At 67.3% G+C, this 57,133-nt stretch carries 48 protein-coding genes (1 of these 48 cut by a window edge); 27 read left to right on the plus strand and 21 right to left on the minus strand.

Annotated elements, in window-relative coordinates; translation table 11 throughout:
• Positions 1-287: 287 nt before the first annotated feature.
• Complete coding sequence (locus B5F85_RS07835) at positions 288-1,502, minus strand: Wadjet anti-phage system protein JetD domain-containing protein (protein WP_239386791.1); 1,215 nt, start codon at positions 1,500-1,502, stop codon at positions 288-290.
• A 183-nt stretch (positions 1,503-1,685) separates the two neighbouring features.
• Between B5F85_RS07835 and B5F85_RS07840 the strand changes: the two genes are divergently transcribed.
• From B5F85_RS07840 to B5F85_RS07850, 3 genes are all read left to right on the plus strand, one after another.
• Positions 1,686-2,333, plus strand: a complete 648-nt coding sequence (locus tag B5F85_RS07840; protein ID WP_087316081.1) for an FxLYD domain-containing protein — start codon at positions 1,686-1,688, stop codon at positions 2,331-2,333.
• A 39-nt stretch (positions 2,334-2,372) separates the two neighbouring features.
• The gene (locus B5F85_RS07845; protein WP_087316083.1) at positions 2,373-2,792 is read left to right on the plus strand and encodes a transcriptional regulator; all 420 of its coding nucleotides are present in this window, start codon (positions 2,373-2,375) and stop codon (positions 2,790-2,792) included.
• A 170-nt stretch (positions 2,793-2,962) separates the two neighbouring features.
• A complete protein-coding gene (locus B5F85_RS07850) occupies positions 2,963-4,231 on the plus strand; it encodes a serine/threonine-protein kinase (RefSeq protein WP_087316085.1) in 1,269 nt (422 codons plus the stop codon).
• A gap of 4 nt (positions 4,232-4,235) precedes the next feature.
• Here the strand turns inward: B5F85_RS07850 and B5F85_RS07855 are convergent, their stop codons facing one another.
• Positions 4,236-4,868 (minus strand): HAD family phosphatase, encoded by a 633-nt coding sequence (locus B5F85_RS07855; RefSeq protein ID WP_087316087.1) that lies wholly within the window; start codon positions 4,866-4,868, stop codon positions 4,236-4,238.
• Between the two features lie 389 nt (positions 4,869-5,257).
• On the opposite strand from B5F85_RS07855, the gene B5F85_RS07865 reads away from it, so the two are divergent.
• Complete coding sequence (locus B5F85_RS07865) at positions 5,258-8,215, plus strand: DUF3427 domain-containing protein (RefSeq protein ID WP_087316091.1); 2,958 nt, start codon at positions 5,258-5,260, stop codon at positions 8,213-8,215.
• Here B5F85_RS07865 and B5F85_RS07870 read toward each other — a convergent pair.
• Complete coding sequence (locus B5F85_RS07870; RefSeq protein ID WP_087316093.1) at positions 8,212-8,604, minus strand: (deoxy)nucleoside triphosphate pyrophosphohydrolase; 393 nt, start codon at positions 8,602-8,604, stop codon at positions 8,212-8,214. The two genes, B5F85_RS07865 and B5F85_RS07870, sit on opposite strands and share 4 nt — an antisense overlap.
• A gap of 277 nt (positions 8,605-8,881) precedes the next feature.
• On the opposite strand from B5F85_RS07870, the gene B5F85_RS07875 reads away from it, so the two are divergent.
• From B5F85_RS07875 to B5F85_RS07890, 4 genes are read left to right on the plus strand one after another with little or no spacing between them, the layout of a single operon-like run.
• On the plus strand, positions 8,882-9,244 hold the full coding sequence (locus B5F85_RS07875) for an arsenate reductase family protein (protein WP_087316095.1): 363 nt from the start codon (positions 8,882-8,884) through the stop codon (positions 9,242-9,244).
• A complete protein-coding gene (locus tag B5F85_RS07880) occupies positions 9,238-9,909 on the plus strand; it encodes a copper homeostasis protein CutC (RefSeq protein WP_255373652.1) in 672 nt (223 codons plus the stop codon). Before B5F85_RS07875 ends, B5F85_RS07880 begins: the two co-directional genes overlap by 7 nt.
• The gene (locus B5F85_RS07885) at positions 9,910-10,596 is read left to right on the plus strand and encodes a pentapeptide repeat-containing protein (protein WP_087316098.1); all 687 of its coding nucleotides are present in this window, start codon (positions 9,910-9,912) and stop codon (positions 10,594-10,596) included.
• Positions 10,587-11,003, plus strand: a complete 417-nt coding sequence (locus B5F85_RS07890) for a PaaI family thioesterase (protein WP_204204690.1) — start codon at positions 10,587-10,589, stop codon at positions 11,001-11,003. Before B5F85_RS07885 ends, B5F85_RS07890 begins: the two co-directional genes overlap by 10 nt.
• Positions 11,004-11,067: 64 nt before the next feature.
• Here B5F85_RS07890 and B5F85_RS07895 read toward each other — a convergent pair whose 3' ends face one another.
• Entirely contained in the window at positions 11,068-12,261 is a 1,194-nt protein-coding gene (locus B5F85_RS07895; RefSeq protein ID WP_087316100.1) for a diphosphate--fructose-6-phosphate 1-phosphotransferase, read from the minus strand.
• Between the two features lie 473 nt (positions 12,262-12,734).
• Between B5F85_RS07895 and B5F85_RS07900 the strand changes: the two genes are divergently transcribed.
• Positions 12,735-14,156: an amidophosphoribosyltransferase gene (locus B5F85_RS07900; RefSeq protein ID WP_087316102.1), complete on the plus strand. Its 1,422-nt coding sequence runs from the start codon at positions 12,735-12,737 to the stop codon at positions 14,154-14,156.
• 128 nt (positions 14,157-14,284) lie between these two features.
• Here B5F85_RS07900 and amrS read toward each other — a convergent pair whose 3' ends face one another.
• Both amrS and amrA read right to left on the minus strand, forming a co-directional pair.
• The gene (gene amrS / locus B5F85_RS07905) at positions 14,285-15,169 is read right to left on the minus strand and encodes an AmmeMemoRadiSam system radical SAM enzyme (protein ID WP_087316104.1); all 885 of its coding nucleotides are present in this window, start codon (positions 15,167-15,169) and stop codon (positions 14,285-14,287) included.
• On the minus strand, positions 15,166-16,599 hold the full coding sequence (gene amrA / locus B5F85_RS07910; RefSeq protein WP_087316106.1) for an AmmeMemoRadiSam system protein A: 1,434 nt from the start codon (positions 16,597-16,599) through the stop codon (positions 15,166-15,168). Before amrA ends, amrS begins: the two co-directional genes overlap by 4 nt.
• A gap of 114 nt (positions 16,600-16,713) precedes the next feature.
• Between amrA and B5F85_RS07915 the strand changes: the two genes are divergently transcribed.
• Positions 16,714-17,421, plus strand: coding sequence for a YdcF family protein (locus B5F85_RS07915; RefSeq protein WP_087316108.1), 708 nt, complete (start codon positions 16,714-16,716; stop codon positions 17,419-17,421).
• A 52-nt stretch (positions 17,422-17,473) separates the two neighbouring features.
• Here B5F85_RS07915 and B5F85_RS07920 read toward each other — a convergent pair whose 3' ends face one another.
• The 5 genes from B5F85_RS07920 to B5F85_RS07940 form a co-directional block, all read right to left on the minus strand.
• On the minus strand, positions 17,474-18,676 hold the full coding sequence (locus tag B5F85_RS07920) for an NADP-dependent isocitrate dehydrogenase (protein ID WP_087316110.1): 1,203 nt from the start codon (positions 18,674-18,676) through the stop codon (positions 17,474-17,476).
• A gap of 122 nt (positions 18,677-18,798) precedes the next feature.
• Positions 18,799-20,481 (minus strand): DUF3825 domain-containing protein, encoded by a 1,683-nt coding sequence (locus B5F85_RS10960; RefSeq protein ID WP_087316112.1) that lies wholly within the window; start codon positions 20,479-20,481, stop codon positions 18,799-18,801.
• 82 nt (positions 20,482-20,563) lie between these two features.
• Positions 20,564-21,403, minus strand: coding sequence for a methyltransferase (locus B5F85_RS07930; protein WP_087316114.1), 840 nt, complete (start codon positions 21,401-21,403; stop codon positions 20,564-20,566).
• A 132-nt stretch (positions 21,404-21,535) separates the two neighbouring features.
• Entirely contained in the window at positions 21,536-22,147 is a 612-nt protein-coding gene (gene yfbR / locus B5F85_RS07935) for a 5'-deoxynucleotidase (RefSeq protein WP_087316116.1), read from the minus strand.
• A gap of 141 nt (positions 22,148-22,288) precedes the next feature.
• Positions 22,289-23,956, minus strand: a complete 1,668-nt coding sequence (locus B5F85_RS07940; protein ID WP_087316117.1) for a putative manganese-dependent inorganic diphosphatase — start codon at positions 23,954-23,956, stop codon at positions 22,289-22,291.
• A 312-nt stretch (positions 23,957-24,268) separates the two neighbouring features.
• Here B5F85_RS07940 and ettA point away from each other — a divergent pair, with 312 nt between their 5' ends.
• From ettA to B5F85_RS07970, 6 genes are all read left to right on the plus strand, one after another.
• Entirely contained in the window at positions 24,269-25,948 is a 1,680-nt protein-coding gene (ettA, locus tag B5F85_RS07945; RefSeq protein ID WP_087316119.1) for an energy-dependent translational throttle protein EttA, read from the plus strand.
• A 151-nt stretch (positions 25,949-26,099) separates the two neighbouring features.
• Positions 26,100-27,068: an L-lactate dehydrogenase gene (locus tag B5F85_RS07950; protein ID WP_087316122.1), complete on the plus strand. Its 969-nt coding sequence runs from the start codon at positions 26,100-26,102 to the stop codon at positions 27,066-27,068.
• A 308-nt stretch (positions 27,069-27,376) separates the two neighbouring features.
• The gene (locus B5F85_RS07955; protein ID WP_087316124.1) at positions 27,377-28,186 is read left to right on the plus strand and encodes an ABC transporter ATP-binding protein; all 810 of its coding nucleotides are present in this window, start codon (positions 27,377-27,379) and stop codon (positions 28,184-28,186) included.
• Entirely contained in the window at positions 28,186-29,979 is a 1,794-nt protein-coding gene (locus B5F85_RS07960) for a hypothetical protein (RefSeq protein WP_087316126.1), read from the plus strand. The genes B5F85_RS07955 and B5F85_RS07960 overlap by 1 nt, the downstream gene beginning before the upstream one ends.
• A 62-nt stretch (positions 29,980-30,041) precedes the next feature.
• A complete protein-coding gene (locus B5F85_RS07965; protein ID WP_158094584.1) occupies positions 30,042-30,989 on the plus strand; it encodes a CPBP family intramembrane glutamic endopeptidase in 948 nt (315 codons plus the stop codon).
• A 33-nt stretch (positions 30,990-31,022) separates the two neighbouring features.
• The gene (locus tag B5F85_RS07970) at positions 31,023-32,765 is read left to right on the plus strand and encodes a Tat pathway signal sequence (protein WP_239386793.1); all 1,743 of its coding nucleotides are present in this window, start codon (positions 31,023-31,025) and stop codon (positions 32,763-32,765) included.
• Between the two features lie 259 nt (positions 32,766-33,024).
• On the opposite strand, the gene B5F85_RS07975 is transcribed toward B5F85_RS07970, so the two are convergent.
• Both B5F85_RS07975 and B5F85_RS07980 read right to left on the minus strand, forming a co-directional pair.
• The gene (locus B5F85_RS07975) at positions 33,025-34,029 is read right to left on the minus strand and encodes an asparaginase (protein ID WP_087316130.1); all 1,005 of its coding nucleotides are present in this window, start codon (positions 34,027-34,029) and stop codon (positions 33,025-33,027) included.
• Entirely contained in the window at positions 34,026-34,856 is an 831-nt protein-coding gene (locus B5F85_RS07980; protein WP_158094585.1) for an HAD family hydrolase, read from the minus strand. Before B5F85_RS07980 ends, B5F85_RS07975 begins: the two co-directional genes overlap by 4 nt.
• Before the next feature lie 612 nt (positions 34,857-35,468).
• Here B5F85_RS07980 and B5F85_RS10575 point away from each other — a divergent pair.
• Positions 35,469-36,014 (plus strand): hypothetical protein, encoded by a 546-nt coding sequence (locus B5F85_RS10575; RefSeq protein WP_143786157.1) that lies wholly within the window; start codon positions 35,469-35,471, stop codon positions 36,012-36,014.
• A gap of 71 nt (positions 36,015-36,085) precedes the next feature.
• On the opposite strand, the gene B5F85_RS07990 is transcribed toward B5F85_RS10575, so the two are convergent.
• Positions 36,086-37,567: a DUF1846 domain-containing protein gene (locus tag B5F85_RS07990; protein WP_087316137.1), complete on the minus strand. Its 1,482-nt coding sequence runs from the start codon at positions 37,565-37,567 to the stop codon at positions 36,086-36,088.
• A 75-nt stretch (positions 37,568-37,642) separates the two neighbouring features.
• A complete protein-coding gene (locus B5F85_RS07995) occupies positions 37,643-38,023 on the minus strand; it encodes a hypothetical protein (RefSeq protein ID WP_087316139.1) in 381 nt (126 codons plus the stop codon).
• 227 nt (positions 38,024-38,250) lie between these two features.
• On the opposite strand from B5F85_RS07995, the gene B5F85_RS10800 reads away from it, so the two are divergent.
• Genes B5F85_RS10800 through B5F85_RS08010 form a run of 3 tightly spaced genes read left to right on the plus strand, consistent with a single transcriptional unit; the run spans position 38,251 to position 41,164 of the window.
• A complete protein-coding gene (locus tag B5F85_RS10800) occupies positions 38,251-39,486 on the plus strand; it encodes an alpha/beta hydrolase-fold protein (RefSeq protein WP_204204691.1) in 1,236 nt (411 codons plus the stop codon).
• The gene (locus tag B5F85_RS08005) at positions 39,487-40,767 is read left to right on the plus strand and encodes a hypothetical protein (RefSeq protein ID WP_204204692.1); all 1,281 of its coding nucleotides are present in this window, start codon (positions 39,487-39,489) and stop codon (positions 40,765-40,767) included.
• Positions 40,688-41,164: a GNAT family N-acetyltransferase gene (locus B5F85_RS08010; protein WP_087316141.1), complete on the plus strand. Its 477-nt coding sequence runs from the start codon at positions 40,688-40,690 to the stop codon at positions 41,162-41,164. The genes B5F85_RS08005 and B5F85_RS08010 overlap by 80 nt, the downstream gene beginning before the upstream one ends.
• A gap of 131 nt (positions 41,165-41,295) precedes the next feature.
• Here the strand turns inward: B5F85_RS08010 and epsC are convergent, their stop codons facing one another.
• The 5 genes from epsC to B5F85_RS08035 all read right to left on the minus strand — a co-directional run bounded on the left by epsC (position 41,296) and on the right by B5F85_RS08035 (position 46,117).
• A complete protein-coding gene (gene epsC, locus B5F85_RS08015; RefSeq protein WP_087316143.1) occupies positions 41,296-41,943 on the minus strand; it encodes a serine O-acetyltransferase EpsC in 648 nt (215 codons plus the stop codon).
• Positions 41,943-42,860, minus strand: coding sequence for a cysteine synthase A (cysK, locus tag B5F85_RS08020; RefSeq protein WP_087316145.1), 918 nt, complete (start codon positions 42,858-42,860; stop codon positions 41,943-41,945). The genes epsC and cysK overlap by 1 nt, the downstream gene beginning before the upstream one ends.
• A 100-nt stretch (positions 42,861-42,960) precedes the next feature.
• Positions 42,961-43,395, minus strand: a complete 435-nt coding sequence (gene pth2 / locus B5F85_RS08025; protein WP_087316147.1) for an aminoacyl-tRNA hydrolase — start codon at positions 43,393-43,395, stop codon at positions 42,961-42,963.
• 126 nt (positions 43,396-43,521) lie between these two features.
• Positions 43,522-44,700 carry a cation diffusion facilitator family transporter gene (locus B5F85_RS08030; protein ID WP_087316148.1) on the minus strand — a complete coding sequence of 393 codons (1,179 nt, stop codon included), beginning with the start codon at positions 44,698-44,700 and terminating at the stop codon, positions 43,522-43,524.
• Positions 44,701-45,025: 325 nt separating this feature from the next.
• Positions 45,026-46,117 (minus strand): acyltransferase family protein, encoded by a 1,092-nt coding sequence (locus B5F85_RS08035; RefSeq protein WP_087316150.1) that lies wholly within the window; start codon positions 46,115-46,117, stop codon positions 45,026-45,028.
• A gap of 242 nt (positions 46,118-46,359) precedes the next feature.
• Here B5F85_RS08035 and B5F85_RS08040 point away from each other — a divergent pair, with 242 nt between their 5' ends.
• The 7 genes from B5F85_RS08040 (at position 46,360) to B5F85_RS08070 (ending at position 56,023) form a co-directional block, all read left to right on the plus strand.
• Complete coding sequence (locus B5F85_RS08040; RefSeq protein ID WP_087316152.1) at positions 46,360-46,845, plus strand: A24 family peptidase; 486 nt, start codon at positions 46,360-46,362, stop codon at positions 46,843-46,845.
• Positions 46,846-47,083: 238 nt separating this feature from the next.
• Complete coding sequence (locus B5F85_RS08045; RefSeq protein ID WP_158094586.1) at positions 47,084-47,926, plus strand: HAD family hydrolase; 843 nt, start codon at positions 47,084-47,086, stop codon at positions 47,924-47,926.
• Positions 47,927-48,027: 101 nt separating this feature from the next.
• Entirely contained in the window at positions 48,028-48,897 is an 870-nt protein-coding gene (locus B5F85_RS08050; RefSeq protein ID WP_087316157.1) for a methylenetetrahydrofolate reductase, read from the plus strand.
• Position 48,898: 1 nt separating this feature from the next.
• Positions 48,899-49,627 (plus strand): hypothetical protein, encoded by a 729-nt coding sequence (locus tag B5F85_RS08055; RefSeq protein WP_087316159.1) that lies wholly within the window; start codon positions 48,899-48,901, stop codon positions 49,625-49,627.
• Positions 49,628-49,714: 87 nt separating this feature from the next.
• A complete protein-coding gene (locus B5F85_RS08060; protein ID WP_087316161.1) occupies positions 49,715-52,180 on the plus strand; it encodes a homocysteine S-methyltransferase family protein in 2,466 nt (821 codons plus the stop codon).
• A 298-nt stretch (positions 52,181-52,478) separates the two neighbouring features.
• Entirely contained in the window at positions 52,479-54,305 is a 1,827-nt protein-coding gene (locus B5F85_RS08065; RefSeq protein ID WP_087316163.1) for an NAD(P)-binding protein, read from the plus strand.
• The gene (locus B5F85_RS08070; protein WP_087316165.1) at positions 54,299-56,023 is read left to right on the plus strand and encodes an NADH-dependent [FeFe] hydrogenase, group A6; all 1,725 of its coding nucleotides are present in this window, start codon (positions 54,299-54,301) and stop codon (positions 56,021-56,023) included. Before B5F85_RS08065 ends, B5F85_RS08070 begins: the two co-directional genes overlap by 7 nt.
• Positions 56,024-56,251: 228 nt before the next feature.
• On the opposite strand, the gene B5F85_RS08075 is transcribed toward B5F85_RS08070, so the two are convergent.
• A protein-coding gene (locus B5F85_RS08075; protein ID WP_087316167.1) for a DEAD/DEAH box helicase crosses the window boundary here: on the minus strand, positions 56,252-57,133 show its 3' end. The gene runs 1,497 nt beyond the window's last position; the window shows 882 of its 2,379 coding nt (coding positions 1,498-2,379); its start codon lies beyond the right edge, outside the window — the gene reads right to left on this strand; it ends in the stop codon at positions 56,252-56,254.

The raw sequence follows: 57,133 nt of genomic DNA on the forward strand, positions 1-57,133 counted from the left end.
GGCGCGGGCGGCGGGGCTGCGCGTTGCGGATCCTGGGGGCATGGCAGGGCGCCGGGGAGGGGGGATGGGCGCCGCTGCCACGGCCCGGGAAAGTGCGACGCTCTTCTCGCCCGGAGTGACACGGGTCGGAAAATCGCAACGGAGGGCAGCGCAACGAGCGACTTCGCGTTGCTCCCGGGCTGTTCGCGGCTGCGGTCGCTACCACGACCTGGGAATGCGCAACGCGCTTCTCGCCCGGCGTGACACGGGCCGGGAAAGCGCGACGGCAGACAAGGGGGCGCTGTCCGCTACAGGTCCTCCGCCGTCAGGATCTCCTGCGGGATGAGGCGAGCGTGCTCGATAACGGAGCGCAGGTAGGAGGCCTCGCGCTTCTTGAGCGAGCCCTCGAGCAGCTCGAGGCCGCGCACGGGGACGCTGCTTTGGTCGGTGGGCTCGTTTTCGAGCGGGTCGGGGAAGCGCTCCATCGCGCGGCGCAGCATCAGGCGGTACGCGGCGACGAACGGCTCCACGTTGAAGCGGCCCTCGGCCATGTCCGCGAGCTTGGCGAGGATCGAGAGGCCGGCGCGGTCGATGTCGCCCCAGTAGAGCACCCGGACGTCCTCGGCGCCGAGCGACGCGATGAGGTCGGGCAGCTTGTGGGGGTCGTCCACCAGGTATCCGTTGCCAAAGACCACGCCGTGCACGCGCTCGCCGAACAGGCGCTTGCGGCCGTCGAGGTACATGGCGTTTCTCATGTTGACCCAGGGGTCGAGGTTCTCCGAGACAACGAGTCGCAGGTGGCGGTGGTGGCGCGGGATGTGGTGCAGCAGCTCGAGCTTGACCTGGGGCCGGCTGGACACTACGTCCGAGAGCCCCATGAGGTGCAGCAGCTTGCGGCCCTCCGACTCGAGGGCCAGGAACTTCTCGTCCCCAAAGACGCGGTAGGAGAGCTCGCGCAGGCTAAGCCGGCCGTCGCCGAGGGTCTTTTTGCCCGTGAGCTCGCGAGAGAGGGCGCGCAGCTCGCGTTCATAGAGGAGGTAGGCGTCGGGGGTGCTGAGCAGCCAACCGTTAATCCACAGGCGCGGGTCGAGGTCGATGATCTTGCGGCGGACGTCCTCGAGCTCGGGCGTCTGCTTGCGCACGGTGTCCAGGCGCGAGAGCGTGCGCGCGTCGCGGCGCGCGGGCGGGCGGGGGCGCTCGGCCTTGGCGATGGCGCGCTGGTCGGAGGCGGCGTCCTTCTCTTCCGACGCGTCCTCGCGGGCGGGGATGACGAGCAGGTAGCCCCCGTCGGTGGGCTCGAGGACGTCCAGGGTGAGAAGGGCCTCGAGCTCGTCCGCGCCGGCGCCGTACTTGTCCAGGACCGCGTTGACGTCGGCCGCCGTGAGCGGGCGCTTGCGCAGGCGGACGAGGCCGCTCGCGATGCCGCCGGCGTTGCTGCGGTGGGCGGTGGGGAGCTTCTTGCCGAGGAGCTTGGCGAGCTCGACGACGGCCGCCTGCTCCTGCTCGGTGAGTTTTTGTGCCATGGGGCGCCTTTCGGGGTGATGTGTGCTCGATACCAGCATAGCGCGTCGATGCGGGCGGAAGCCGCGGCGGCCGGCGTTGCCTAGCACAAAACTGCCCCGCTGTCCCATGCTCGCAGCTAATGTTTTCCGCTCGCGCAGCTGATACGGTGCACGTATCAGGAACCCAAAACAGAAGGAGCGCACATGAGTGACAACAGTGTCGACCAGGCCAAGGCGACGTCCGGCATGGCGATTGCGGGGCTGGTGCTGGGAATCCTTGCGGCGGTCTCGTCGTGGATCCCCATCGTCAACAACCTCTCGTTCATCATTGGCGTCATCGGTCTCGTCCTGTCCGTCGTGGGCGTGGTGGGAACGGTTCGCGGCAAGAAGGCGGGCAAGGGCATTGCCATTGCGGCGCTGGTCATCAACCTCGTTGCGTGCGGCATCGTGCTCGCTATGCAGAGCGCCGTGAGCGCGGCCATAGATGACGTCACGAGCGACGCGGTCTCCACCGAGAACGTGTCCGTGCAGCCCGAGGACGCCGCCGACGCGCCCGAGACCGACGCCGCGCCCGAGGCCGACGATGCCGCCTATGCCATCACGGACGTCCAGATGACCGGCGACGACTACTCCGTGACCATCTCCGGCACGTTCACCAACAGTTCCGACGCCGAGGTCTCCTACGTCCAGGTGAGCTACCGGCTGCTGGACGCCGATGGGGCGCAGATTGGCACGGCGTACGCCAACACCAACAACCTCCCCGCGGGCGGGACGTGGAAGTTCGAGGCCATGGGGTTTGAGCCGCTGTCCTCCGTCGCGTCCTACGAGCTTGCGGACGTGACGGGCTTCTAACCGTGTCTGCTATGCTCAAGCTGCGCGAAAGGGGGAGCGATGGCCGAGCGTCTGACCGAGGAGCTGCTTGACGAGCTGCTGAGCACATCGAGTCTCGAGGGGTACCTCGAGCGCAACCGGCCCGGCGCGCGCACGCTGGCCGAGTACCTCCAGCAGCTGCTCGACGAGAAGGGGCTCGAGCGCTCGCGCGTGGTCCGCATGGCCGACCTCAACGACACGTTTGGCTATCAGATCTTCAAGGGAACCCGCAACCCCAGCCGGGACAAGGTGCTGCAGATCGCCTTTGCCATGGCCCTCACCCTGCGCGAGACTAACCGGGCGCTCACCGCGGCCGGCGTGAGCGAGCTCTACTGCAAGGACCGGCGCGACGCGATCATCATCTTCTGCCTGGACCGCGGCTGCTCGCTGCAGAAGGTCAACGAGGAGCTCTACCGCTTCGGGGAGCGGACGATCTGCTAGCGGGCGGCTTTGCAGGCGCGCTGCGCGCGTGCCTCGGGCGTGCCGCGCAGCTCCCGGCGGGCGGCTTTCCGGCGACTGCCCGCGAGCGGGCTGACTCCTCCCGGCGGGGCCGACGCGTGCGAGCGGCGTCGGCCCCGCCCCTTCTTGTCACGCTCTGCTAGGATGGGCGCATGGACACCAACGACGAACTTGCCTCCTATCTCGACGCCCTCGCGCGCGACGACTGCTACCGCGTTGACGCGGTGCTCAAGGACAGCGCGCTCGAGACTACCGAGCGCGTGTTCTTTCGCGGCGAGAACGGCTCCGAGCTGGGGCCCTTCGTTCGCAAGCGCATCCGTGGCGAATCCGGGCTGGGCGGCGCCTACGAGGAGGTCTTCTCGGCGCAGGCCCGTGGCGTGAGGCTCGCGCACCTGCCGCGCCTGCTCGAGTGCCACCGGCGCGACGGCGACCTCGTGGTGGTGATGGAACTGGTCCCGGGCCAGACGCTCGCCGAGCACGTGGAGGCGTGCAAGGGGCCGGCGGCGCGCCTCGAGCTTTCGCGCCGCGTCTTTCCCGAGCTCTGCGACGCCGTGAGCGAGCTTCACGAGCGCCTGGGCCCTCCGGTGATCCACCGTGACCTCAAGCCGAGCAACGTCATGGTGTCAGAGGGCGGCGTCACCCTCATCGACCTGGGGATCGCGCGGTCCTACCGCGCGGGCGCCGAGCAGGACACCACGCACTTTGGCACGCGCTCCTACGCCCCGCCCGAGCAGTTTGGCTTTGGGCAGACCGGCGTGACGAGCGACGTCTTTGCGCTGGGAATGATGCTGTTCTTCTGCGTGACCGGTCGCGAGCCGGGGACGGCGGACCGCGAGGCGGGCTTTACCGCGGCCGGGGTGCCGGAGGCGCTGCGGGCCGTGATCGTTTGGGCGACGCAGCTCGATCCCGCGGCGCGCTTTGCGACTGCTCGGGAGCTCCGGGACGCGTTTCTCGCCACGCAGGGCGCGGCTGGGAGCGTCGCGGCGACGGAGCTTGAGCCGCCGACCTTTGAGTCCTCGCACCGCTTTCGTCTTGCGATCCCGGGGCTCCCCGAAAGCTGGGGGAGTGCCGGGCGCTGGGCGTGGCTCGGGCGCGTGCCGGCCCGGGCGGGGGTCGCCTGGAACGTGCTGGTGCTGTGCGGGCTTGCGATCGTGCTCGCGGGGTGCGTGGTCGCCTACGTGAGGCCCATGCCCTCGGTGAGCTCCTACCCGCGCTGGCTGCAAGCGGCCTCGTACCTCGTGGTGATGCCGATCATGGCTCTGACCTGCGGCTACCTGCTGCTTGACCGACGACCGCTGCGCCGGCGCGTGCCCGCGCTCGCGGGACTGACCGTTCGCCAAGAGGTGCGCTGGGGGCTGCGAGTCCTTCTCGGCGTCTTTCTTGCGTGGGTCGTCCTGCTGGGTGTTGGCGTGTCGGGCTAGCGGCTCAGCTCAGCAGGCGGATGGTGGCCTCGAGCTCGGTGACGTCTCCGTGGGGCTTGTGCGTGAAGTGGAACGCGCGCATGCCCGCCGTCCGCGCGCCGATGCAGTTGTCCTCGTTGTCGTCCACGAAGAGGCACTCCCCGGGCTTGAGGTCATAGCGGTCGCAGAGCAGGCGGAAGATGGCCGGGTCGGGCTTCATCAGGCGCTCCTTGGCGGAGACCACGATGCCGTCCAGGAAGCGGCAGGCCGGCGCGTGGCCGAGCTGCCTCATGATGTTGGTGTTGGCGTTGGAGAGCAGGTAGATGCCGTAGCCCTCGGACTTGAGGCGAATGGCGAGGTCGTTGGTCTCCTCGAAGGGCTCCGAGTGCTCGGGCCAGTGCGCGATGCACTCGTGGAGGTTGGGGTGAAGGCGCTGCGGCAGGTGGTTCTCCGCGTAGCGGCGCATGGTTTCATGTGTGATGGTCCCCGAGTCCAGCAGCGACCACATCGTCGAGCCGAAGAGCGCGCCGTTGAGCAGCGCCGCGTCCTCGGGCGTGTCCGTGAACAGGCTCGCGAAGTACGGGCCGTCGAAGTTCATGAGCACGCCGCCCATGTCAAAGACGATGTTTCTGACGGGCGTGGTCGCGGGCTCAGTCATAGCGCCTCCTCGGGTGGGGTAGCTTCATTGAAGGGAGTATAGCGTGTGCGGTGAGGCGGATGATCGTGTTGATTGATCGGATCGCCCGATAAGATGCGGAAAGGAGACGAGATCGCTTCAGACTATCAGGCGAGAGGAGGCCGCCATATGTCACGTTTCAGTCCATATTACTGTTGGTTCAGAAGCGAGATCCGGGCACTTATCGAAGACTGCCGGTCTTGCGAGCTTGGAGACTGTCCCAACTGGTGCAAGGAGTTCGTCGAGCTTCAGATGGACGAGATCCTCGATACGATAATCTCGGCAGTTCAAAACTGGGGACAGATAGGCTGAGACCGCACTTATCGCGTTTGCTATCCTGGCAATGTGGTGCCATTTCCAGGAGGCGTGCGATGGATGAGATTCGTGTCGTTGAGGCGGAGGCCGTCTCCGGTCCGTCAGAGCGGGAGAACTTTGAGCGCGGTCTTCGAGCCGGCTTTGTTGATGTGTCGGAAAAGGTCTCCGAGAGGTTTCTTCCTCGACTGATAGCCAACGACAAAAGAACCGGAAGCGACCTTCTTACGACGATCAAGCGGCAGCTCTCCAAGTGTGACCGCTTCGACATCTGCGTCGCTTTTGTCTCGGAAAGTGGGCTTCAGCCGCTGGTGGAGATTCTCTCCGAGCTCGAAAAGCGCGACGTTTGCGGCCGTGTTCTCACCTCGACTTATCTCAACTTCAACTCACCTGACGTATTTCGAAAGCTGCTCGGCTATCGAAATATCTCCACTCGTGTCTATCAGGGAAACCTCCACGCAAAGGGATATGTATTCGATCGTGGCGATACGAGTACCGTTATTGTTGGAAGTTCCAATCTCACGCAGATGGCTCTCACGTGTAACCGTGAATGGAACATTATGTTCCGATCCTACGGTGAGGGTGGTCTGCTCCTTTCGCTACGTAATGAGTTTGAGGACCTCTGGGAAGACGGACTGACGTCCGAGATTACTGAGGCATGGATCGAAGGATACGAGACGTCCCGTTCTTCGCAGAAAAGGCAGCCTTCACACGCGACGTTTAGAGCAAATCCGTCACCTACGGCAGAGTATGACGGAGAGATTCGTCCCAATCAGATGCAGCGATCCGCTCTTGAAGCTCTCGCTAAACTTCACGAGCGAAATGAGCCACGTGCGCTTCTCGTTTCTGCTACGGGCACGGGGAAGACCTACTTGTCCGCCTTTGATATCGCCGCTGTCAAGCCGAGGCGCGTTCTCTTTCTGGCGCACAGGCAACGAATCATAGATGCGTCACGTCGGAGTTACCAGAGGCTGCTCGGTACGTCATACAGCTGCTGTGCGTATGTTCCCGGGGCAGGTGACGCAGGAGAGAGTTGCGTCTTTGCCATGTGCTCAACCATCGTAAGGCATCTCGATGAGTTTTCGCGTGATGCATTTGACTACATCGTGATCGACGAAGCTCACCGAACGGGATCAGGCGGCTATCAGAAAATCATGGATTACTTCACGCCTAAGTTCTATCTGGGCATGACCGCGACTCCAACGAGAACCGACGGCTACGACGTCTTTGCACTCTTCAATCATGTGATTGCATTTCAAATTACACTGCAGGATGCTCTTGCTAACGACATGCTTGCGCCATTTCATTACTTTGGTATCGCCGATCTGAGGATTGACGATGAGGACATCGACGACCCCACGTTCTTTTCCCGGCTGACATCGTCGGAGCGTGTTAAACACATCACGTCAAAAATCGAGCAGTATACCGTTGGCAGGAGCCATCGGCGAGGACTTGTTTTCTGCAATAGGAACGACGAGGCTGCAGAGCTCTCTCGACAATTAAACGAGCTGGGATATAGGACATGTGCCTTGAGCGGCAAGAACTCTGATGAGGAGAGGGATGCGGCAATCGCAAGGCTTGAGGCGGGGGAGCTTGAGTATATCTTCTCCGTCGATATCTTTAATGAGGGTGTTGATATCCCATCACTCAATCAGATCGTCATGTTGCGACGTACGGAGTCGGCGATTGTCTTTGTGCAGCAACTGGGTCGTGGGCTGAGGAAGAGTGAAGGCAAGGATTACGCGCTGGTACTTGATTTCATCGGGAACTATCAAAAGAACTTCTTTGTTCCCATAGCTCTGTCGGGAGACCGATCTTACAACAAGGATACGCTGCGGGCTATTGTCAAGGAAGGGAGCTCGGTAATTCCGGGATGCTCCACGGTGAGCTTTGACAAGATCTCCGAAGCGAGAATCTATGAAGCCATCGACGGAGGTGATTTCAGCGCTGCGAGGCTCTTACGCGATGAGTATAGAAGCTTGAGGCAAATGCTCGGTCGGATACCCTCGCTCAGCGAGTTTGACGCGAATGGATCTATTGATCCCTTGCGTATTTTCAAAAAGTTCGGCTCCTACCATGCTTTTCTTCAAAAGTATGAATCGGAATATACGGTCACGTTTTCTAGCCGTCAGGAAGGCGTCCTTAAGTTCATCTCCCAGAAGCTTGCAAGCGGCAAACAGCTGGAAGATCTCCTGCTGCTCAAGCGACTCATTCTTGGGGAGAGCCAGGTTGAGGAGGAGGCATCTTCTTTTGAACGTTTTTATGACGGTCGAACGCTCGAGGAAGCCCGACACTCCGCGATTTCTCTCCTGAGCGGTTCTTTCTTGACGCTCAAAGGGTTTGTCCCCTTGGTGCGAGAGGTCGGAGACGCCTGCGTTCTGTCGGAAGAGTTTGCCAAGATGTTGGGGGACGTCGAGTTCAAGCGGCAAGTTCTTGAGGCTGTCGACTTCGGTCTCGAAAGGCATCGCCTTGCGTATCAAAGGCCCTACCGAAGCACCAACCTCGTCCTTAATGCGAAATACACCTATGAAGAGGTCTGTTACCTGCTTAATTGGGAAAAGAACGTGAACGGACAAAACATCGGAGGCTACAAGTACGACGACAAGACAAAAACCTTCCCCGTCTTTATCAACTACGAGAAGGATCCGGACATCTCGGACACGACGAAGTACGAGGATCGATTCATCTCAAATCATGAGCTCATTGCAATTTCAAAGCAGTCGCGCCATCTAGATTCCAAAGAAATCGAGCGTATTCGCCAGTGCCCTGGAAACGGAATGAAACCATACCTGTTTGTTCGCAAGAACAAAAATGACGGTGACGGTAGCAAGGAGTTTTATTTTCTGGGTGAGATGCGGCCGACAGGTGAGTTTAGGGAGTTCATCATGCCTGGCACCACCAAATCGGCGGTGGAGATCACCTATGAGCTAATGGATCCAGTCCGCCAAGACCTGTATGACTACCTAACCAGCAACATTGAACTTCTCGAAGAAAAGGAGGAGCAGGTGGGCGTTTAGCCTGCGAGACGCTCCTCAAGAGCTCTGACGACTTTGACGTCTGCGGGAAGCCAGTCGACATCCCAAAGATGGTTGGTGCTAAGCCAGAGAAGATTCTCGTGCTCGGTGTCATTGATGGCGCCATCGACGATCTCGCAGAGGAAGCATTCCATCGAGAGGTGGAAGGTGTCGTAATCATGCTCGATTGTGCACAGGTGCGACAGATTCCCGATTGTGACGCAAAGCTCCTCTTCAATCTCTCGGGCGCACGCTTGCTCTCCAGTTTCGCCAGGTTCGAGTTTGCCCCCGGGAAACTCCCATCCGTCTTTAAACTCGCCATAGCCGCGCTGAGCCGCGAGTACCTGATTGTCCCTGCAAATGATCGCCGCTGCGACGTGAATCGTCTTCATGAAGAGTCCTCCCTGAGGTCGATTTGAGAGTATACGCGAGTGAGGCAGTAGAGTTATCGAGGGGTAAGAAATCCGGCGTGCCCCTCGGGCGACCACGCACAACGGCCATTGTGAGCGTTAACATCCGCTCAAAAATGGGCGACGTGCGTGGTCGCCCGAGACATAAGGCGCTCGCCGGCCTCGTCGGCGGCTCGCCGGGGCCTCGAACGGCGCCCGGTCGCAGCGTGCTACACTTGCCCGTATGGCCGCGACACAACGGCAAGCGAAAGGAAACACCATGGATGACGTGCTCTTTGTTGAGTATCCCAAGTGCAGCACCTGCCGACGCGCCAAGGCGTGGCTCGACGAGCGCGGCATCTCCTACACGGACCGCCACATCGTGGAGGACAACCCCACGGCCGAGGAGCTCGCCGCGTGGCAGGAGCGCTCGGGTCTTCCTGTGCGTCGCTTCTTCAACACGAGCGGCCGACTCTACCGCGAGCGTAACATCAAGGCCCAGCTCGACGCCGGGCTCTCGGACGCCGATGCCTTCGCGCTCCTCGCCGAGGACGGCATGCTGGTCAAGCGCCCGATCGTGGTGGGGGAGGACTTCGTGCTCGTGGGATTTCGCGAGGCAGAGTGGGAGGACAAGCTGTGCTAGGCGCGCTTACCCGCGAGTTCTGCGCCGAGAACATGGAGCTCGTCCCTGCTGCCGTTGCCGCCGGCGCCGCGCGCATCGAGCTCTGCGACAACCTCGCCGTGGGCGGAACCACGCCGAGCTACGGCGTCATTCGCGCTGCCGTCGCCTTCGCGCGCGACCACGGTGTCGACGTGATGTGCATGGTCCGTCCGCGCGGGGGCAGCTTCGAGCACACCCCCGAGGAGGCCGCCATGATGCGCGACGACCTCGCGCTGGCAAAGCGCCTGGGCGTCACGGGCGTGGTCTTTGGCTGCCTGCGCGATGGCCGCCTGGACCGCGCGCTCACCGCCGAGCTCGTCCGTCTCGCGCATGAGGACTCGCCCGACGCCCCCGGTCGCGTTGACGTGACCTTCCACATGGCCTTTGACGCCCTCGCGCCGGCCGACCAGCTCGAGGCAATCGACTGGCTTGCCGACCAGGGCGTCGAGCGCATCCTCACCCACGGCGGCGCCGCGGGCACGCCCATCGCGGACAACCTCGAGCGCCTGCGCGCCTACGTCGAGCGCGCAGCCGGGCGCATCATCATCCTTCCGGGCGGTGGCATCACCTGGGAGAACGCCGAGTCCGTGGCGTCCGCGCTTGGCGTCGGCGAGGTCCACGGCACCAAGATCGTGCGGGTGGCGTAGGTGTCCCGCCTAGGTCCGGCAAAGACGAGGGGCTTTGCGCAGGTCACGCCCAATCTCGGGGAGAACCTGAGCCGGGAGGACCTTCTCGCGCGCCTTACGGAGCCGGACGCCCGAGTCTTTGGGTCTGCGTTCTCAGGGCTCGAGCTCTCAGAGGTCGCGGCATGCGGCACCGCCTTCGAGAACGCCGTCTTTCGCGGGTGTTCCTTCGAGAGCGTGAGCCTGGCCAACTGCACGTTTTCCGACGTGCTCTTCTCGGGCTGCCGGTTTGTGCGCTGTGATCTGGGGCGCAGCTGGCTCAACCGCTGCGACTTCCGCTCGTGCTCCGCGCCGGGGATAAGCTTTCTCAAGGGCAGGCTCACGGGCGTCTCCCTGGAGGACTGCCAGTTTGCCTACTGCGACCTCGCCGAGGCGTCGGTGAGCCGGCTGCGCGCCAGCTCAACGGGCCTTGCCGAGGCAAACCTTCACCAGGCCAGGCTCAGCCACGTCGAGCTCGACCGCTGCGACCTCACGCGTGCGACGGTCTTTCGCACGAGCCTTGACGGGATGGACCTCTCTACCTGCGACATCTCCGGCATCCGCGTCTCGAGCGACCTGCACGAGCTACGCGGTGCCGTCGTGAGTCCCGAGCAGGCCGCGCAGCTCATCGGCCTTCTCGGCATCAAGATCAAGGAGGACGAATGGCTCTGATCGACGAGAACGCCTCGCTCGAGGAGGTCCAGGCGGTCTTCAAGAACGACCGCTTTGCAACGGAGGCCTGCGGCTGTCGCGTGGTGGAGGCCGCGCGCGGCCACGCGGTCACCGAGTTCGACATCACGCCGGGGCACCGCAACGAGAAGGGCGGCGTGATGGGAGGGGCCATCTTCACGGTGGCCGACCTCGCGTTTGCGGTGGCGTCCAACGTGGGCGAGTCCGTGACCGTGTCCGTGAGCAGCACGATCGAGTTCATGAGCGCGGCACGCGGCGAGAAGCTCATCGCCACGGCCGACGTCGACAAGAACGGGCGCACGCTCGCCTTCTACACCTGCTCCGTGACCGACGAGCTCGGGACGCCCGTCGCGCGCGCCACGCAGACCTGCATGCACCTGCAGCGCTAGGGACGCCTGCAGTGGCGGCAGTGTCTGCGACGCTGACGACGCCTGCAGCGCTGATGGCGCCTCGCTAGTCCAGCGAGGCCATCTGGGCGGGAAGCTCGCCCACGAGCGGGCGCATGTAGCGGAGAAGCTCCTCGCGCACGCCCATGCCGTCCTCGCTGATCCACTCGCGGGGGACATGGCGCACCTGGTTTGCCGCGGAGGCGACGTCGACGAGGCGCGTCTGGACGGCGTAGGGGCTGTCGGAGACGCGCTCGAGCGCGCACATCTTTCCCGTCTGGCCCGAAAGCGCGGCGTTGTAGGCAAAGTGACCCAGGTCAAAGGCCTCGTCGAGGTCAGTCCTGCTGGCGGCGTAGCTGGCGCAGCGCTGCAGCGTCGAGAGCTCCACGGAGCGGGTTTTGCAACCCAGGCGCTCCTTCGCCAGCGCGGCGAGGTAGCGACCCGTGCCGGACAAGGTCGCGAGGTGACCAAACTCGTCGACGCCCACGCCCGGCTCGGCGGCGAGCTCGCAGAGGAGCCTGCCGTCGGGGGTGCGGACGCCCTCGCTCACGCCCACCATCACGGTGTTCTTTTCTCCCAGCAGCGAGGCGATGCGATCGAGGAGCGCCTCGAGGTCGAGCGGGGCCTCGGGCAGCAGCACGAGGTCGGGCGCCGCGAGCGCGAGGGCGCTGGACGCGGCGAGCCAGCCGGCGTCGCGCCCCATGATCTCGACGAAGGTGACGCTCTTGAGGTCGTAGACGTCCGCGTCGTAGGCAATCTCGTTCACGGCCGTGGCCACGAAGCGGGCGGCGCTGCCGTAGCCGGGGGTGTGGTCGGTGCCCACGAGGTCGTTGTCGATGGTCTTGGGCACGCCGAGGAACCTGATGTCGCTGCCCGTCTGGTGTCCGTACTCGGAGAGCTTGGCGATGGTGTCCATGGAGTCGTTGCCGCCGATGTAGAGCACGGCGTCAGCACCGATTTCCTCGAAGCGCCCGAAGAGACGCTGGTAGACCGCCTCGTCCTCGGAGGGGAGAGGCAGCTTGTAGCGGCAGCTGCCCAGCCAGCTCGCCGGCGTGTTGCGCAGGAGCTCGATGTCGACCCGGCTCAGGAACGCCTCGTCGAGGCGGACGGAACGGCCGTCGAGGAAGCCCTGGATGCCGTAGCGCATGCCCTCGATGCGCGTCCCGTCAAAGACGCCGGCGGCGATGACGCCTGCGAGGCTCGAGTTGATGGCGGACGTGGGCCCGCCCGACTGTCCCACCAGGACGCACTTTTCGCTCATGGAGGCTCCCGTTCTTTGCTGCCGATTGCTGTCACAAGCATACTCGCTTGCCGTGCGACAATCGAACCGGCCCCAAATGTCGCCCGCTGAGCCTGCAAAATCGACCTTCAATCCATATTCTCGTTCCGCTGAAAACAAAACTGGGCTTCAGTCCATGAAAAAACTGGGCTTGAGCCGGCCTGGCACTCCCTCTTTGGCCAAGTGGTTGACAAAAGACCAGATAAATAGTTCGACCAAGCTAACTTCATCGTCGCAACTAGGCAAAATGGCATGGATCGAAGCCCGGTTTTGTCTCGCGCGATCCGGGAATATGGATCGAAGGCTGGTTTTGCAGACACCACGCGTGCGCCACGCGGCCCAGCAGCGTGTTCATGATGTTTCTATTGTGCGAGGCCTCTTCAGGGCGCGGGGCGCGCGAGTATACTCTTGGGGTTCTTAATGACCGTGCACCCAGCATGAACTCGGAGGAGCATATGGGAGCGTTCTTTGGCGCCGTTTCTCATCGTGACGTTGCGCTCGACGTGTTCTTTGGCGTCGACTATCACTCTCACCTCGGAACGCGCCGCGCCGGCATGGTCTCATGCCGCCCGGGCGGCGGGTTCAACCGCCAGATCCACTCGATCGAGAACACGCCGTTCCGCACCAAGTTCGAGCACGACCTGCCCGAGCTCTCCGGCACCTGCGCGATGGGCTGCATCTCCGACTCCGACCCGCAGCCGCTGCTCGTCCGCTCCCACCTGGGCGTCTATGCCATCTCCACGGTGGGCGCCATCGGAAACGCCGACGAGCTCGTGGCGCGCTTCGAGGCCGACGGCCACCAGTTCATGGCCACCAGCTCCGGCGCGGTCAACGTCAACGAGCTCGTGGCCGCGCTCGTCAACACGCAGGGCAGCCTCGTCGACGGCATCCGCTACGCGCAGGATCAGATCGAGGGCTCGCTCACGCTGCTCATCATGACCGAGTCCGGCGAGCTCATCGCCGCGCGCGATGCCATGGGCCGCCTGCCCGTCCTCATCGGCAAGGACGACGACGGCTACTGCGTGTCCTTCGAGTCGTTTGCCTACGGCAAGCTCGGCTATGCCGACGAGTACGAGCTGGGCTCCGCCGAGATCGTGCGTCTCACGGCGGACGGCTACGAGACCATCTCCCCGGCCCGCGACGAGATGCGCATCTGCGCGTTCCTGTGGGTCTACTACGGCTATCCCAACTCCAACTACGAGGGCGTCAACGTCGAGGTCATGCGCTATCGCAACGGTCGGATCATGGCCCGCGACGAGCGCGCCGCGGGTCTGCTTCCCGAGGTCGACTACGTCGCCGGCATGCCCGACTCGGGCCTGCCCCACGGCATCGGCTATGCCAACGAGTCCGGCGTGCCGCTCGCGCGCCCCTTCGTCAAGTACACGCCCACCTGGCCGCGCTCCTTCATGCCCGCCAACCAGGAGGTGCGCAACCGCGTCGCCAAGATGAAGCAGATCCCGGTGCCCGAGCTCATCCGCGACAAGCGCCTGCTGCTCGTCGACGACTCCATCGTCCGCGGCACCCAGATGCGCGAGACCATCGACTTCCTGCGCGACACCGGGGTCGCCGAGGTGCACATGCGCTCCGCCTGCCCGCCGATCATGTACGGCTGCAAGTTCCTCTCGTTCTCCCGCAGCCGCTCCGAGTACGAGCTCATCGCGCGTCGCAAGGTGCGCGAGCTCGAGGGCGACGAGGGCGAGAAGCACCTTGACGAGTACGCCGACGGCCGCACCGAGCGCGGGCGCTGTTTGCTGCGCTCGATCTGCGAGGAGATGGGCTTCGACTCGCTCGAGTACCAGAGCCTCGACGGCATGCTCGAGGCCATTGGCATCGACCGCAAGAAGGTCTGCACCTACTGCTGGAACGGGCGCGACTAGCCGTCGCGGGCATTCAAAAGGGGACGGGCTTTCTGCTAATTGGGGACGTGTTATTTCGTGCAGACGGAAAGCGTCTGCACGAAATAACACGTCCCCAATTAGCAGAAAGCCCGTCCCCCTTTGAATGGCTAGCAGTTGCCCACGAAGACGTGGTCGAGGTAGCGGCGCGAGACGTCGGCCAGGCGGTAGACGTCGGCGACCGGGGTGGGGCCGCGGTCCGTCAGGCGCCAGCGCGGGAAGAAGCGCGTCACGTGGTGGGTGAGCGTCTCGCGACCCCGACCGCCGTCGAGTCCGGCGAGCCAGCCCGCGAGCTCCTCCATCTCGGCCTCGCCGTCGTTCATCCCCGGAACCACCAGCGTGGTCACCTCGAGGTGGCAGCGCGGGTCAGCGGCGAGCCGCTCGATCGTATCCCGCGCGCACGCGAGCGAGCGCGGCGCACCTCCGCACGTCGCGTAGAAGGCGTCCGAGAAGCCCTTGAGGTCGATGTTGGCCGCGTCGATCAGCCCCTCGAGCGTGTCGAGCACCGCGGGCTCGAAGCAGCCGTTTGACACGAGCGCGCTCGCCAGGCCCGCCGCGTGCGCGAGCTCTGAGCAGTCTCGCACGTACTCCCAGCCCACGAGCGGCTCGTTGTAGGTGTGGGCAATCCCGATGACGCGCGGGTCACGCCGTCGCGCCGCGAGCGCGAGCGCCACGAGCTCGTCCGGCGTGACCTCGCGCCAGGGCACGTCCTTCTCGCCCGCCTGCGAGATCTCGAAGTTCTGGCAAAACGGGCAGGCGAGGTTGCACCCATAGCTGCCGACCGAGAGCACGTAGGTTCCCGGCCGCCAGCGTGCGAGCGGCTTCTTCTCCACGGGGTCGAGCGCGAGTGAGGTCACGCGCCCGTAGCTTTTGGCCACGATGACGCCGCCGTCGTTGCGCCGCGCACGGCAGGCCCCGAGCGCGCCGGGGGCGAGCCGGCAGCGTTGCGGGCAGGTTTGGCAGACGAGCGCGCCGTCCTTCTCGCCCGCGCTCATTCGTGGCGCTCCACGACAAAGCGCTCCAGCCGCACGCCGGGCTCGTCGAGGTCGATCCCGCCCTTGCTTGCGGCAATGCGCAGCTGCTCATCGACGGTGTCCACGCCGTCAAGATCGGGCAGCAGCAGCCCGCGGCGGCCGCCCGGGGCGCTCACGATGACGCCGTAGCGCCGGCAGTCGAGCTCGTCGGGGCCGCTCACGGGTTCCGGCTCGCCGAGGACGTCCACGTCGTAGACCAGCTCGGGGAGCTCCTCGACGCGCACGGGCGAGAAGCGCGGGTCGTGGCAGCCCGCCGAGACCGCGTTGGCCACGATCTCGTCCGCAAGGCTCACCTGCGTGGGAGCGATGGTTCCGATGCACCCGCGGAGCTGCCCGTTCTTCTTGATCGAGACAAAGGCCCCGGCGCGGCGGCCGAGAAGTTCGGGCGGGAGGCCCGCGGGCAGCCCGCCCAGCGGGCGCCCGGTGCGCACGCGGTGCTCGAGCGAGGCCCGCGCCAGCGCGACGAACGGGTCCTCCCCGGCGCGGAGGCGCGCCATGTCCTGCGCGTGCCATGCCTCGTAGGCCTCGTCGAAGGCGCGGGCGGGGTCGGAGCCCTCCGGCCCCGCGGGCGTGAGGACCGCGACACCGTAGCCCACGCCGAAGGGGCCCTCGTGCGAGAGCAGCTCCGCGGCGACGGGCGTGCGGTCGAGCGCGCCGGCCATGATCTGGAAGGAGCGCAGCCCACACTCGGCGGCGCGCTCGCAGAGGCCGGGGTCGGCGGTGAGCAGGTCGAGGAAGGCGCCGGAGCCGAGCGCGCGGCAGGCGAGCTCGTCGAAGACGGGGCCCTCGGGCGCGTAGCCGTAGGGGCCGTCCGCGGCGAGCTTGTGCGAGAGGTCGCCGGACGCAACGTAGGCCACGCGCCGGCCCAGGCGTGCGGCGCAGCGCTGGACGAGCTGGCCCATGCGGTAGTGCTCGAGCGGGGAGAGGCCCGAGATGCCCATGCGCACCACGCGGTAGGGGGCGGGCTCGCGGCCGGCGGAGCGCAGCTCGTCCGCGGCGGCGTCGATGAAGTGAAGCGGCACGAGGACGCCCCAGTCGAGGTCGCGCTCGCGCTCGCCGGCGGTGCCAGCGGGCAGGCCCTCCTCGCGGGCGGCGCGGCAGAGCGCGTCGACGAGCTCCTCGTCGTAGGTGACGCGCGCCCCGTCTGCCGCGTCCCCGAACTGCGCGAACGTGCCGCTTGCGCCCGATCCGGGGGCAATATGCAGGTAATCGAGGTACATCGCGGTGTGCGGGCTCGAGATGACGATGGTCTGCGGCTCCGCGGCGACGACGCGCCGCGCCGCCTCGCGGTAGGCGTCGACGGTGGCCTGGATCTCCCGCTCGCGCCCGCGGCCCACGCCGGGAACGATGAGCGGCGGGTGCGGGACGGCAACTGCGATGACGACGGACATGCGATCACCTCCGGGTGACGATAGCGTCAGCTTGACAATATCGTCAGGTTAAATCGTCAAGCTGGGCAGGTAAGATGTGCCCAACCGGTCGGTATTTGCCCGCGGGAGGTTCACATGGTTGCTGTGCTCACGGCTCTTGGCGTGCTTGCGGCCGCGTACGGCGTCCTCATGGCGGCGCTCTACCCGGCGGGCGGGTTTTTCCTCGTGTGGGTCGCGCTGGGCGCGGCGCTCCTGGTCGCCGCCCGGGTGCCGCGGGCGCGGCGGGCAATCTGTGCCGTCTGCCTTGCGGGAGCGCTCGTTGCGGGCGGCCTCTGCGCCCTGATCTTCTCTGCCGCCGCGACGGTGCCGCCGTCGGGGCTCGACGCGCTGGTGGTGCTGGGCGCGGGCCTGCGGCCGGACGGCACGCCGAGCGAGGCGCTGGCCTACCGTCTCGACGCCGCGCTCGACTATCTCGAGGACAACCCCGACACGACCTGCGTGGTCTCGGGCGGCCAGGGGCTGGGCGAGACCCGCACCGAGGCGGACGCCATGTACGATTACCTGCTCGATCACGGCCTGCCCGCCGGGCGCGTGACACGCGAGGACCGCTCGACCTCCACGGCCGAGAACGTCCGCAACTCCGCGGAGCTGCTCGCGCCGGCCGCCTCCGTGGGCATCGTCACCAACGACTTCCACCTCTACCGCGCCCTGCGCATCGCCGAGAAGAGCGGCCTGCCCGGGGCCGCCGGCCTGCCCGCGCCGTCCAATCCGCTCTACCTGCCACAGAGCGCGCTGCGCGAATGCGCGGCCCTCGTGAAGGACTTTCTTTTCGGCAACCTGTGAGACGGCGGGGGGCGGAGGCTCTGTCGCCGCTCCGCCCCCCGCCGCTGCCGAACTAGGCCTCGAGCGTCTCGCGGATGGCGACGATGAACTCGCGCGTCCCCAGCGTCTCGGGCTCGGGCAGACTCGTGATGCGGGCGAGGTCACCGGTCATGCGGCCGGACTCGATTGTCTTGACCGTGGCGGCCTCCAGGCGGTCGGCAAAGTCCACGAGCTCAGGCAGCTCGTCGAGCTCGCCGCGCTTGCGCAGGGCGCCCGTCCAGGCAAAGATCGTGGCCACGGAGTTGGTGGAGGTGGGCTCGCCCTTGAGGTGCTTGTAGTAGTGGCGCTGGACGGTGCCGTGCGCCGCCTCGTACTCGAAGTAGCCGTGCGGGCTCACGAGCACCGAGGTCATCATCGCCAGGCTGCCAAACGCCGAGGACAGCATGTCGCTCATGACGTCGCCGTCGTAGTTCTTGCAGGCCCAGATGAAGCCGCCCTCGGACTTGACCACGCGGGCCACGGCGTCGTCGATCAGCGTGTAGAAGTACTCGATGCCGGCCGCCTCGAACCTCTCGCGGTACTCCGCCTCGTAGATGTCCGCGAAGACGTCCTTGAAGCGGTGGTCGTAGGTCTTGGAGATGGTGTCCTTGGTGGCAAACCAGAGGTCCTGGCCCGTGGAGAGCGCGTACTCAAAGCAGCTGCGCGCGAAGCTCTCGATGGAGGCGTCGAGGTTGTGCTGGCCCTGGACCACGCCGGGGCCGTCAAAGACGTGGACGAGCTCGCGGCGCTCGGTGCCGTCCTCGGCGGTGTAGACGAGCTCGACCTTGCCGGGGCCGTTGATGCGCATCTCAGAGTTCTTGTACACGTCGCCGTACGCGTGACGGGCGATCGTGATGGGCTTCTTCCAGCAGCTCACCACCGGGTCGATGCCGCGCACCACGATGGGCGCGCGGAACACGGTGCCGTCGAGCAGGGCGCGGATGGTGCCGTTGGGGCTCTTCCACATCTGCTTGAGTCCGTACTCCTCGACGCGCGCGGCGTTGGGGGTGATGGTGGCGCACTTGACGGCCACGCCCAGGCGCTTGGTCGCCTCGGCGGAGTCCACGGTGACCTGGTCGTCGGTCTTGTCGCGGTTCTCCAGGCCAAGGTCGTAGTACTCGGTCTTGAGGTCCACGAACGGGCAGATGAGCTCGTCCTTGATGATCTGCCAGATGATGCGGGTCATCTCGTCGCCGTCCATCTCGACGAGCGGGGTCTTCATCTCGATCTTGGCCATGCGCGCCTCCGGGTCGTGGCGGGTTTTCCGGGGACGAATGTAGCACGTCGGCCGAGCGGGCCGCCCGGCCGCCCGCAACTTGAGACGCGCTTGTCACAGAAGGGGCCGCGGGCGAGAAGGACCTACACCGCCGCAGCGAGCCAGGCGGGCAGCTCGGAGCTCACCACGCGCGCGCAGGCGTAGGCGTCGGCGAGCTCGAGTGTGGCCACGGCCTCGTAGCCGGCGGGCGTGACCGCCAGGGCGAGCGCACGACCCTCCTCCGGGACGAGCAGGCGCACCTCGTTGGCGATGGGGTCGTAGGCGGGCGTGGCCAGACGCGGGTTGCGCACGACCTCCTCGCGCGTCGAGAAGGACGGCGCGTCGAGCGCGGGGTCAAAGGTCATCTGGGCGAGCGCGGTCACAAAGCGCGCGGGCTCGACGGGGTCTGTCGCGGAGAAGCCCGCGAGCTGCCAGGGGATGTCGCTCTCGCCGGGGACGAGCTCGGAGGCGATGGGTGCGCCGTCGGGCGTGACGAGGCCGGTGTCAAAGCGCGCGGCGGCTCCGTCGTCGATCACGAGGAGCTTGCCCTCTGCCCGGACGCGCGCAAACGTCATGGTGAGGTAGTCGCCCAGGACGCGGCGCTTCTCGCCCCACGCCTCCGGGCAGGCGAGGTCCGCCAGGCGCTCGAGCGCCTCGTCGCGCGAGCCGAGGGAGACCGTCTGGGCGAAGTCGCGCTCGGGGTCGGCGGTGTCGCCGGGGCGCAGGAAGGCCGCCCATGCTCCGTGCTCCGCGACGCCGAGCCCCTCGAGCCCGACCTCCTCTGCGGCGCCCGCGTCCACCTCGGTGAGCGCCCAACGCTTGCCCGCCACGGCGCGCGCCGAGCGGCGCAGGGTGACGCGGACCGGCGTGACGCCATCGGGCTGCAGGTAGCGCAGGGAGAAGGTGACGTTGCTGCGCGTCCCCTCGAGCGCCCCGGACGAGCGCGCCACGCGGAAGTCCTCCTCGAGCGTGGCCATGGGGTCCACGTGTGCGGGGAGCACCTGGTAGAGGATGCTGAGCTGCTCGCTCGAGCAGCGAACCTCCGCATGGAAGTCCTGCGGGAGGTCCGCCTGCGCGCGCGTTGCCACGGCCGCGGCGGGCGCGGGGGCCTCCGTGGGCGCCGGCTCATCGGGGGCGGGTTCCGGCTGGGGCGCAGGCTCCGGCTCGGGCTCGGGGACGTAGGTGATGGTGAAGGAGATCGGCGGCACGTGGTCCGGCTCGGGCGCGGGCTCTGGGCTGGGCTCCGGCTCGGGCGCGAGCTCCTCGTTCTTCTCGGTCGCCGGCTCTTCCGGCGCTACGGCCTCCGGCGCTGGCTCGGGTGCGACTTCCTGCACTCCCTCGACCGCGGGCTCGGCCTCGACCGCCGCCTCGACCGCGGGCTCGGCCTCGACCGCCGCCGCGGCCTCCGGCTCGGGCTCCGGCTCCGGCTCCACGTGACGCGGCTTCAGCGGCTTGAGCGCCTTGGCGCCCTTTGCGCGCTTCCAGGGCTTGCCGCCCGGCGCGGGCTTCTTCTCCGCGGACGCGAGCCGCTCGAGCGCGCGGTCGTACTCCTCGTGGGCGAGCACCGTGGCGTAGACGTAGCCCTTCTTGAAGACCGTGAGCTTGATGAACTCCGTGAGCTGCTCGCAGAGCGCGCGCATGTCGGCGCAGCCCAGGTCGCTCGGGACCAGGCCCTCGTTGGCGAGCGCCTCCTCAAAGCGCGGCAGCAGGGTCTGCTTGCCTACGCCGACCTCTCTGGAGAACAGCTGATAGAGATACAGGCGGTTGCCTGGGACGATCTTGGGCATGGCCCCTCCTCGGGCAGAAGCGCGGCGGGCGCGCGAGTTTGCGAACTCACTACGTTACTACCCATTTGGGCCGCGCGGGCTTTCAGCTTTGCGAACGGTCGCGCGCGGCCGCCCTGAGGGCGCGGTTGCGCAGATTGGTGACCGTGGCCTGCATGCCGTGGGGCGCGTAGCCAATGCCCTCGAGCTCGTCGAGGTCGTGCGGGAGGTAGGCCGCGAGTGAGAGCTCGGCGGTCTGCACGGGGCGCTCCGGCGCGGGGCCCGGCGTCGCCGCCAGGGCGCAGACGCGGGCGCCCTGCGCGCCGAGGCGCTCCTCGTACTCGCTTGCCGGCGCGTCGGGGAACTCGGCGCGGGCGTCGCGGCTCTGCCAGACGAGCTCGTATCCCGCGAGCGGCACCTGCGTGAGCACGAAGTCAAAGAGGGGCTGGCTGTCGGTGCGCAGCCAGACCTCGGCCCCCGGCGCGAGGACGTCGCGGAAGTCCATCAGGCGCTCCATGCTCGCCATGCGCTTGTGCGCCTCGCGCTTGCGCGGGAACGGGGTGGGGAAATTGAGGTGTATGCGGGCGAGCTCGCCGGGCGAGAAGAACTCGCGGACGCGCATGCCGTTTCCTGGGACCACGACGACGTTGGGGACGCCGGACTCGCAGACGCGCTGGGCCGCGTAGGCGACGCAGATGGGCTCGGAGTCCATGGCGACGAACAGGACGTCCGGCTCGCGACGCGCCGCCTCGACGGCGAAGGCGCCCTTGCCGCAGCCGAGGTCCAGGCGCACCTCGCGGTAGGGCGCGGCGTCCAGCGGCGCGCAGGCCTGCGCCCAGCGGCCGCGCCAGCGCGCGGGCTCGAGCTCGATGGCGCTCGCGTAGCGCTCGAGGCGCTCCTCGAGCACGAAGTTCTTGGGCAGGCGGGCGTGCATTCCGTGCGGCATGGTCTCTCTTTCTGTCGTTTGGGGACGTGTTTTTTCGTGCAGACCGTTTGGGACAGGTTAGCGGCGTGCGGGCCGGGCCTCAGGGCTGTCCCAAACGGTCTGCACGAAATAACACGTCCCCTTTGTGCAGAGCTACAGGAGCTCGTCGAGGGTGGCGCCGTAGGAGGGCAGGAAGTCGCGGACAAAGTCGGCGACCTCGGGGAGCTCCGCGGCCATCTCCTCAACGGCGGCGCGGCAGGTCCGCTCGGCGCTCGAGAACTCGGCGTTGCCCGAGCGCGCCTCGTCGACGCACTTGATGAGCGCAGAGATCTTGTCCGCGGCCTTCACGAGGCGCCGCAGGTAGCGCTCCTCCTCCCCCGCGTCCTCCACGGGCCAGAAGACGTCCTCGAAGGTGGGGCGGAGGTCCTCGGGCAGCGTGGCGAGCAGGCGCTCCTCCGCATTCTTCTCCACCGCCTTGTAGGCGTCACGGATCTGGCCGTCGTGATACTTCACGGGGGTGGGCATGTCGCCGGTGATGATCTCCGAGGCATCGTGGTAGATGGACACGAGCGCCGCGCGCTCGGCGCTGAGCGCGCGTCCAAACCTCACGTTGCCGATCACGCACAGCATGTGCGCGATGGCTGCCACCTCGAGCGCGTGCTCGGAGAGGTTCTCGGGCCGCGAGCTCCTCATGAGCGCCCAGCGCTCGATGTACCTCATGCGCGAGACCAGCGCGAGAAAGTGCGATTCCTGTGGCTCGGTCATGGTGGCTCCCGTGACGCGATTGATTCCGACGCTGCCATGATATACCGCCCGCCGGACGCAAATCCGGCGGGCGGCGTGGCGGGCGAGCCTCGTTGACAAGAACGTTGACAATATAACCTGACGTGATTGTCAAGTTTCAGGCTAGTCGAGGTCCTCCTGGATGCTCTGCAGCGTCGCCATGAGGGCGGGAATGACCTGCTTCTTGCGGCTCACGATGCCCGGCAGCTTGGCGATGCCGTCCGCCGGCTCGGCGTCGAAGGCGCGCGCGATGATGTTCTCGGCGCCCTCGCCGTACCACATGATCTCGCTCGAGGAGCTCTTGACGTCCGTGAACAGGTAGAACACGAGCGGCAGCTCCTCTTGGCGCGCGGCCTCGGAGAGGTAGGGCCCCACGAGCTCCTCGGCGGCCTTGCGGCTGCGCTCGGTCATGTAACTGCCCTGGCCCACGCCAAACTTGACGTTGCCGCGGCTGAATATCTTGAAGTCGCCGCCAAAGACCTCCTCGGCGGTGCGCCCGGTGAGGTCGGCGCCGGCCTCGAACATCTCGTCGGCGTAGGCGTCGATGTCGACCTCGGCGATCTTGGCGAGCGCGGCGGCGGTGTCGCGGTCGATCTGCGTGCAGGTGGGGGAGCGGAACGCCAGCGTGTCCGAGAGGATGGCCGAGAGCATGAGCCCCGCGACGTCCTTGGGGATCTCCACGCCGTTCTCGCGATACATCATGTAGACGATCGTGCAGGTGCAGCCCACGGGCATGTTGCGGAAGTACGCCGGGCTCGCGGTCTCGATCGAGCCGATGCGGTGGTGGTCGATGATCTCCATGATCTCGGCCTGCTCGAGGCCCTCGACCGACTGCGAGCGCTCGTTGTGGTCAACGAGGATGACGTGCTTCTTCTTGGCCGCAAGCAGGTTGGGCGAGCTCACGAGGCCCACGTAGTGGCTCTGCTCGTCGATGACGGGGAAGAAGCGGTGGCGGGAGTGCGCCATCATCTTGCGGGCGTCGTCCACCGCGGTGTTGACGCTCACCTTGAGGATGCCCTCGGAGAGCATCTTGGCGCGCACGGGGATGGACATGGAGATGATGCGGGCGGCCGCGTAGGTGTCGTAGGGGGTGGTGATGATCGCGCAGCCGTGGCGCTCGGCCGAGGCGATGACCTTGCTCGAGACATGCGCGCTGCAGCAGATCACCAGGCAGCTCGCGTCGCACTCGACGGCAAACTGCTGGGTCTCGTAGCGGTTGGTCACGAGCACGATGTCGCCGGGGTGGACGGAGTCCTCCATCATCTCGGGCGTGGTGCCCACGCAGACGTTGCCGCCCGTGACGCGCGCGGTGGGATCGCCGAGCAGCATCTCTCCCTTGAGGGTGTCGATGATGTTGGCGTAGCAGGTGTGCGCGCTGCCGATGACGCCGCTGTCAAAGACGTCCATGTTGGCGTTGGCGATGTCCTTGACGGCGATGATGCCCTGGAGGTTGTTCTCGTCGTCGGTGATGCAGAGCGTGTCGGTCTTGCTCTCGCGCATGAGGTTCCACGCCGAGAAGAGGCTCATCTCGCCGTCGATGCCGCCCTGGCGCTGGATCTCGGTGTCTTTGATCTGCGGGGTGACGGAGGTGATGAGCTCGGGCTCGGCAAAGCCAAAGTGGTCGAGCACGAAGGCCGTCTCGCGGTTGATCGCGCCGGCGCGGCGCGGCTGGTAGATGTCGGTCTTCTCTACGGCGTTCTTGAGGTGCGCGTATGCAATGGCCGAGCAGATGCTGTCCGTGTCCGGGTGCAGGTGCCCGATGACGTTTACTTTGCGAATCCCTTCAGGCATGACGCCCCTTCCCCCTAATGGTTCCCTCGTCTGATTGTGCCACGCGAGCAGGGCGGATATGCACGACTTACGCGCGAACGGTAGAAAATCGTGCGCGTCTACGAACGAGGGGCCAAGAAGGGGCGCCTCCTTGGGACGATGGACCAAGCGGGGCGGGCGCGCCTCCGGCGTCGGCCGGCGGCCGCGCCCCCGGGCAGCCCTCGCGTCCCCGGCGGATTTCTGTTGCAGCCGCGCGTTCTTCTCGCCCGCCGCAGGAAGGCCCGGTAGAATGGTGCCGTGAACAAGCCCCTGCTAGAGAAGGCGAGAAACCCCATGGCAGAGTTCGTTTACCAGCTGATCCGCGCCCGCAAGGCCGTCCACGACAAGGTCATCTTGGACGACGTCACGGTGGGCGTCTTCCCCGGCGCCAAGATCGGCGTGGTGGGCCCCAACGGCGCGGGCAAGTCCACGCTGCTCAAGGTCATGGCCGGCCTCGAGGACGTCTCCAACGGCGAGGCCATGCTGAGCCCGGGCTACACCGTGGGCATCCTCCAGCAGGAGCCCCCGCTCGACGAGGACAAGACCGTCCGCGAGAACATCGAGCTGGCCTTTGGTGACCTGCTCGCCAAGATCGAGCGCTTCAACCAGGTGAGCGCCGAGATGGCCGACCCCGACGCGGACTTCGACGCCCTCATGGCCGAGATGGGACAGCTCCAGGACGAGATCGACGCCGCCAACGGCTGGGACCTGGACTCCCAGCTCTCCCAGGCCATGGACGCGCTGCAGTGCCCGGACCCGGACGCGCCGGTCTCGATCCTCTCCGGCGGTGAGCGCCGTCGCGTGGCCCTGTGCAAGCTGCTGCTCGAGGCCCCCGACCTGCTGCTGCTTGACGAGCCGACCAACCACCTCGACGCCGAGTCGGTCCTCTGGCTCGAGCAGTTCCTGCACAAGTATCCCGGCGCCGTCATGGCCGTCACGCACGACCGCTACTTCCTCGACGACGTGGCCGAGTGGATCTGCGAGGTCGACCGCGGCCAGCTCTACCCCTACGAGGGCAACTACTCCACCTACCTGGAGAAGAAGGCCGCGCGCCTGGAGGCCCAGAGCCAGCAGGACGCCCGCCGCGCCAAGAAGATGAAGTCCGAGCTCGAGTGGGTGCGCTCCAGCCCCAAGGCGCGCCAGGCCAAGAACCGCGCGCGTCTCGAGCGCTACGAGCAGATGGAGGCCGAGGCCCGCGCCTCCAAGCGCGTGGACTTCACCGACATCCACATTCCCGTGGGTCCGCGCCTGGGCGCCAAGGTGCTCGAGGCGGAGCACCTCTGCAAGAGCTTCGGCGACCGCGTGCTCATCGACGACCTGAGCTTCTCCTTGCCCCGCAACGGCATCGTGGGCGTGATCGGTCCCAACGGCGTGGGCAAGTCAACCCTGTTCAAGATGATCGTGGGCCAGGAGAGCCCGACGTCGGGCGCGCTCACGGTGGGCGAGACCGTCAAGCTCTCCTATGTTGACCAGATGCGCGCGGGCATCGACGCCGAGAAGAGCCTCTGGGAGGTCGTCTCCGACGGCAACGACTACATCCGCGTGGGCGAGACCGAGATCCCGAGCCGCGCCTATGTGGCGGCATTCGGCTTCAAGGGATCCGACCAGCAGAAGCGCGCCGGCGTCCTCTCCGGCGGCGAGCGCAACCGCCTCAACCTCGCGCTCACGCTCAAGCAGGGCGGCAATTTGCTGCTGCTGGACGAGCCGACCAACGACCTCGACGTCGAGACGCTGGAGAGCCTGGAGGAGGCGCTCGAGGAGTTCCCCGGCTGCTCCGTGGTGATCTCCCACGACCGCTGGTTCCTCGACCGCGTGGCCACGCACATCCTCGCCTGGGAGGGCGACGACGAGAACCCCGGCCGCTGGCACTGGTTCGAGGGCAACTTCGAGGCCTACCAGGCCGACCGCGAGAAGCGTCTCGGTGCGGAGGCCTCCAAGCCCCACCGCCTGCACCGCAAGCTCACCCGCGACTAAGGTGTTCTTCTCGCCTTACCGCAGCTCCACCTGACAATTTCCTGAAACATTCTCGTCATAGAACGTCCACAACCAGTTAGAATTAAGGGGCGCCCCCGAGGCGCCCCTTTTTTGACGAGCGGCGCGGCGCGCCAGGACGATAGGAGCATCCATGCACACAGGAGACATCAGGACTCGCAAGGCGGTCATCATCGGCGCAGGTCGCGTGGGCAGCCACGTGGCCCTCTGCCTCATGTTCCAGCACCTCGTGAACGAGATCGTCTTCGTGGACGTCAACGCCGACGCCGCGCGCGCCCAGGCCATCGACCTCGATGACCTCGCCTCGGGCCTCGGCGACTCCTTCACCATCCGCGTGGGCGACTACTCCGACTGCGCCGACGCCCACTTCGTGATCCTCACCGCTGGCCGCAGCCGCCGTCCGGGCGAGACGCGCCTCCAGATGCTCGACGGCACCATCAAGGTGCTCGACGGCATCGTGGGCCCGCTCAAGGAGTCCGGCTTCCACGGCATCCTCATCAGCGTCTCCAACCCGGCCGACATCGTGGTCGAGTACCTCTATCGCAAGCTCGGTCTGCCGCGCAACCAGGTCTTTGGCACGGGCACCTCACTCGACTCCGCGCGCCTGCGCCGCGTCCTCTCCGAGATCATCGACGTCTCCAGCCGCCAGATCCAGGCCTTCTGCATGGGCGAGCACGGCGACTCGATGTTCATCCCCACCTCGCGCATCTCCGTCGAGGGCATCGGCCTGCGCGAGTACCTGTCCCTGCGCGACGACGTGGTCGACACCATCGACTTCGACGACGTCATGCGCCGCGTGCGCGAGTCCGGCGCCGCGATTATCTCCGGCAAGGGCTGCACCGAGTTTGGCATCGCGTCGGTGGTGGCCGCGCTCGTGACCTCGATTCTGCACAACGAGAAGCGCGTGGTGCCGCTGTCCGCCCACCTCGACGGCGAGTACGGCGAGTCCGGTATCTCGGCCGGCGTTCCGTGCGTTATCGGCAGCACCGGCGTGGACTCCGTGCTCGAGATCGACCTCTCCTACGACGAGCGTCGCGCGATGCGCAAGTCCTGCTCGATCATCCGCGACTACTGCGAGAAGGTCATGCCCGTCGAGGGCTAGGCCTGCCGCAAGAACGGCCCTTGCCCGCCGCCCGCTCCGCGGACGGCGGGCTTTTTCGCGCCGCGAGGGACACTGGGTGGGCTCTCTACTCGATCTGTCGCAAAAATAACGGGCACGAACACGTCCTCGAAGACGCTGCGGAGAGCATTTCCCCAGTTGCCCGATTTTGCCGGGTCGGTTCGTGCCCGTTATTTTTCTGAGTCGTCGAGAGCCGCTTACCAAATCGTCACGCCAAACTTGCCGGGGGGGGGGTTCTCGCAGGTTAAAATGGCGCGCGTGACCGTTTGGCCCCCAAAGACGGGAGACCCATGATCAAGATCGACCACGTGTCCAAGTCCTATGACGGCGGCGCCACAAGCGCGGTGCGCGACCTTTCCCTCGAGATAAAGTCCGGCGAGATCTTTGGCCTGCTCGGCCCCAACGGCGCCGGCAAGTCAACGCTGCTCAACATGCTCGCGGGCGTGCTCGCCCCGAGCTCCGGCACCATCGAGCTCGACGGCGTCAACGTGACGACGGACCCGCTCGCCGCCAAGCGCAACCTCTGCTACGTGAGCGACTCTCCCGACCACCTGCTGCGCCTCAAGGGCCACGAGTTCCTGCGCTTCATCGCGGACGTCTACGAGGTGCCGGACGCCGTGCGTGGCCCGCGCATCGAGGAGCTCGCGCGCGAGTACGGCATGGAGGGCGAGCTCGACAACCAGATTCAGTCCTACTCGCACGGCATGCGACAGAAGATGATGATTATGGGCGCCCTCCTGCCCGACCCGGCCGTCTGGATCCTCGACGAGCCGATGACCGGCCTCGACCCCAAGGCGTCGTGGCTGCTCAAGCAGTCCATGCGCCGTCACGCTGACGCGGGCAAGACCGTGCTCTTCTCCACCCACGTGCTCGACGTGGCCGAGAAGGTCGTGGACCGCGTGGGCGTGATCGCCCACGGCGAGCTGCTCTTCGTGGGCACCGTCGACGAGATGCGCGAGCACTTCAAGAGCAACGGCTCGCTCGAGGAGATGTTCCTCGAGCTCACCTCCGAGGACTCGCCGTTCGCCCAGGGCGCGGAGCCTGGCACGGACCCGGCGGGCGAGAAGGACGGCGACGCCGCGGACCAGGAGGCCAAGTGATGGTGCGCGCGGCGGCCCAGGACTTCTCCTGGAGGCAGTTCAAGGTGATGCTGCGCGTGGTGATCAAGGGCGAGCAGCACCTCGACGACACCGGCATGGGCCTCGGGGACGACGGCGCGACGAAGCGTCGCGGCATCTGGGGCTCGCTCGGCTCCAGCGCGCGCAAGGTGGCGATGGGCTTCCTGTTTCTGCTGGTGGCGGCGATGTTCTTCATGATGGGCTACATGCTCGGCGAGGTGGGCGTCACGCCGTATTTGGCCTTCAGCCTCTGCGTGGTCGCCCTGGTGGGCCTCACGGCGCTCACGGGCCTCTATCAGGCCGTGAACGTTCTCTACTTTGTGCGCGACCTCGGCTACTACCTGACGCTTCCCATCTCGGCCACGACGATCATGTGGGCCAAGCTCGCCCACTTCCTCGGGATGACGATGCTCGGCGACCTCATCCTGCTGCCGGTGGCGCTGGGCTGCCTGCTCTCCGTGGGCGCGGCTCCGGGGACGTGGGTCGCCGTGACGGTGGCGTTCGTACTGGCGGCGGTGGCCGTCAACCTGGCGCTCGTGATCGTGTGCGTGCCCCTCATGCGCTTCTCGCGCCTCGCGCACGACAAGGACCTCTTCTCGCGCGTCTTTGGCGGGCTCATCATCGTGCTGGCCCTGGCCATTGGCGTGGGCAGCCAGTTCGCCTTCCAGGGCGACGGTCTGGCGTCGCTCGCGTCGGGCGCGGGCGGGCTGCTCTCCGGCGGCGTCCCCGCGGTCGTGGTGGGGGTGCTCTGCCCGCCGTCGCTGCTCGCGAGGCCGGTCGTCGAGGGCGACGTGATCGCTGCGCTGGGCGGTCTTCTCGGCATGCTCGCGAGTGTGGCGCTCTATGCGGTGATCCTCTCGGCCGTGGCGCGCCGGTGGTACTTCGAGGGCGTCCAGGCGCTCCAGGGCGCCGGCGGCAAGCGCGGCAGGCGCGTCGAGGGCGCGGAGCTCACGCAGGCCACGCGCACGCGCGGGTCGTTCGCGGCCAACCTCAGCCGCGACTGGAAGATGATGGTGCGCGTGCCGGTGTTCTTCAACCAGTTTGTCCTGAGCTCGCTGCTCATGCCGCTCTACTTCATCGTGATCATGGTGGTGAGCGGCGCGGTGGGCGTCTCCCAGGCGACCGACGCGGGCATGGACCCGGCGGCTCTGCTCGAGATGGCTCGCTCCCTCACGGCGCTTCTCACCTTTGACAGCCCGGCACTCGCGTGGTGCGCGGTGGGCGTGCTGTTCTTTGGCCTGTTCCTCGGCTTCTCCGCCTACTCGTTCACGATGGGCGTGAGCCGCGATGGCGAGGACTTCTTCTTCCTGCGTGGCCTGCCCATGAACTGGAGCGCGTACCTGGCGGCGAAGTTCGTCTCTCCGTTCGCGCTCTCCACGGTTCCGATGCTCGTGCTGTTTGTCGCCGCCATCGTGCTGCTCGGCGTGCCTGCGGCGGCGGGCGTCTACCTCGTGGCGTTCTACCTGGGCGCTACGGTGTCGCTCGGGCTGCTGTCGCTGGGCCTGGGCGCGCGCTTCCCGCGGCTTACCTGGGACAACGAGGCGCAGCTCGTCAAGGGCGGTGGCGCCACGCTCATGGTCTTTGCGGGGCTTCTCGTGGGCATCGTCGTGATGGCGCTCCCGGCGCTCGCGCTGCTGGCCGGAGCGCTCTGGAGCGTGCTGCCGATCCCGGCGGCGCTGGGGCTTGCGCTCGCGATCTTCGTGGTGGAGTGCGCGGCCCTGGCGTGGTGGGTCTTCGTCCCGACCGCCGCCGCGCTCGCGCGCATCGAGCGCTAATGCGACAATGGGTTGACAATCACGTCAGGTTAGATTGTCAACCTGTCGCAGGGGAGGTTCGCATGAACGTCGGCATCCCGGGCGAGGACAGAGAGCCCGCCGCGCCCCGGCGCCACGGCGCGGGGCACGTGGCCAAATGGCTGCTCGCGGCTCTGGGCGCGGCGCTTGCTTATCTGGCGGCCCAGGTGGCGGCCCTCGTGGCGATTGAGCTCGCGCTGCCGGCGTGGGATGCCGATGGGCTGGTCGTTCTTGCCACCGCGGCGAGTCTCGCCCTGGCGGCGCTCTGGTGGCGCCGCCTCAGGCCAGAGGCGCGCCTGCGTCGCGAGGTCGCCTGTCCTTCTCGCCCGGAGCGCCGCGTTCTTCTCGCCGGCGTGCTGCTGGTGCTGGGGATAGCGCTGCAGGTGACGCTCTCTATCGTGCTCACGATGGTGCTGCCGCTCTTTCCCGATGTGATGGAGTTCTATCTCGAGCTCATGGAGCTCGCGGGCGTGTCGGGCCAGCTGGACCTCGTGACCTTTGTTGACCTGGCCGTGCTGGCCCCCGCCGCCGAGGAGCTCATCTGCCGCGGCGTCATCCTTGAGTTCTGCCTGCGCGCGACCTGCCCAGAGGTTGCTGCGGTCGGTCGCCTTGAGGGCGAGAAGGGCGAGGTTGCCCGCGCCGCCGTCCCGACCGCCCGCTTCTGGGCGGCCAACGTCGCTCAGGCGCTCGTCTTTGCCCTCATGCACCTCAACATCGTCCAGGGCGCCTATGCGTTTGCCCTCGGCCTGCTGCTTGGCTGGCTCGTGAGGCGGACGGGCCGGCTGCGCTATGCCGCGCTGCTGCACATGGCGGTCAACGGCGCCTCCGTGCTCATGGACGTTTTGGACCCGCTGCTGGGAGACGTGCTCGTGCCCACGCTCGTGGTCGGCGGCGTCGTGACCGTCGCGCTGGTGTGGGCCGTCGCGCGCCTGACCGCCGAGCCGCCCGCCGACGCTGACGCCGACGCCGACACCGACACCGACACGCTATAGTGTCACCACTGTCACGCCCGAGAAAGGAACCTGATGCCCGCACAAGGCCCCGACCTCAAGGACCTCTTCGAGCAGATCAAGCGCGAGGTCGGCTCCGATGCTGGCGCCGGATCGAGCGCCTCTTTCGTGGATAGCCTCGCCAAGTGGAGCCGGCGCGCGCTCATTATCGCGGCCGTCGTGCTGGTGGTGGCGCTCGCAGCCTGCTACTGGTGGTTCCATCCCGCGCTCAACCTCGGCAGCACGCAGGTCTGGACATGGATCTGCGGCATCTGCCTCGTGGTCATCCTCGCCCTTGCCGTGGCCGCGGCGCGCAGCATCAAGCGCGCCCCGATCCTCAAGAAGCTCATGCTGCTCCCGGGTGCCGTGATTGCCGCGTTTCTCGTGGGCCTGCTGCTCTCGCAGCCCTTCGTGCCGGGCAACGCCGAGCGCTACGCGACCGTCCTGACGACCACCGACGGCGACTTCGCCTCTGACATCGAGCAGGTCGACTACGCCGACGTCCCCGTCATCGACCGCGACTCCGCGATTCTCCTGGGCAACCGCGCCATGGGCTCCATCCCGGAGTACGTGAGCCAGTTCGAGATCGCGGACACCTACAGCCAGATCAACTACCAGGGGCGTCCGGTGCGCGTGAGCCCGCTGGCCTACGCGGACCTCTTCAAGTGGCTCTCCAACCGCGACGCAGGCATTCCGGCGTACGTACTGGTGGACATGGTGACCCAGGAGGCCGAGGTCGTGCGCCTGGAGCGGCCGATCCTCTACTCCGACTCCGAGCCGCTGCTGCGCAACGTCGACCGTCACGTGCAGCTCTCCTATCCGAGCTACATGTTCGACCAGAAGTCCTTTGAGCTCGACGACGAGGGCAACCCCTGGTGGGTCTACCCGGTGCAGAGAAAGACGATCGGCCTGTTTGGCGGCACGACCATCGCGCGCGTGGTGCTCGTCGACGCCTGCACGGGCGAGACGGCCGACTACGCCGTCGAGGAGTGCCCCACGTGGGTGGACCGCGCCTACCCTGCCGACCTGCTCATCGAGCAGTACAACTGGAGCGGCGCCTACCAGGGCGGCTGGCTCAACTCGTGGCTCGGCCAGGAGGGTGTCGTGCGCACCACGAGCGGCACCAACGGCGAGCTTGGCTACAACTACCTGGCCCAGGGCGAGGACATCTACCTCTACACGGGCGTGAGCTCCGTGACGGCGGACAACTCCAACGTGGGCTTCATCCTGGTGAACCAGCGCACCGGAGACTCGCGCTACTATGCGCTCGCGCAGGGCGGCGCCACCGAGGACTCGGCGATGGCCTCGGCCGAGGGCCAGGTACAGCACCTGGGCTATCAGGCCACCTATCCGCTGCTGCTCAACGTGGCCGGGCAGCCCACGTACTTCATGGCGCTCAAGGACGCCGCGGGCCTGGTCAAGATGTACGCGATGATCAACGTCGAGCAGTACCAGAGCGTGGCGACCGGCTCGACGGTGGAGGAGTGCCAGGAGGCCTATCTCGGGATGCTCGCCGCCGACGGCCTGCTTTCGGATGACACGGCGGCCGACGCCTCCGCGACGCGCGAGGTCACCGGCACCGTTGCCCGCGTGGCGCAGGCCGTGATCGACGGCAACTCGCACTTCTACGTGACGCTCGAGGGCGACGCGACGATCTACGACTTTGCCCTGCCCGACCTCGTTGAGATCGTGACCTATCAGGCGGGCGACGAGATCTCGTTCCGCTGCGTCGAGAAGGACGACGACGCAGCCACCGTCACGGTGACCGAACTTATCTGACCTCACCTACGGGCTGCCCCGCCCCATTGCCCCGTGCTCAGACAGCTTCGCCGCGCACAGGACGCGCGGCTGCAGAACTGCGCGCGGGACAATGGGGCGGGCGCTGTCGTTGACGTTGTCGCTAGGGTCCGGCGGTCTTGCTCCGCGCGCAGTTTCGCATGAGCCGAAGGCCACTTAATGTGGCCTTCGTGCGAAGAGGACTGTTTGAGCACGGAGCAAGACCGCCGGGCCCCAGGGCGGGCGCTTTGCCGCAGGTGGGTTAGCGCGGCATGCGGTCGTGGTTGATGGGCTGGTAGAAGAGGCGGGCGACCTCGGCGGGGTCGTGCGTCTGGCCGAGCGCCCACATGGTCTTGGCGACGAGGGCTTCGGTCGACATGTCGTCGCCCTTGAGAATGCCGTCCTTCTCGGCGTAGGCGTGGCCGACCTCGTAGACGCCGAGGTCGAGGCCCTCTTCGGGGACCTGCGTGGTCACGACGAGGGTTCGCCCGGAGTCGACCCAGTCAAAGATCGCGCGCTGATAGGAGCCGTCGTAGGCGGGAATGCCGCCGATGCCAAAGGTCTCGAGGATGACGGCGTCGTAGTCGCGGCGCAGCAGGTCGAAGATACTCGGGCGCAGCTCAGGGGTGAGCTTGAGCACGATGACGCGCTCGTTCAGGGTCTCGTAGAAGCGCGGGCTGGCGCCGGTCTTCTCGGCGGAGGGGGCGCCCGCGGGGCGGACGATGCGGTTGCCGCGAATGTAGGCGACTGAAGGGTAGTTCATGCTCGTGAAGGCGTTGAAGCTCATGGTGCGCTGCTTGTGGGCGCGGGTGCCGCAGATGACCTTGCCGCCAAAGACCACGTTGACGTCGCGGCTGTCGTCATCGCAGGCATAGAGCACACTGTGGTAGATGTTGAGCTTGGCGTCGGTGAAGGGGTTGGCCATGGGCTGCTGCGAGCCCGTGAGGACGATGGGCTTCTCGCTCGCCTGGATGAGGTAGGAGAGCGCCGCGGCGGTGTAGGCCATCGTGTCCGTGCCATGGAGGATCACGAAGCCGTCGTAGGCGTCGTACGCGTTGCGGACGACCTGCGCGATCTCGACCCAGTCGCGCGGGCGCATGTTGGTGCTGTCGATATTCATGGGCTGAACAAAGTCCAGCTCGCAGAGGGTGTCGAGGAGCGGGACCTGACGGGCGAGCTCAGGGCCGGTCATGGTGGGCGCCAGTCCGGAGCCGTCCTCGGTCGAGGCGATGGTGCCGCCGGTGGCGATCATGAGGATGTGCTTCACGCGCGCTCGCCTCCTAGCAGGAATCGGCGGATGGCCTCGGCGCAGCCATCGTGGTCGTTGTCCGCGACGACGACGTCGGCCACCGCGCGCGCCTCCTCGGTCGCGTTGCCCATCGCGATGCCGAGACCGGCGACGCTCAGCATGGGCAGGTCGTTCTCCGCGTCGCCCACGGCGATCGTGGCCTCGCGGGGGATGCCGAGCAGTTGCGCGAGCGCGAGGAGCCCCGAGCCCTTGGTCGCCCCGGCGGGGGAGAGCTCCAGGCTTGCGTCCTCGGACTCTGCGAGCTCGACGGGGAGGTCCCTCAGGCGCTCGCGGGCGATCGGGCGCGAAGCTGGGTCGGCGAAGTGGAAGATGAACTTCTGAACGGAGGTTGCGGGGTCCAGGAGCCTTTCGCGGACGTTCTCGACGGGCGTGGACGTCGCGTCGTAGAGTCCCCGGTAGATGCCCATACGATAGTGGTCCATGCGAGCGAGGTCCGTTGTCTGGCAGTACATTTCGGCACCGGAGAAGACGTCGATCATGGCGTCTGCGGCGCCGACGGCGCGCACGGCGCGCGTGATGACTTCGTGGTCAAACGACGTGGTGGAGAGGACGCGGTGCTCCCTCAGGTCGTAGAGCACGGTGCCGTTGCAGCAGATGGCGTAACGAACCTGTCCGAAGCTGGCGTGATCGAGCTCGATCATCTTGGGGCTACGACCCGAGCAGATGGCGACGTCCTTGCCTGCCGCGACGGCCTCGTCGATGGCCTGCGTCGAGGACGGAAGCACGCGCTTGCTGGTGTCGAGCAGCGTCCCATCCATGTCGAAGGCGATGAGCTGGTAGTCCACGTCTCTCCTCTCGATTGAACCAGGGGAAAGCATACCGCGACGGAGTCGCGCGGTGCCATGTCTCGCAGGCGACCTCGCACGACGCCCATTTTGACACCACTATTTGGGTCAAAAAGGGGCAACGTGCGAGGTCGCCAAACGGACCGCCCGCCTTATGCGTAAAGAAGAGATTGGAATAAAAACAATCTTGAATAGGAAGAGGATATATAGTATTACTTAGTTATGATAACGCTAACGGACATATCTGCACTAAGATTATGGGCTCACGAAGGGCTTCTCGAGCGGCTCGGGAATCCCTGTCAGGCAAATGGGCTCAACTGGACGACGGATTCATTCAGGGAGATTCAAGACTTTGGCCTCGAATCCATGGGCGTTGCCTATTCTCATGAGGATCCGCTTCACGTACTCGTCGACGACGCAGGGCACAGAATTGTCTCTGCGCGGGTGAATAGCCACGTTTGGTCAGGGAGGCTCCCTCCGGGATCTCTCTATCAGCTTGCTCCAGGCGTACTCATTGCCTCACCGGCGTTTTGCTGCCTTCAGGATGCCGTGAGGTCAAGTCTGCCCCATGTGACCGCGACCATGATGGAATGCCTGGGAAGGTACGGTAGGGTGACGGGAACGAGGGGGTTTCTCGACCGCGGTCCACTGCTCAGTTACGATGAGCTCTCGAGCTACCTTGCCAGCGCGAAGGGGTGTCGGGGGGTGGAAAAGGCTCGACGCGCTCTCAGGCTGTCAGTGTCCCCAACGCGTTCCCCGCTCGAGACAAAGACGGTGCTCATAGCCACGTTATCTAGAAAGTTGGGAGGCTATGGGTTGCCGCGGCCAGAGGTGAACTACGTGATTGCGCCGCGGTCCGAGGATATCCCCTTCAGCCAGTTTGCCCAATACGAGGTGGACGTCTGCTGGCCCTCGCAGAGAACAATCCTTGAGGTCGATAGCTATCTTTACCACTCAGATTCCGAGCAGATTAACTCGGACGCAAAGAAGCGCAACTCGCTCAAAAGCATGGGGTGGAAAGTCATATCTGTGACGGATGGACAGCTTTCCGGCGACACGCTAGACGTGCTCATGCGGCAGGTGGCGAAAGACCTTAAAGTGCGCCTCAAGGCTCCGAAGCCGGAGCTGAGAGACTGGCTTCTTGAAGAGCTGCCATAGGAGACCTCGCACGACGCCCATTTTGATGCCCGGATTGGGGTCGAAAAGAGGCGACGTGCGAGGTGGCCGGATTAGCGGTGGTAGTAGCCGCGGCGCTCGTACTTGGGCTCGCAGCAGACGTTGATGCCGAGGTTGCGGTAGGTGTTCTTGTCCTGCTCGGAGATGATGACCGAGAAGTAGGCGTCGCAGCCGGCGAGCTGCTCGAGCGCATCGACCGTCGCCTCGGCCTGGTCGTTGGTCGCGGAGGAGAGGGAGAGCGCGATGAGCATCTCGTCGGAGTGCAGGCGCGGGTTGCGGCTGCGCAGGTGCTCGGTCTTGAGGTGGCAGATCGGCACGAGCGCCTCCTCGCTCACCACGTAGGTCTTCTTGGGGATGCCCGCCATGTGCTTGGCGGCGTTGAGCAGAAGCGACGCCGCGGCGCCCATGAGGTCGGAGGTCTTGCCGGTCACGAGCTCGCCGTCGGGAAGGACCATCGCTGCGGCGGGGCCGCCGGTGGCCTCCTCCTTGGCGAGCGCCGCCTGGTGCGCGGGGGAGTAGTCGCTCGTGACGTCCGCCTGGCTCATGAGCAGCTCGATCTTGGCGAGCGCGTCCGCGCCCTCGCCGGTGCGGCGCAGCTCCTCGGCCGCGGTGAAGTAGCGGCGGACGATCTCGTTTCGGCCGGCCTCGCGGCAGACCTCGTCGTCGGAGATGCACAGGCCCACCATGTTGACGCCCATGTCGGTGGGGGACTGGTAGGGGCTCTCGCCGGCGATCTTCTCCATCATGGCCTTGAGCACGGGGAACGTCTCGACGTCACGGTTGTAGTTGACCGTGACCTCGCCGTAGGCCTCGAGGTGCCAGGGGTCGATGATGTTGCGGTCGTCGAGGTCGGCCGTGGCGGCCTCGTAGGCGACGTTGACGGGGTGCTTGAGCGGCAGGTTCCACACCGGGAAGGTCTCGTACTTGGCGTAGCCCGCCGTAACGCCCCGCTTGTTCTCGTGATAGAGCTGGCTGAGGCAGGTGGCAAGCTTGCCCGAGCCGGGGCCGGGCGCGGTCACCACGACGAGCGGGCGCGTGGTCTCGATGTAGTCGTTCTTGCCAAAGCCCTCGTCGGAGACGATGTGGTTGACGTCAGAGGGGTAGCCGTCGATGAGGTAGTGGCGCCAGGAGCGCACGCCCATGCCCTCGAGGCGGCGCTGGAAGGCCTCGGCGTGGGGCTGCCCGGTGAAGTGCGTGATGCAGATGCCGCCGACCATGAGGCCGCGCGCGCGGAACGAGTCCATGAGGCGCAGCGCGTCCTCCTCGTAGGTGATGCCGATGTCGGAGCGGCGCTTGGCGTTCTCGATGTTGTCCGCGTTGATGACGATGATGGCCTCGACGTCGTCCTTGAGGCTCTCGAGCATGCGAATCTTGGAGTCGGGCTCAAAGCCGGGAAGCACGCGGCTCGCGTGGTAGTCGTCAAAGAGCTTGCCGCCAAACTCGAGGTAGAGCTTGCCGCCAAACTGTCCTATGCGCTTGCGGATCTTCTCTGCCTGCAGGGCGATGTACTTGTCGTTGTCAAATCCGATGCGCATGGGCGGGGGTCCTCTCTGTGCCGATTTCCAACCAGAAAGAGTAGCACGCCCCGGCCCGTTCGTGACCCGTCGGCGTTATCCGGCGACCGAGAAGTACAGGAGGTCCACGAGCGTCCCGACAACGAGGAAGTCAACGGAGGCGAGGCTCACGGCGGCGCCCCAGGGCATGCCGATCTCGTGCCAGAACATGCGAAAGGTGTCGTCCTCGTGCGGGGTCATGGTGCCGCTCGGGCGGTCGCGACCGGAGACGAGCAGGCCGCAGCCGCCGGTGATGAGCATGAGCGCGCCGACGAGCAGCGTCAGCTTGCGGGCCCAGTCCAGGCCCGTCTTCCAGTCGAGCCCGTGCGAGACGAGGGCGAACACAAACGCGACGGCCGCGAGGCCGAGCGCCGCCGCGCCACCCACGGTCAGCACCTTGACGACGCCGCGCGTCCAGTTCTGGCTCTTTTCCTGCATGGGCCTCCTCCCGCGCCCGGACTCTCCGAGAGGCGACGAGACGTGACGGTCGCCTCTCGCCATTGTGGGCCAGCGCGCCGCGACGCGCAACGGTCGAGGTCTCCGCCTCATCGAGGTTTCCGTCTCATGTCCCCTTTACGTAGAGAAAACGCTGAGAGCAGGCAAAAGAGATAAGATGGCTTATGCGCCTTCGGGGAAACTCTATCAAGCACGTCTTGGGGGACAACATGGATAAGAAAAACGTCGTGTGCACCAGCGCCGCTCTGGGCAAGGACATGCACGTCAACGTATATGGCAAGAAGGGCCTGCCGGTCGTGGTGTTCCCGACCCTGGCCGCCTCTCCGGAGAGCCTCGAGGAGGCGGGCGTCATCGACGAGCTCGCCGAGTACCTGGACTCCGGCATCATCCAGCTCTTCTGCACCGAGACCGTGGACCAGGAGTCCTGGGCCGCCGACGGCGACCCCGCGCAGCGCGCCGAGCGCCAGGAGGCCTACTATCACTACGTGGCCGACGAGCTCGTGCCCCTCGTCCGCAAGGTGAGCAAGTCCACCGCCCGCCCGCTGGCCATGGGCTGCGACATGGGCGCCACGCACGCCGCGATCGCGCTGCTGCGCCGTCCGGACCTCTTCCAGGGCTGCGTGTGCCTCTCCGGCAGCTACGACGCGCGCCGCTACTTCGGCGACTGGATGGACGCCACCCTCTACGAGAACACGCCCTGCGCGTTTTTGCCGCAGATGCCGCTCGACCACCCCTACGTGGCGGTCTACAACCAGCGCCAGCTGCTGTTCTGCACCGGTCAGGAGGCCTCCGAGGCCGACTCTTTGCGCTGCACGCGCGAGATGGACGCCAACCTCGCCCGTCTGGGCGTCGAGGCTTGGTGCGACTACTGGGGCGGTGACGTGACCCACACCTGGTACTGGTGGAAGAAGCAGCTTCGCTACTTCCTGCCGATCGTCCTCGACGACGTCGAGAAGACCACGGCGGCCGAGAAGCCCGCGAAGAAGCGCGCCGCGACCACGCGCAAGAAGGCCACGACCACGAAGGCTGCCGCTGAGAAGAAGCCGGCCGCCAAGACGGCCACGACCAAGACGGCCACCAAGGCCGCTGCCGCCAAGGCCGAGAAGGACGAGGCCGTCGCGACCGAGGCCAAGCCGGCCGCCGCGCCCAAGAAGCCGGCCGCGCGCAAGACCGCGACCAAGACGGCCGCCAAGCCCGCCGAGGCGGCCAAGGCTGAGCCCAAGCCCGCGGCCATCGCCAAGGCCGAGAAGCCGGCCGCGCCCGCCAAGGTCACCAAGGCCGCGGCTCCCGCCAAGGCCGTGAAGGCCGCCGTTCCGGTCAAGGCCGAGAAGGCCGCGGCTCCCGCCAAGGCCGCCAAGCCGGCCGCCACGACGACCAAGAAGGCCGCCACGACGGCCAAGGCTGCCGCCGAGAAGACCGCGAAGGGCGGCGCGAGCGCCAAGTAAATGAACGCCGTCTTTGTCTCGCCGCAGTTCCCGAGCGTCTACTGGCAGTTCTGCGCGGCCCTGCGCCGCAACGGCGCCAGGGCGCTCGGGATAGGCGACACCCCGTGGGAGGCCCTTGCCGCTGAGGTGAGGGCCTCGCTCGATGAATACTACTGGGTCCACGACCTCGAGGACTACGACCAGGTCTATCGTGGCGTCGCGTACTTCGCGTACCGCTGGGGCAGGCCCGACTGGATCGAGTCGAACAACGAGCACTGGCTGCCCCTGGACGCCCGCCTGCGCGAGGACTTCAACGTCGAGAACGGCCCGCGGCCCGACGAGGTCGCTCGCTGGCAGAGCAAGGCCGCCCAGAAGGGTCTCTACGCCGCCGCGGGCGTGCCCTCCGCGCGCCAGACGTGCCTTTCGACCTTTGATGAAACGCGCTGGTACATCGGCGAGATGGGCCACTATCCGGTCTTCGCCAAGCCCGAGGTGGGGGTGGGCGCCGGTGGAACGCGCATCCTTCGCACAGATGACGACCTGCGCGATCTTCTCGCCACGCACGGGGAGGTCCCCTACGTGATCGAGCAGCTGGTCGAGGGGCAGATCTGCTCCTGGGACGCCATCTTGGACAGCCGGGGCGAGCCGCTCTTCGAGAACCAGGAGGAGTTTCCGCCGTCGATGGCCGACGTCGTGCACGGGGGCCTCGACCTGGCGTATCGCTCCCTGCCCGAGGTGGACCCCGAGCTCTCGCGACTGGGCCGGGCCACGGTGCGCGCCTTTGGCCTGACGAGCCGCTTCGTGCACCTTGAGTTCTTCCGTCTGGGCCGCGAGCACGCCGGGCTGGGCGCCCGCGGCGACTACGTCGGGCTTGAGGTGAACGTGCGCCCGCCCGGCGGAACCACGCCGGAGATGATGAACTACGCCCACGCGACCAACGTCTACCAGATCTGGGCGGACATGGTCTGCTTTGACGAGCGCCGGACGCCGCGGGACGGGGAGGACGGATTCTGCGTCTACGCGAGCCGTCGCGGCGCCCACCGATACGCGCACGCCCATGAGGAGCTCCTCGCGCGGTGGGGCTCGGCCGTCGTCTCGTGCGGGCCCGTGCCGCCGGCGCTCTCCGACGACATGGGCGACTATCAGTACACCGCTCGCCTTGCGACCGAGGACGAGGCAAACGAGTTCGTGGCATACGTCCATGAGGGGGAGGGGGACCACGATGCAGATCAGAAGGGCGTGCGAGAAGGACCTGGGCGGGGTGCATCGCCTGCTGAGCCAGGTGCTGACGGTCCACGCTGAGGGCCGGCCCGACCTCTTCCGCGCCGGCACGCGCAAGTACACCGACGACGAGCTGCTCGCGATGTTTGTTGACGACGCCCGCCCGGTCTTCGTGGCGGTGGACGAGAAGAACGGAGAGCGCGTGCTCGGGCACGCCTTCTGCGAGGTCCAGGACTTCCGCGGGTCCAACAACATGCAGCCCATCCTGAGCATCTACGTCGACGACATCTGCGTCGACGAGGCCAGTCGCGGACAGCACGTGGGCACGGCGCTTTACCGGCACGTGCTGGACTTCGCGCGCGAGCTCGGGTGCCACAACGTCACCCTCAACGTCTGGGCGTGCAACCCCGGGGCCCGTGCGTTCTACGAGGCGATGGGCATGTCCGTGCAGAAGACCTGTCTCGAGCAGGTGCTGTAGCAGATCCGTGGGGCCGGCAGCGGCGTCAGGGTTGACAGTGGCGTCAGGTCATATTGTCAAACCGCGAGCTTTTGACAATATGACCTGACGCCACTGTCAACCCTGACGCCGCTGCCGGCCCCGCGAGGTCCCTACTTCTCGACGACCCAGCTCTTGCCGAAGTCGTCCGTGAGGCACACGAAGTCGCCGAAGAGCGGGCACTCGCGGGTGCGGACCACGCGGGCGGGGTTGCCCACCACGGTGGTGTTGGCGGGCACGTCGTCCACGACGACCGAACCGGCACCCACGCGCACGCCGTCGCCCACGTTGATGGCGCCGAGCAGGATCGAGCCCGCGCCGACCATGACGCCGTTTCCGAGGGTCGGATGGCGCTTCCCGCCGTGCTTGCCCGTCATGCCGAGCGTGGCGCCCTGGTAGATGAGGCAGTCGTCTCCGATGATGGCGGTGCCGCCGATGACGACGCCGATGCCGTGGTCGATGGTGAAGCGCCGCCCGATCTGCGCCGCCGGGTGGATGTCGGCCCCGTAGCGGATGCGCGTGCGCATGGCGAGCCAGAGGGCCAGCGCTCGCTGCCCGTGCTCGTAGAGCCAGTGCTGCCGGCGGTACGCGCGCACGATCTTGAAGCCCACCGAGAAGCGCGTGACGTCCGCGACCGAGTCGGCGGAGGGGTCGCGCTCGTAGGCGGCCTGGGCGTCCTCTCGGATGAGCTCGCGCAGCGCGGGCCGCTCGTTCTTCTCGGCTGTCGTTCTGCCCATCGCGGGCATGACCGCGGAGCCCATCAGAGCCCCGTCGAGAGGTAGCGCTCGCCGGTGTCGGGCAGGACCGCCACGACGAGCCTGCCGGAAAACGAGGGGTCGGAGGCGAGCCCCAGCGCGGCGAAGACGGCCGCCCCCGAGGAGATGCCCACGAGAAGCCCTAGCTCGCGCGCAAGGCGGCGGGTCGTTGCCAAGGCGTCCTCGGTTGCCACGGGAACGATCTTGTCCACGAGGGAGCGGTCGAAGTTGCCGGGCACGAAGTTCGCGCCGATCCCCTGGATGCCATGGGGGCCGGCGACGCCTCCCGCAAGCACCTGCGACTCCGCGGGCTCGACGGCGACGGCGAGCATCTCAGCCCGGCGCTCCTTGAGATAGCGCGCCGAGCCGCAGAGCGTGCCGCCCGTGCCCACGCCGGCGACGAGTGCGTCGATCGCGCCGTCGGTGTCGGCCCAGAGCTCCGGGCCGGTGGACTCGTAGTGCGCCTGCGGGTTGGCTGGGTTGTCGAACTGCCCGGCGATGATCGAGCCCGGCGTCTGCGCCGCGAGCTCCTCGGCGCGGGCAACGGCTCCGGCCATGCCCTCGGCACCGGGCGTGAGCTCAATCTGGGCTCCGTAGGCTGCCGCGAGCTGGCGACGCTCGACGCTCATGGTGTCAGGCATGGTGAGGATGAGCCGGTAGCCGCGGGCGGCTGCCACCATGGCCAGCCCCACCCCGGTGTTTCCGCTCGTGGGCTCGATGATGGTCCCTCCGGGCGGGAGGCGGCCCTCGCGCTCGGCCGCGTCGACCATGGCGCGCGCGACGCGATCTTTTGCCGAGCCGCCGGGGTTCGCGGCCTCGAGCTTGCCGAGGACGCGCGACCGGGCGCCAGCCCCGAGCAGCGGCGTGAGGTCGACGAGGGGCGTGGAGCCGATCAGGCTCTCGACGGTGTGCGCGACGTGCATGGTGCCTCCCTCTCCTTGGGTGAGGCTAGGGTGTCACTTATAAACCCACCTTACAAGTAGGAATTACAGCGCCGAAACAATGCATCGGGCGCGCGCTGCGCTAATACAGCGGCAGCTCGCCGGTGAGCGGGTCGATCGCCTCGGCGGGGAGGGGCTCGAAGGCGAGGCAGGTGTAGGTGGGCTCGCCGTGGAACTCCGTGTGGCCGGCGTCGCGCACGAGGGCGACGATGAGGCCCTGCTCGCGGCCGCGCTCGGCGAGGTCGAGCAGCTCCTCCTCGGAGTCCACGTACACGCAGACTTTGGCCACCCCGGCGTCGAACCAGTCGGTGAGCGGGGAGGTGTCGCCCTCGTCGTGATAGAGCCACGCCCAGCTCTCGGTGGCCTGGACGTCCGCTCCGCGCCCCTCGCGGGCGAGCGCCATGAGGACGGCTTCGACGCAGGCATGGCCGGCCTGCGCGGCGATCTTGCCCTTGCGCATCTTGAGGTCGCGGCGCATGACGATCATCTGCTTGGCGAGGTAGCTGCTGGATGCCATGGTGCTCCAATCTGTGTGGGCGGGAATCGCGTCGGGTTGACAATCACGTCAGGTTATATTGTCAAACCGCGGGCGCTTGACAATATAACCTGACGTGATTGTCAACCCGACGCGACTGTCAACCTATCACTGGCGGGACGAGACGTAGGAGTCGTCGATGGTGATCTTGCAGATGGCGCGCGGGTAGCGCTCCTGGACGAGCCCCGCGATGCGCTTCTTCAGCTCGGTGCGGCCGAGCGCGCAGTTGGCGGGGCGCGCGCAGTCAAAGATGACGTTGGTGTGCGTGGGGCCGGGAACGCAGCGCAGGTCATGGATGGAGAGCCGCTCGTCGATGCCCTTGACGGCGAGGTCGATCCAGTGTCGCATGTCGCGCACGGCCGGGTCGTTGGTGACGATGGGGTCGTAGTGCAGCGTCATCACGAGACCCTCCTCGTCCTTGAAGTCCTGCTCGATGTTGTCGAGCAGGTCGTGCTGCTCGAAGGGGTCTCCCTCGCCCGCCATCTCCACGTGCGCGCTCGCGAACTGCCGCCCCGGGCCGTAGTCGTGGACCATGAGGTCGTGCGTTCCGAGGACGCCTGGGTAGCTCATGATCTTGTTGCGGATGTGCTCGACGTAGGCGGGGTCGGGCACGGTGCCCAGAAGCGGACTCACGGCCTCGCGTACGAGCTCGATGCCGCTCCAGCAGATGAAGGCCCCCACCGCGAGGCCCGCCCAGCCGTCGAGGTCAAAGCCCGAGAGACGCGAGACCACGGCCGAGACGAGGACGGCGGCGGTGGCGATGACGTCGTTTCTCGAGTCGATGGCGGTTGCCTCGAGGGTGTCGGAGGAGATGACGCGCCCGAGACGGCGATTGAAGGCGGCCATCCAGAGCTTCACGAGCATAGATCCCACGAGTACGATGACGACGGCGGGGCCGAACTCGGTGGGCTCGGGGTGGGCGATCTTTTCGACCGAGGAGCCCAAGAGGTTGAGGCCGATGGCGCATACCAGAGCGGCCACAACGAGCCCGGCGAGGTACTCGAAGCGGCCGTGGCCGTAGGGGTGCTCCTCGTCGGCGGGACGGCTTGCGAGCTTGAAGCCCAGGAGGCTCACGACGTTGCTCGAAGCGTCGGAGAGGTTGTTGACGGCGTCCGCAACGATGGAGACAGAGCCCGCGACCAGGCCCACCGCCCCCTTGCCCAGGCACAGGACGACGTTGCAGACGATGCACGTGATGCTTGCGACCAGCCCGTAGCGGGTACGAACGCGGGCATCGCCCACGTTTTGGGCGTCGGGCACGAACATCTTGACGATCCAGTCGGTCATGAAGCCCCCTCGTTCGAGAAAACGAGGAGAAGTATACCCGTCCGGCGCGCCGACCCTGCCCGGCCCTTGCATTATTGACCTTCGAGCCATGAGACAGGGGGGCGCGAAAGCAAAACCGCGCTTCGATTCATGAAAAATGAGGAGCGGGTGCGGAGTCTCGCCTCGACAGATAAACCTTCACGTGTATTTGTAAAGCTAAAGGTCCTGAGCTCGAGCGATCGGGGCCAAAATATCATGGATCGAAGCCCGGTTTTGCTTTCGCGCACCGGGGCATTATGGACTGAAGGGCGATTTTGCACGTCCGGGACCCTCGGCACGGCGTCCCTCACGCAAGGCAAGCCGCCCGCAGCAGGGGAATCCGCACCGCGTGGTCAACGAGCAGCGTGACGGCGAGGATGGCGAGGCTCACGGCGACGCCGGCGACGATCAGCCCCGCCTGCCCGCCCAGCGTGAGCCCGGCGTCGCAGGCGGCGTCCGCCACGGAGCGCCAGAGGGTGTAGAACATCGACTGCGCGACGTAGAAGCCGAGGATGGACGGAGCGAGCGCGATGACGGCGCGCCTGGTGGGGGCGTCTTTGGCGGGGCGGGGCTGCGCGGCGAGGGCGACGGAAGCCACGGCCAGCGCAAAGGAGAGCAGCGAGGTCGACTTGAACGAGAGCGCCTCGAGCAGGCGAAGGTCGCCCGCGAACGCCGCTGCGACCTCGGCGAGCGGGGCGACGGCCCCGCAGGCGGCGAGCATGGGGGCGGGTCGCGCGAGGTTCTTCTCGCCGAGCGCACCGCCGACGAGGAAGGCAACGAGGTAGGTCGCAGCGCTCATGAGCTTGCGCCACTCGAGGAGGCCACGAACGTCGGAGCCGGGAGAGACAAAGGCAATGTATGCGTTGACGGCGAAGGCGGCGGCCGCGAGCGCGCAGACGACGGCGCGCGGGTGACGGCACCGTTGCCATGCCCAGCCGATCACGGGTGCCGCGGCAACGCACGCGAGGTAGACCCAGATGAACTCGAGCCCGCCGACGAGCCAGCCAAACTGGCCGAGCTCGACGCCGTCGAGCGGAAAGGCCCAGGCGCTCACGGCGAGCGCCGCGATCCCGTAGAGCGCGACCGTCGCCGCGATCACGAGGGCGCGTCGGGCGAGGGAGCGGCCCTGCGCGGGCCAGTATCCGGGCTCTGACGAGGCCGTCGCGGCGCGCGGGATGAGAAAGAGCCCGGAGACGAGGAAGAAGACGTGGTTGCCGTAGGCGCCGAGCAGGCTCGTGCAGCCGAGCGCGGCGAGCGTGAGGGGCTCGGCCGCCCACGCGCCGTCGGTCGCCGCGGCGAACCACGGCTGAAACGTGTGAAAGACGGCGATGCCGGCGATGGCGACGAGCCGGAGCGCCTCGATGCGCGGGTTGCGGGGGCGTGCGGTCCTCTCGCTCATGCGTTCCTCTCCTTGGGGCTTCGGCACAGTATATATCTGACGCCGACTGACGCGCAGCTGCGGCCAATCTGCCCCCAATCTGACAAATCGGTTGGTTTTGCAACATCTTCGCAGGCAGAGCCTAGCGGAGGCTTTGCAACGTCGGGACGGCGGCCCGCGCGGCGGGCCCGCGTCGCCCGCCCTGCCCCGTAGAATCTGAGGCTCAGGAGAAGGTGGCCGAGCGGGGAGAACGGAGGGTCGGCATGGAAGTCTTTGGCGTGGTTCTGGAGGTCGCGTGCGTCGGGGCGCTCGCGGCGGGTCTGGGCGTGGCGGCGGCGAGCGACCTGGCCAGCCGCATCGTGCCCAACGGGTGCGTCCTTGCGGTCGCGGCGTCGGGGGCGCTCAGGGCGGCGGCGCGCGGAGAGCTCGTGGCGTCATGCGCCGGGGCGCTCGCGGTGCTCGCCGTCATGCTCGTCGCCGCCGCGGTGACGACGTGCGTGCGCGGGGAGTCGGGCGTGGGCGGCGGCGACGTCAAGCTTCTCGCCGCCGCGGGCATGTGGACGGGCGCCGCGCTCGGGCTCGCGGTCGTGGGGGCGTCATGCCTTCTTGTGGTCGTGAGCTGGGCGGTTGTGGCGCTGCGGGCGCGCGTCTCGGGACGTCCGCTGCCGCCCGCCACGGCCCCGATGGCGCCTGCCGTCGCCGTCGCCGCGCTCACGGCGGTGCTTTTCCGCCCGCTGCTCGCGCCCTGACCCATCGGGCGGCGCGCACGGTACCGTCTGCGACTTTTTGGGCGGCGTGGCGCGGGCGTGAGTATATATCTAGAATGGGTCGCGTGTCGGAACCCCCAACACCTGGCGCGCGGCTTGATATACGGGCGCGACGGCCCCCGACCGTCGCGCCTGCAATCCTCCCGGCAGGCCGTGCGCGGGCGTATGACATGGGGCGCGCTTGCGCGTGCCCGCCACGGCCTGCTTTGAAGGGACCCATGTGATCAAGCTCGTTCTCTCCGATCTGGACTCCACCCTCATCTGGCGCGACGACCACGTCGTCACGCCCTTCGCGCTGGATGCCATCCACGAGCTTCAGGCGGCGGGCGTTCACTTCGTGCCCTGCACGGGGCGCATCTTCCGCGACCTCCCCCGCATGTTCGCGGGCGACGAGGCCGCCTGCGCGACGGCGGTGACAAGCAACGGGCAGCTCGTCTACCTCAACGGCGAGCTCGTCGAGCGCGTGCCGATCGACCACGAGGGCCTTCTCGCCACCGTGTCCGCCCTGCGCGACGTGGACGACGCCTATCTCGTGGTCGAGTACGACGGCGAGAAGGTCGCCGTCGACGCCGACCTCGACTTCGTGCTCGCCCATCCGGACAACTTCTGGAGCGTCGCTCAGGCCCTGTCGGACGTCCCGGAGGAGCCCTGCTACAAGGCGAACGTGCGTGTGGTGGGCAGCTTCGGGCGCTGCCAGGAGGTCGCGGCGGAGCTCGCCTGCGCCCTCCCCGAGCTCGACTTCGTCTGCCCCATGCCGGGCACCCCGCACATCGACATCACGCCCCACGGCTTTGGCAAGGACCACGGCGGCGACTTTCTCATGGAGCGCCTGGGGCTTGCGCCCGAGGAGGTCTGCTGCTTCGGCGACGCCGAGAACGACCTCGCGGTGCTTCGCCACTACGCCAACTCCGTGGCCGTCGCCAACGCCGTTGCCGTGGTGCGCGAGACCGCGCGCTATCACATCGGCCCCGCCGACGAGGAATCCGTGGCTCGCGCCCTTCTCGACATCGCGGCGTCCACGCGGGCCGGGAGAATGCCGGCGTTCATGTGCGACAATGGGTAATGGGTTGACAATCTCGTCAGGTTATATTGTCACAGGGTTGACAATATAACCTGACGAGATTGTCAACCTGACGTGACTGTCAACCGCGGAGGGAGCGACTCATGAGGATCATCGACAAGCTCGCGGCACGCCAGACCTTCTCGTTTGAGATCTTCCCGCCGAAGGGGGAGATGCCGCTCGAGACCGCGTATGCGATCGCGGACGAGATGGCGCGCGACCGTCCGGACTGGATCTCGGTCACCTACTCCGCGGGCGGGTCGGGAAACTCCGCCAACACCGTGCCCATCGCGGCCTCGATCGAGCGCGACCTGGGCGTCACCGCCCTCGCGCACCTGACCTGCCTCGGCTCCGAGCGCGCCGACGTCGACGCCTACGTGGCGGCCCTCGAGGCGTCCGGCATCGAGAACGTGCTCGCCCTGCGCGGCGACCGCGCCCTGGGCCGCGAGGCGCGCGACTTCGCCCACGCCTCGGACCTCATCGCCTATCTGCGCGACTCCGGCTCCACGCTGTGCATCGGCGCCGCGTGCTACCCGGAGGGCCACGTCGAGTCCCCCACCGAGCAGGAGAGCTTCGAGAGCCTCTACAAGAAGCAGGAGGCGGGCGCCGACTACCTCGTCTCTCAGCTCTTCTTTGACAACGAGGACTTCTATCGGTTCCGCGAGAAGTGCCTGCGCCACCGGGTGCGCCTGCCCATCGTGGCGGGCATCATGCCCTTCACGAGCGTCACGCAGATCCAGCGCATGGCCTTCACCTGCGGCGCCTCCATCCCCGCCAAGGTCGTGAAGCGCCTCGTGCTCGCCGGCGACGACCCCGCGGACCAGGCGCGCGCCGGCGTGGAGTACGCCTGCGAGCAGCTCTGCGACCTCGCGGCCAACGGCGTCGACGGCCTGCACGTCTACAGCATGAACAAGCCCTCCGTGGCGCACGCCGCGCGCGAGGCCCTGCTCGGCTGCGGCTACCTCGAGGCTTAGCGTGACGTCCCCCTCTCCCGCGCCGCCCGCGCGCCGCTCCTATGACGTGCGCTCGGTCGAGCGCTCCGAGGTGCTGCGCTACCTGGGCTATGCCGGCCAGGAGCTCACCCCCGAGCTCGACGCGCGCATCGACGGCGTGGTCGCGGCCTGCCTCGCCGCGTGCCGGCCGCAGGGCGTCGTGCGCGTCTTTGACGTGGCGGGGCGGGGCGAGAAGGACGGCGTGCCCGTGATTCGGCTCGCCGGAACGGCGCTCGAGCTCGTGGGCTGCTCGATCGACGAGCACCTCGCGGGCGCCGTGGCGGTGGGCGTGCTCGCCGCCACGGTGGGCATGGGCGTGGAGGCGGAGCTCCGCCGCCTCTCGCTCACCGACCCGGTGGCGCAGGTGATCTTCGACGCGTCCGCCACGGCTGCCGTGGAGCGCGCCGCGGACGCGGCGGAGGCCGACGTTGTCGCCCAGGCGGCGGCGCGCGGCCTGTTCTGCGGATCGCGCTTCTCGCCCGGCTACGGCGACCTGCCGCTCTCCACCCAGCCGGTTCTTCTCGACACGCTCGATGCGGGACGCCTGCTGGGCATCCGACTCTCGCCGGCGCTTCTGATGTCGCCGACCAAGAGCGTCACGGCGGTGGTGGGCCTCTTCGAGCGCCCGCGCCCCGAGGCGCACGCCAGCTGCGCCGGCTGCCCCTGCTGCGACTTCTGCGTGCTGCTGCGCGCGGGCTCCACCTGCCACTGACGAAAGGGGACTGTCCCTTCTCGCCATGTTACGGAGGCGGCGGCTGGTAGGATGGAGCCCCAAGGTCACTTGAGGGCGGGAGGCACCATGACGGCAGAGAAGAACCTGCGCGCGCGGCGCGTGCGCGACGAGCGACTGGCGGCCGTGCTGCGCGGTGAGGAGCTGCTGCTGTTTGACGGTGCCATGGGCACGCAGCTGCAGGAGCGCGGCCTTGCCGCCGGCGAGCTGCCCGAGCTGCTGTGCCTCACGGACCCGGAGAAGATCTCCGAGGTCCATGCGGCCTACGTCGCCGCCGGCGCCGACGTGGTCACCACCAACACCTTCGGCGCCAACGCGACCAAGCTCGGCGACGCCGCGAACGTCGAGGAGGTCTTCGCGGCTGCCGTCTCCTGCGCCCGCGCCGCCCGCCCGCGCTACGTGGCGGCCGACATCGGGCCCACGGGACAGCTCCTCGAGCCCATGGGCACCCTCGCCTTCGACGACGCCTACGAGCTCTTTGCCCGCCAGGTGCGCGCCGCGGACGCCGCGGGCGCGGACCTCTTCGTGATCGAGACCATGGCGGACCTCGCGGAGGCCAAGGCGGCCCTGCTCGCGGTGCGCGAGAACTCCGACCTGCCGGCCTTCGTCACCATGACCTTCCAGGAGGACGGTCGCACGTTCCTGGGCACCACGCCTGAGGTCGCCGCCGTCACGCTCTCCTCGCTCGGCGCCGACGCCGTGGGCATCAACTGCTCGCTCGGCCCGCGCGACGTGGCCCCGCTCGTGGAGCGCATGCTGCCGTGGACGAGCTGCCCGGTGATGGCTCAGGCAAACGCCGGCCTGCCGCGCGTCGTGGACGGCGAGACCCGCTACGACGTGGGGCCCGAGGAGTTTGCCGTCTGCGTGGCCGACATGCTCGACGCGGGCGTGGGCGTCGTGGGCGGGTGCTGCGGGACCACGCCCGCGCACGTGGCGGCCCTGCGCGCGCTGCTCGACGTTCGTCGGCCGGCGCCGCGCTCCCTGCGGGACTGCCTCACCGTGGCGGGTCCGCAGCGGCTCGTCGCGCTGGCGCCCGGCCAGGTGGGCGTCATCGGCGAGCGCATCAACCCCACGGGCAAGCGCAAGATGAAGGAGGCCCTGCGCTCGGGCAACCACGACCACGTGATCGCCGAGGCCATGGCACAGGAGCGCGCCGGCGCCCAGATCCTCGACGTCAACGCCGGCCTGCCCGAGATCGACGAGCGCGCCGTCATGTGCCGCCTGGTCTCGGAGCTGCTCTCGGTGACCACGCTGCCCCTGCAGATCGACTCCTCGGACCCGGCCGTCGTGGAGGCCGCCGTCCGCAGCTACCCGGGCAAGCCGCTCGTGAACTCCGTCAACGGCAAGGCGGAGTCGCTCGCCTCCGTGGTGCCCCTGGCCGCGCGCTACGGCTGCGCGCTCGTGGGCCTCACGCTCGACGAGGACGGCATTCCGCCCACGGCGCAGGGACGGCTCGCGGTGGCGCGCAAGATCGTCGCCGCCACGGACGCCGCCGGCATCCCGCGCCCAGACGTGGCGATCGACTGCCTCGCCATGGCCGCCTCCACCGACCAGACGGCGCCGCGCGCGATTCTGGACGCCATCCGACTCGTGAAGGCGGAGCTGCCCGGCGTGCGCACGGTGCTCGGCGTCTCAAACATCAGCTTTGGCCTGCCCTTCCGACCGCTGCTCAACGCGACGTTTCTGGCGGCCGCCTTCGGGGCCGGCCTCGACCTCGCGATCATCAACCCCGGCGTGCGCCGCATGATGGACGTCGTCGACTCCTGGCGCGCGCTCTCGGGGGAGGACGAGCGGGCGCGCTTCTACGTGGAGCACTATGCGGACCGCTCGGACGCGCCGGCCGCGGCGTCCTCGGCGGGCGAGAAGAACGTCGAGCCCGCGACTGCGCCCGCGCCCGCCGGGCTTCTTGAGGACCCGGTTGAGCGCGCTCGGGCGCTCGTGCTCGACGGCCGCGCGGAGCCCATGGCAAGCGCCATGTCCGAGGTCCTTCTCGCCCACGACGCGCTCTTTGCGATCAACGAGGTGCTGGTGCCGGCCCTCGACGAGGTGGGTCGGCGCTTTGAGGCGGGGACGTTTTTCCTGCCGCAGCTCATGGCCTCGGCCGAGGCCGCCAAGGCGGGCTTCGAGACCATCCGCGCCGCCGCCGGGCCCGGGGACGCCTCCGCGGGCAAGGGCGAGGTCGTCGTCTGCACCGTGCGCGGCGACATTCACGACATCGGCAAGAACATCGTCCGGATGCTGCTCGAGAACTACGGCTTCGACGTGATCGACCTCGGGCGCGACGTGGACCCGGAGGTGGTGGTCCGCACCGTGGAGGAGCGCCACGTGCGTCTGGTGGGGCTCTCGGCCCTCATGACCACGACGGTGCCGGCCATGGCCGAGACCATCGAGCTTCTGCGCGAGCGGGCGCCCTGGTGCAAGGTCGTGGTGGGAGGCGCCGTGCTCACGCCCGAGTACGCCCAGATGGTCGGCGCGGACTTCTACGCCAAGGACGCCACCGAGACCGCCCGCATCGCCGAGCAGGTCCTTGGTTGACAGTCTCGTCAGGGGTTGACAGTCTCGTCAGGGGTTGACAGTCTCGTCAGGTTATATTGTCAACCTTTGTCAAGGTTGACAATATAACCTGACGAGACTGTCAACCCCTGACGAGACTGTCAACCCTGGCTCTGTCAATTGGGGGCTGTCCCCAATTGACAGACCGCTCGCCGGGCAAAGGTCCTTCTTGCCGAATACCGGACACTTTCTGGAAATCTGTCGGATACCCTTATCTGACTATGCCGCGGCCGAGGGGGCCGTGGCTGCAACAGACTCCAGAAGTGCAAGGAGAGGGCCTATGGCTAGAATGCACGTCATGGAGCAGAGCGAGTCCCAGGCGATCATGTCGAGCATGCACGAGATGCTCGAGAAGCGCCTCTCGGTGAGCTCGCTTGCCCCATGCCCCGTCGAGTTCACGGCCTCTTACGTGGCGATGTGCGCCACCCAGAGCTGTGGAAAGTGCACACCGTGCAGAAACGGCCTGCGCATGCTGCGCCACCTGTTCAACGACGTGCTCAACAACCGCGCCACGATGGAGACGCTCGACCTCATCGAGTCCACCGCGCGCACCGTCTATCTGTCGAGCGACTGCGCCATCGGCTACGAGGCCGGCGAGGTGGCCCTCATGGCCATCCGCGGCTTCCGCGACGACTTCGAGCACCACGTGCAGAAGCACGCGTGCGGATTTGCGCAGCACCAGACGGTGCCCTGCGTCTCGGGCTGCCCGGCCGGCGTGGACATCCCCGGCTACATCGCCCTGGTGGAGGCCGGTCGCTACACCGAGGCCGTCCGCCTCATCCGCAAGGACAACCCGCTGCCGCTGGTCTGCGGCCTGGTCTGCGAGCACCCGTGCGAGATGCACTGCCGCCGCGGCATGGTCGACGACCCGATGAACATCCGCGGCCTCAAGCGCTACGCCGTGGAGCACGCGGGCGACTACAAGCCCATCATCAAGGCCCCCACCAAGAAGCGCGTCGCCGTCGTCGGCGGCGGCCCGGCGGGCCTCTCGTGCGCGTACTACCTCACGCTCATGGGCCACAGCGTCAAGATTTTCGAGCAGCGCCAGCACCTAGGCGGCATGCTGCGCTACGGCATCCCCAACTACCGCCTGCCGCGCGAGCAGCTCGACTCCGAGATCCAGTGGCTGCTCGACTGCGGCATCGACGTCGAGATGAACCACAGCGTCGACGGCGATGAGCTCAACCGCCTTCGCTCCGAGTACGACGCCGTCTACCTCGCCATCGGCGCCCACTCCGACAAGAAGCTCGGGCTTCCGGGCGAGGACGCCGAGGGCGTCATGTCCGCCGTCCAGCTCCTGCGTGATATGGGCGACGACAACCCGCCCGACTTCGAGGGCCTCACGGTGGCCGTCGTGGGCGGCGGCAACGTGGCCATGGACGTGGCCCGCACCTCTGTGCGCCTGGGCGCCAAGAAGGTCGTCATCGCCTACCGCCGCCGCGTCGCGGACATGACGGCGCAGGACGAGGAGATCGCCGGAGCCGAGGCCGAGGGCTGCGAGGTCATGGACCTGCACGCGCCCAAGGAGGTCGTGGTGGACGAGTCCGGCCACGTCTGCGGCCTCAAGGTCGAGCCGCAGATCATCGGCGGCCTCAAGCGCGGGCGCCCCGCGCCGCGCACCGCCGAGGGCGGCGACGTCGTGGTCCCGTGCGACCGCGTGATCGTGGCCATCGGCCAGGACATCGACTCCGGCACCTTCGAGGAGCAGGGCATCCCCTGCAAGTGGGGCCGCATCGTGACCGACCCGGACGGCGCCGTGCCCGGGCAGGAGGGCCTGTTCTCCGGCGGCGACTGCCAGAGCGGCCCGGCCACGGTCATCCGCGCCATCAACGCCGGCAAGGTCGCCGCGGGCAACATCGACAACTACCTTGGCTACAACCACAAGATCGAGCTCGACGTCGAGCTGCCGCCCGTGCAGTTCAAGGGCAAGATCTCCTGCGCGCGCTGCGAGATGCGCGAGCGCGAGGCGTCCGACCGCATCCATGACTTTGACATCGTCGAGAACGGCCTCACCGACCAGGAGGCGCACCAGGAGGCGTCCCGTTGCCTGCGCTGCGACCACTTTGGCTTCGGTGCGTTCCGCGGGGGGAGGATCGAGCAGTGGTAAACCTCACTATCGACGGCCGCGCCGTCAGCGTGCCCGAGGGAACGTCCATCCTCGACGCCGCCGCCCAGCTGGGCATCAAGATCCCGACGCTGTGCTACCTCAAGGACCTCAACGAGATCGGCGCCTGCCGCGTCTGCGTCGTGGAGGTCGAGGGCATCGACCAGCTCGTCGCCGCGTGCAACAACACCGTGCTCGAGGGCATGGTCGTGCGCACCAACAGCCCCAAGGTCCGTGTGGCGCGCCGCATGAACATGGAGCTTCTGCTGGCCACGCACGACTCCGAGTGCACGAGCTGCGTGCGCTCTGGCAACTGCACCCTGCAAACGCTTGCCAACGACCTGGGCATCTCCGACCTTCCCTACGAGAAGCGCCTCATGCACGACCCGTGGGACAAGACCTTCCCGCTCATCCGCAACAACGACAAGTGCGTCAACTGCCTGCGCTGCATCCAGGTGTGCGAGAAGATCCAGGGCCTGGGCGTCTGGGACCTCGCCAACCGCGCCACGCACACGAGCGTGAACGTCCGCGGCGGCCAGGACATCCGTGAGTCCGACTGCACCCTCTGCGGCCAGTGCATCACGCACTGCCCGACGGGCGCCCTGCGCGAGCGCGACGACACCGGCAAGGTCTTCGACGCGCTGGCCGACCCCGAGAAGGTCGTCGTGGTGCAGATCGCGCCGGCCGTGCGCGCGGCCTGGGGCGAGAGCCTCGGCCTCGAGCGCCAGGACGCCACGGTGGGCCGTCTCGTGGCGGCGCTGAGGCGCATGGGCGTGGACTACGTCTTTGACACGAACTTCTCGGCCGACCTCACCATCATGGAGGAGGGCACCGAGCTTCTGCACAAGCTCGCGCACCGCGAGGAGAACACCTTCCCGATGTTCACCTCCTGCTGCCCGGGCTGGGTGCGCTACGTCAAGGCCGTGCGCCCCGAGCTCACCGACCAGCTCTCCACCTCCAAGTCCCCGGGCCAGATGTTCGGCGCCATCACCAAGAGCTACTTCGCCGAGCTCAAGGGCATCGACCCCAAGAACATCTTCTGCGTCGAGATCATGCCGTGCGTGGCCAAGAAGCACGAGGTCGCCATCCCCGTCATGAACGACGCCTGCGGCGATCCCGACGTCGACGTCTCGCTCACCACGCGCGAGGTCGACCGCATGATCCGCGCCGAGCACATCGACGTCACCACCCTGCCCGAGGAGAAGTTCGACGACCCGCTGGGTACCGCCACGGGTGCCGGCGTCATCTTCGGCGCCACGGGCGGCGTCATGGAGGCCGCGCTGCGCACCGCCTATCACGTGGTCACCGGCGAGACCCCGCGTCCCGACGCCTTCTCCGAGATCCGCGGCCTCGACGGCTGGAAGGAGGCCACGTTCGACCTGGCGGGCACCCCGGTGCGCGTCGCGGTGGTCCACGGCCTCGCCAACACGGCCTTCCTGCTCGACGCCATCGCCGAGGGCGCCGTGGAGTACGACTTCGTCGAGGTCATGGCCTGCCCGGGCGGCTGCGCGGGCGGCGGCGGACAGCCCATTCACGACGGCGAGGAGCTCGCCGGCGTCCGCGGCGACGTCCTCTGGGGCCTCGACCGCAAGGCGAAGCTGCGCAACTCCTACGAGAACCCGGCCATCCAGGCGCTGTACCGCGACTACCTGGGCGAGCCGCTCTCCGAGCGCGCGGAGGAGCTCCTGCACACCGACCACCACGCCTGGTCGATCCACTAATTCAAAAGGGGGCTGACTCCTTTTGAATCTCTGGGCCCGGACCGTCTACCCCCACGGTCCGGGCCCGCTTTTGTGTCACCGACGCCTGCAGCGCCGGGCGTGTCGCCCGCGGCCGCCGGGCCCTCTCGCCTGCGGAATGCGGGGTGCCTCGTGGCGGGACGGCCCTGCGCGGGAGCCATTCGGCCCCTCGTCCGGGCCATCCCGCGCCACGGCCGATGGCCGGCCCGGCTAGGCGCCCAGTCGGGCCCGACCCCACTCGGCCACGCGCTCCTTCATGCCGGCTACGTCGAGCACGCCCTCGGCGAAGCCCTTGCGGATGAGGCACTCGGGCACGAGCTCGTCGTACTTCTCGAAATAGGGGATCTCTGCGGGGTAGAGGAGCTCGTTTGGGTCCTCGAGGCGCTCCGCCGCGTCGCACACCACCGAGAAGAATGCGCGCTCGTCCTCGCGCATGACGAAGGTCATGAAGTACGGGCGCGACGAGTTGACGCCCTTGATGCCGAGCTCGCCCGCGCACTTGATCTTGATGAGGCGCTCGAGAGCGAGAAACGCGTAGCTGCCCAGCCACGGAAGCAGACAGTACATGGTCTGCTTCTTGTCGTTCTCTCCCAGGCAGACGAGCGGCCCCTCGTTGAGGCGGGAGCTCCGTGCCACGAGGCGCGCCTGGCGCAGTCGCGCCCGGGCGTGCGTCATGAGATAGGGGTAGGCGGCGCTCTCCTCGAGGACGCGTCGCATGCGCTCGAGGACGTGCGTGTTGATGTCTCCCGCAACGTCGCCAAAGTAGGCGGGGACCTTTCCCTTGACCTGCGTGACGTAGAGCAGGTGACGCTCGTGGTCCACCTCGTCGACGATCCACACGTGCCCCGCGATTGCGACCTTCTCGCCGGGCGGGGGCGGGGCGCAGAGCGTGCCGATCTCGGTGGAGTCGCAGCGCACGGTGTACTCGACGTTCTCCTGGAAGACGGCGTAGAACTTGTACGAGCTCGTCACGCGCTCGCCCGCGAGGCCCACGATGAGGCCGCCCGACTCCGTCTGCTCGATGAAGTCGTTTCTCAGGAGATGGCGCAGGAGCTCGCGGAAGTCGTCCGTGCTCACGCGATGGAAGTAGGT

It is taken from the genome of Olsenella sp. An293 (assembly GCF_002159495.1).
In the GTDB taxonomy this organism is placed as follows: domain Bacteria; phylum Actinomycetota; class Coriobacteriia; order Coriobacteriales; family Atopobiaceae; genus Thermophilibacter.

What these genes read in the sequence shown, in the direction of transcription:
- B5F85_RS07950 (WP_087316122.1), top strand. Translation starts at nt 26,100, where the DNA reads ATGCACACAGGAGACATCAGGACTCGCAAGGCGGTCATCATCGGCGCA.
- B5F85_RS07990 (WP_087316137.1), bottom strand. Translation starts at nt 37,567, where the DNA reads ATGCGCATCGGATTTGACAACGACAAGTACATCGCCCTGCAGGCAGAG.
- B5F85_RS10800 (WP_204204691.1), top strand. Translation starts at nt 38,251, where the DNA reads ATGGATAAGAAAAACGTCGTGTGCACCAGCGCCGCTCTGGGCAAGGAC.
- B5F85_RS07900 (WP_087316102.1), top strand. Translation starts at nt 12,735, where the DNA reads ATGGGAGCGTTCTTTGGCGCCGTTTCTCATCGTGACGTTGCGCTCGAC.
- B5F85_RS07865 (WP_087316091.1), top strand. Translation starts at nt 5,258, where the DNA reads ATGGATGAGATTCGTGTCGTTGAGGCGGAGGCCGTCTCCGGTCCGTCA.
- yfbR (WP_087316116.1), bottom strand. Translation starts at nt 22,147, where the DNA reads ATGACCGAGCCACAGGAATCGCACTTTCTCGCGCTGGTCTCGCGCATG.
- cysK (WP_087316145.1), bottom strand. Translation starts at nt 42,860, where the DNA reads ATGCACGTCGCGCACACCGTCGAGAGCCTGATCGGCTCCACGCCCCTC.
- amrS (WP_087316104.1), bottom strand. Translation starts at nt 15,169, where the DNA reads ATGAGCGCGGGCGAGAAGGACGGCGCGCTCGTCTGCCAAACCTGCCCG.
- B5F85_RS08030 (WP_087316148.1), bottom strand. Translation starts at nt 44,700, where the DNA reads ATGACCGACTGGATCGTCAAGATGTTCGTGCCCGACGCCCAAAACGTG.
- B5F85_RS10960 (WP_087316112.1), bottom strand. Translation starts at nt 20,481, where the DNA reads ATGCCCAAGATCGTCCCAGGCAACCGCCTGTATCTCTATCAGCTGTTC.
- B5F85_RS08040 (WP_087316152.1), top strand. Translation starts at nt 46,360, where the DNA reads ATGGAAGTCTTTGGCGTGGTTCTGGAGGTCGCGTGCGTCGGGGCGCTC.
- B5F85_RS08060 (WP_087316161.1), top strand. Translation starts at nt 49,715, where the DNA reads ATGACGGCAGAGAAGAACCTGCGCGCGCGGCGCGTGCGCGACGAGCGA.
- B5F85_RS07965 (WP_158094584.1), top strand. Translation starts at nt 30,042, where the DNA reads ATGAACGTCGGCATCCCGGGCGAGGACAGAGAGCCCGCCGCGCCCCGG.
- B5F85_RS08050 (WP_087316157.1), top strand. Translation starts at nt 48,028, where the DNA reads ATGAGGATCATCGACAAGCTCGCGGCACGCCAGACCTTCTCGTTTGAG.
- B5F85_RS07930 (WP_087316114.1), bottom strand. Translation starts at nt 21,403, where the DNA reads ATGCCGCACGGAATGCACGCCCGCCTGCCCAAGAACTTCGTGCTCGAG.
- B5F85_RS08065 (WP_087316163.1), top strand. Translation starts at nt 52,479, where the DNA reads ATGGCTAGAATGCACGTCATGGAGCAGAGCGAGTCCCAGGCGATCATG.
- B5F85_RS08010 (WP_087316141.1), top strand. Translation starts at nt 40,688, where the DNA reads ATGCAGATCAGAAGGGCGTGCGAGAAGGACCTGGGCGGGGTGCATCGC.
- B5F85_RS07840 (WP_087316081.1), top strand. Translation starts at nt 1,686, where the DNA reads ATGAGTGACAACAGTGTCGACCAGGCCAAGGCGACGTCCGGCATGGCG.
- B5F85_RS07960 (WP_087316126.1), top strand. Translation starts at nt 28,186, where the DNA reads ATGGTGCGCGCGGCGGCCCAGGACTTCTCCTGGAGGCAGTTCAAGGTG.
- B5F85_RS07835 (WP_239386791.1), bottom strand. Translation starts at nt 1,502, where the DNA reads ATGGCACAAAAACTCACCGAGCAGGAGCAGGCGGCCGTCGTCGAGCTC.
- B5F85_RS08035 (WP_087316150.1), bottom strand. Translation starts at nt 46,117, where the DNA reads ATGAGCGAGAGGACCGCACGCCCCCGCAACCCGCGCATCGAGGCGCTC.
- B5F85_RS08005 (WP_204204692.1), top strand. Translation starts at nt 39,487, where the DNA reads ATGAACGCCGTCTTTGTCTCGCCGCAGTTCCCGAGCGTCTACTGGCAG.
- pth2 (WP_087316147.1), bottom strand. Translation starts at nt 43,395, where the DNA reads ATGGCATCCAGCAGCTACCTCGCCAAGCAGATGATCGTCATGCGCCGC.
- epsC (WP_087316143.1), bottom strand. Translation starts at nt 41,943, where the DNA reads ATGGGCTCCGCGGTCATGCCCGCGATGGGCAGAACGACAGCCGAGAAG.
- B5F85_RS07890 (WP_204204690.1), top strand. Translation starts at nt 10,587, where the DNA reads ATGGCTCTGATCGACGAGAACGCCTCGCTCGAGGAGGTCCAGGCGGTC.
- ettA (WP_087316119.1), top strand. Translation starts at nt 24,269, where the DNA reads ATGGCAGAGTTCGTTTACCAGCTGATCCGCGCCCGCAAGGCCGTCCAC.
- B5F85_RS07895 (WP_087316100.1), bottom strand. Translation starts at nt 12,261, where the DNA reads ATGAGCGAAAAGTGCGTCCTGGTGGGACAGTCGGGCGGGCCCACGTCC.
- B5F85_RS07955 (WP_087316124.1), top strand. Translation starts at nt 27,377, where the DNA reads ATGATCAAGATCGACCACGTGTCCAAGTCCTATGACGGCGGCGCCACA.
- B5F85_RS07970 (WP_239386793.1), top strand. Translation starts at nt 31,023, where the DNA reads ATGCCCGCACAAGGCCCCGACCTCAAGGACCTCTTCGAGCAGATCAAG.
- B5F85_RS07845 (WP_087316083.1), top strand. Translation starts at nt 2,373, where the DNA reads ATGGCCGAGCGTCTGACCGAGGAGCTGCTTGACGAGCTGCTGAGCACA.
- B5F85_RS07855 (WP_087316087.1), bottom strand. Translation starts at nt 4,868, where the DNA reads ATGACTGAGCCCGCGACCACGCCCGTCAGAAACATCGTCTTTGACATG.
- B5F85_RS07995 (WP_087316139.1), bottom strand. Translation starts at nt 38,023, where the DNA reads ATGCAGGAAAAGAGCCAGAACTGGACGCGCGGCGTCGTCAAGGTGCTG.
- B5F85_RS07875 (WP_087316095.1), top strand. Translation starts at nt 8,882, where the DNA reads ATGGATGACGTGCTCTTTGTTGAGTATCCCAAGTGCAGCACCTGCCGA.
- B5F85_RS07920 (WP_087316110.1), bottom strand. Translation starts at nt 18,676, where the DNA reads ATGGCCAAGATCGAGATGAAGACCCCGCTCGTCGAGATGGACGGCGAC.
- B5F85_RS07940 (WP_087316117.1), bottom strand. Translation starts at nt 23,956, where the DNA reads ATGCCTGAAGGGATTCGCAAAGTAAACGTCATCGGGCACCTGCACCCG.
- B5F85_RS07915 (WP_087316108.1), top strand. Translation starts at nt 16,714, where the DNA reads ATGGTTGCTGTGCTCACGGCTCTTGGCGTGCTTGCGGCCGCGTACGGC.
- B5F85_RS07870 (WP_087316093.1), bottom strand. Translation starts at nt 8,604, where the DNA reads ATGAAGACGATTCACGTCGCAGCGGCGATCATTTGCAGGGACAATCAG.
- B5F85_RS07850 (WP_087316085.1), top strand. Translation starts at nt 2,963, where the DNA reads ATGGACACCAACGACGAACTTGCCTCCTATCTCGACGCCCTCGCGCGC.
- amrA (WP_087316106.1), bottom strand. Translation starts at nt 16,599, where the DNA reads ATGTCCGTCGTCATCGCAGTTGCCGTCCCGCACCCGCCGCTCATCGTT.